The sequence below is a fragment of the Psychrobacter sp. UBA6766 genome, from assembly GCF_002453355.1.
In the GTDB taxonomy this organism is placed as follows: Bacteria; Pseudomonadota; Gammaproteobacteria; order Pseudomonadales; family Moraxellaceae; genus Psychrobacter.
In genome coordinates this window covers 1-57,671 of the sequence record NZ_DKGQ01000014.1, presented here as the reverse complement: position 1 = coordinate 57,671, position 57,671 = coordinate 1, and the positions used below count along the sequence as shown (strand labels likewise).

The 57,671-nt window shown below is 41.7% G+C and carries 43 protein-coding genes, 1 tRNA gene and 2 pseudogenes (1 of these 46 running past the window's edge); 15 read left to right on the top strand and 31 right to left on the bottom strand.

What is annotated here, in order from left to right:
* A protein-coding gene (locus B4K26_RS03725) for a penicillin acylase family protein (protein ID WP_296243619.1) crosses the window boundary here: on the bottom strand, nt 1-2,130 show its 5' portion. It extends 324 nt beyond the left edge of the window; only the first 2,130 of its 2,454 coding nucleotides appear in the window; the start codon lies at nt 2,128-2,130; the stop codon falls past the left edge of the window.
* A gap of 380 nt (nt 2,131-2,510) precedes the next feature.
* On the opposite strand from B4K26_RS03725, the pseudogene B4K26_RS03720 reads away from it, so the two are divergent.
* The 4 genes and pseudogenes from B4K26_RS03720 to B4K26_RS03705 all read left to right on the top strand — a co-directional run.
* Nucleotides 2,511-3,410: pseudogene (locus tag B4K26_RS03720) on the top strand (YifB family Mg chelatase-like AAA ATPase); the annotation flags it as partial.
* Between the two features lie 136 nt (nt 3,411-3,546).
* A complete protein-coding gene (locus B4K26_RS03715; RefSeq protein WP_296243617.1) occupies nt 3,547-5,229 on the top strand; it encodes a hypothetical protein in 1,683 nt (560 codons plus the stop codon).
* A 572-nt stretch (nt 5,230-5,801) separates the two neighbouring features.
* Nucleotides 5,802-7,292 carry a DNA adenine methylase gene (locus tag B4K26_RS03710; RefSeq protein ID WP_296243616.1) on the top strand — a complete coding sequence of 497 codons (1,491 nt, stop codon included), beginning with the start codon at nt 5,802-5,804 and terminating at the stop codon, nt 7,290-7,292.
* 2 nt (nt 7,293-7,294) lie between these two features.
* Nucleotides 7,295-8,548 carry a DNA adenine methylase gene (locus B4K26_RS03705; RefSeq protein ID WP_296243614.1) on the top strand — a complete coding sequence of 418 codons (1,254 nt, stop codon included), beginning with the start codon at nt 7,295-7,297 and terminating at the stop codon, nt 8,546-8,548.
* 15 nt (nt 8,549-8,563) lie between these two features.
* On the opposite strand, the gene B4K26_RS03700 is transcribed toward B4K26_RS03705, so the two are convergent.
* From B4K26_RS03700 to B4K26_RS03670, 7 genes are all read right to left on the bottom strand, one after another.
* Nucleotides 8,564-9,883 carry an LlaJI family restriction endonuclease gene (locus B4K26_RS03700; RefSeq protein WP_296243612.1) on the bottom strand — a complete coding sequence of 440 codons (1,320 nt, stop codon included), beginning with the start codon at nt 9,881-9,883 and terminating at the stop codon, nt 8,564-8,566.
* A gap of 1 nt (nt 9,884) precedes the next feature.
* Nucleotides 9,885-11,681 (bottom strand): AAA family ATPase, encoded by a 1,797-nt coding sequence (locus B4K26_RS03695; RefSeq protein WP_296243611.1) that lies wholly within the window; start codon nt 11,679-11,681, stop codon nt 9,885-9,887.
* A 193-nt stretch (nt 11,682-11,874) separates the two neighbouring features.
* Entirely contained in the window at nt 11,875-13,299 is a 1,425-nt protein-coding gene (locus B4K26_RS03690) for a hypothetical protein (RefSeq protein WP_296243610.1), read from the bottom strand.
* The gene (locus B4K26_RS03685) at nt 13,277-14,434 is read right to left on the bottom strand and encodes a TniQ family protein (protein ID WP_296243609.1); all 1,158 of its coding nucleotides are present in this window, start codon (nt 14,432-14,434) and stop codon (nt 13,277-13,279) included. The genes B4K26_RS03690 and B4K26_RS03685 overlap by 23 nt, the downstream gene beginning before the upstream one ends.
* Nucleotides 14,392-15,285, bottom strand: coding sequence for a TniB family NTP-binding protein (locus B4K26_RS03680; RefSeq protein ID WP_296243608.1), 894 nt, complete (start codon nt 15,283-15,285; stop codon nt 14,392-14,394). The genes B4K26_RS03685 and B4K26_RS03680 overlap by 43 nt, the downstream gene beginning before the upstream one ends.
* A complete protein-coding gene (locus B4K26_RS03675; RefSeq protein WP_296243606.1) occupies nt 15,285-17,267 on the bottom strand; it encodes a Mu transposase C-terminal domain-containing protein in 1,983 nt (660 codons plus the stop codon). Before B4K26_RS03675 ends, B4K26_RS03680 begins: the two co-directional genes overlap by 1 nt.
* Before the next feature lie 28 nt (nt 17,268-17,295).
* On the bottom strand, nt 17,296-17,946 hold the full coding sequence (locus B4K26_RS03670) for a TnsA endonuclease N-terminal domain-containing protein (RefSeq protein ID WP_296243604.1): 651 nt from the start codon (nt 17,944-17,946) through the stop codon (nt 17,296-17,298).
* A gap of 127 nt (nt 17,947-18,073) precedes the next feature.
* Here B4K26_RS03670 and B4K26_RS03665 point away from each other — a divergent pair.
* Nucleotides 18,074-18,727, top strand: a pseudogene (locus B4K26_RS03665) (ATP-binding protein); the annotation flags it as partial.
* An 8-nt stretch (nt 18,728-18,735) separates the two neighbouring features.
* Here B4K26_RS03665 and ilvD read toward each other — a convergent pair.
* Entirely contained in the window at nt 18,736-20,418 is a 1,683-nt protein-coding gene (gene ilvD / locus B4K26_RS03660) for a dihydroxy-acid dehydratase (RefSeq protein WP_296243603.1), read from the bottom strand.
* A gap of 214 nt (nt 20,419-20,632) precedes the next feature.
* On the opposite strand from ilvD, the gene B4K26_RS03655 reads away from it, so the two are divergent.
* Nucleotides 20,633-21,796, top strand: coding sequence for an NnrS family protein (locus B4K26_RS03655; protein ID WP_296243601.1), 1,164 nt, complete (start codon nt 20,633-20,635; stop codon nt 21,794-21,796).
* Nucleotides 21,797-21,905: 109 nt separating this feature from the next.
* Here B4K26_RS03655 and B4K26_RS03650 read toward each other — a convergent pair whose 3' ends face one another.
* From B4K26_RS03650 to B4K26_RS03635, 4 genes are all read right to left on the bottom strand, one after another.
* Nucleotides 21,906-22,625, bottom strand: coding sequence for a phosphoglycolate phosphatase (locus B4K26_RS03650; protein WP_296243600.1), 720 nt, complete (start codon nt 22,623-22,625; stop codon nt 21,906-21,908).
* Nucleotides 22,626-22,717: 92 nt separating this feature from the next.
* Nucleotides 22,718-23,218 carry a DUF4385 domain-containing protein gene (locus B4K26_RS03645; protein ID WP_296243599.1) on the bottom strand — a complete coding sequence of 167 codons (501 nt, stop codon included), beginning with the start codon at nt 23,216-23,218 and terminating at the stop codon, nt 22,718-22,720.
* A gap of 197 nt (nt 23,219-23,415) precedes the next feature.
* Nucleotides 23,416-23,491 (bottom strand) — tRNA-Phe (locus tag B4K26_RS03640).
* A gap of 122 nt (nt 23,492-23,613) precedes the next feature.
* Nucleotides 23,614-24,036 (bottom strand): hypothetical protein, encoded by a 423-nt coding sequence (locus B4K26_RS03635; protein WP_296243598.1) that lies wholly within the window; start codon nt 24,034-24,036, stop codon nt 23,614-23,616.
* 331 nt (nt 24,037-24,367) lie between these two features.
* On the opposite strand from B4K26_RS03635, the gene hisB reads away from it, so the two are divergent.
* The 4 genes from hisB to B4K26_RS03615 all read left to right on the top strand — a co-directional run bounded on the left by hisB (nt 24,368) and on the right by B4K26_RS03615 (nt 27,453).
* Nucleotides 24,368-25,015 (top strand): imidazoleglycerol-phosphate dehydratase HisB, encoded by a 648-nt coding sequence (gene hisB, locus B4K26_RS03630; protein WP_296243597.1) that lies wholly within the window; start codon nt 24,368-24,370, stop codon nt 25,013-25,015.
* Nucleotides 25,016-25,660 carry an imidazole glycerol phosphate synthase subunit HisH gene (gene hisH / locus B4K26_RS03625; RefSeq protein WP_296243596.1) on the top strand — a complete coding sequence of 215 codons (645 nt, stop codon included), beginning with the start codon at nt 25,016-25,018 and terminating at the stop codon, nt 25,658-25,660.
* 179 nt (nt 25,661-25,839) lie between these two features.
* Nucleotides 25,840-26,232: a hypothetical protein gene (locus B4K26_RS03620; RefSeq protein ID WP_296243595.1), complete on the top strand. Its 393-nt coding sequence runs from the start codon at nt 25,840-25,842 to the stop codon at nt 26,230-26,232.
* Nucleotides 26,233-26,481: 249 nt separating this feature from the next.
* Nucleotides 26,482-27,453, top strand: a complete 972-nt coding sequence (locus B4K26_RS03615) for a DJ-1/PfpI family protein (RefSeq protein WP_296243593.1) — start codon at nt 26,482-26,484, stop codon at nt 27,451-27,453.
* 86 nt (nt 27,454-27,539) lie between these two features.
* Here B4K26_RS03615 and B4K26_RS03610 read toward each other — a convergent pair whose 3' ends face one another.
* Entirely contained in the window at nt 27,540-28,871 is a 1,332-nt protein-coding gene (locus B4K26_RS03610; RefSeq protein ID WP_296243592.1) for a valine--pyruvate transaminase, read from the bottom strand.
* A 234-nt stretch (nt 28,872-29,105) separates the two neighbouring features.
* On the opposite strand from B4K26_RS03610, the gene B4K26_RS03605 reads away from it, so the two are divergent.
* Together B4K26_RS03605 and B4K26_RS03600 are read left to right on the top strand one after the other, a co-directional pair.
* Nucleotides 29,106-30,698, top strand: coding sequence for an RNA-directed DNA polymerase (locus B4K26_RS03605; RefSeq protein WP_296243591.1), 1,593 nt, complete (start codon nt 29,106-29,108; stop codon nt 30,696-30,698).
* Nucleotides 30,695-31,426, top strand: a complete 732-nt coding sequence (locus tag B4K26_RS03600; protein ID WP_296243590.1) for a hypothetical protein — start codon at nt 30,695-30,697, stop codon at nt 31,424-31,426. The genes B4K26_RS03605 and B4K26_RS03600 overlap by 4 nt, the downstream gene beginning before the upstream one ends.
* A gap of 191 nt (nt 31,427-31,617) precedes the next feature.
* On the opposite strand, the gene B4K26_RS03595 is transcribed toward B4K26_RS03600, so the two are convergent.
* The 13 genes from B4K26_RS03595 to B4K26_RS03535 all read right to left on the bottom strand — a co-directional run bounded on the left by B4K26_RS03595 (nt 31,618) and on the right by B4K26_RS03535 (nt 46,242).
* Nucleotides 31,618-34,239 (bottom strand): ABC transporter permease, encoded by a 2,622-nt coding sequence (locus B4K26_RS03595; protein WP_296243589.1) that lies wholly within the window; start codon nt 34,237-34,239, stop codon nt 31,618-31,620.
* Nucleotides 34,217-34,915 carry an ABC transporter ATP-binding protein gene (locus B4K26_RS03590; RefSeq protein WP_296243588.1) on the bottom strand — a complete coding sequence of 233 codons (699 nt, stop codon included), beginning with the start codon at nt 34,913-34,915 and terminating at the stop codon, nt 34,217-34,219. The genes B4K26_RS03595 and B4K26_RS03590 overlap by 23 nt, the downstream gene beginning before the upstream one ends.
* The gene (locus B4K26_RS03585) at nt 34,912-35,742 is read right to left on the bottom strand and encodes an arylesterase (RefSeq protein ID WP_296243586.1); all 831 of its coding nucleotides are present in this window, start codon (nt 35,740-35,742) and stop codon (nt 34,912-34,914) included. The genes B4K26_RS03590 and B4K26_RS03585 overlap by 4 nt, the downstream gene beginning before the upstream one ends.
* A 111-nt stretch (nt 35,743-35,853) precedes the next feature.
* Nucleotides 35,854-37,170, bottom strand: a complete 1,317-nt coding sequence (locus B4K26_RS03580; RefSeq protein ID WP_409521387.1) for a CynX/NimT family MFS transporter — start codon at nt 37,168-37,170, stop codon at nt 35,854-35,856.
* Nucleotides 37,171-37,535: 365 nt separating this feature from the next.
* Nucleotides 37,536-37,781 carry a (Na+)-NQR maturation NqrM gene (nqrM, locus tag B4K26_RS03575; RefSeq protein WP_296243584.1) on the bottom strand — a complete coding sequence of 82 codons (246 nt, stop codon included), beginning with the start codon at nt 37,779-37,781 and terminating at the stop codon, nt 37,536-37,538.
* A 122-nt stretch (nt 37,782-37,903) separates the two neighbouring features.
* The gene (locus tag B4K26_RS03570; RefSeq protein WP_296243583.1) at nt 37,904-39,019 is read right to left on the bottom strand and encodes an FAD:protein FMN transferase; all 1,116 of its coding nucleotides are present in this window, start codon (nt 39,017-39,019) and stop codon (nt 37,904-37,906) included.
* A 150-nt stretch (nt 39,020-39,169) separates the two neighbouring features.
* On the bottom strand, nt 39,170-39,970 hold the full coding sequence (locus B4K26_RS03565; protein ID WP_296243581.1) for an SDR family NAD(P)-dependent oxidoreductase: 801 nt from the start codon (nt 39,968-39,970) through the stop codon (nt 39,170-39,172).
* Between the two features lie 140 nt (nt 39,971-40,110).
* The gene (gene nqrF, locus B4K26_RS03560; protein WP_296243580.1) at nt 40,111-41,346 is read right to left on the bottom strand and encodes an NADH:ubiquinone reductase (Na(+)-transporting) subunit F; all 1,236 of its coding nucleotides are present in this window, start codon (nt 41,344-41,346) and stop codon (nt 40,111-40,113) included.
* Nucleotides 41,347-41,466: 120 nt separating this feature from the next.
* The gene (gene nqrE / locus B4K26_RS03555; protein WP_068404382.1) at nt 41,467-42,075 is read right to left on the bottom strand and encodes an NADH:ubiquinone reductase (Na(+)-transporting) subunit E; all 609 of its coding nucleotides are present in this window, start codon (nt 42,073-42,075) and stop codon (nt 41,467-41,469) included.
* The gene (locus tag B4K26_RS03550; protein ID WP_068404384.1) at nt 42,075-42,746 is read right to left on the bottom strand and encodes an NADH:ubiquinone reductase (Na(+)-transporting) subunit D; all 672 of its coding nucleotides are present in this window, start codon (nt 42,744-42,746) and stop codon (nt 42,075-42,077) included. The genes nqrE and B4K26_RS03550 overlap by 1 nt, the downstream gene beginning before the upstream one ends.
* 1 nt (nt 42,747) lies before the next feature.
* The gene (locus tag B4K26_RS03545) at nt 42,748-43,668 is read right to left on the bottom strand and encodes a Na(+)-translocating NADH-quinone reductase subunit C (RefSeq protein WP_296243579.1); all 921 of its coding nucleotides are present in this window, start codon (nt 43,666-43,668) and stop codon (nt 42,748-42,750) included.
* Nucleotides 43,649-44,884 carry an NADH:ubiquinone reductase (Na(+)-transporting) subunit B gene (locus B4K26_RS03540; RefSeq protein ID WP_296243578.1) on the bottom strand — a complete coding sequence of 412 codons (1,236 nt, stop codon included), beginning with the start codon at nt 44,882-44,884 and terminating at the stop codon, nt 43,649-43,651. Before B4K26_RS03540 ends, B4K26_RS03545 begins: the two co-directional genes overlap by 20 nt.
* Before the next feature lie 5 nt (nt 44,885-44,889).
* Entirely contained in the window at nt 44,890-46,242 is a 1,353-nt protein-coding gene (locus tag B4K26_RS03535) for a Na(+)-translocating NADH-quinone reductase subunit A (protein WP_296243577.1), read from the bottom strand.
* A 1,098-nt stretch (nt 46,243-47,340) separates the two neighbouring features.
* Between B4K26_RS03535 and hisA the strand changes: the two genes are divergently transcribed.
* From hisA to B4K26_RS03520, 3 genes are all read left to right on the top strand, one after another.
* On the top strand, nt 47,341-48,081 hold the full coding sequence (gene hisA, locus B4K26_RS03530) for a 1-(5-phosphoribosyl)-5-[(5-phosphoribosylamino)methylideneamino]imidazole-4-carboxamide isomerase (RefSeq protein ID WP_296243576.1): 741 nt from the start codon (nt 47,341-47,343) through the stop codon (nt 48,079-48,081).
* Between the two features lie 69 nt (nt 48,082-48,150).
* Complete coding sequence (locus B4K26_RS03525; RefSeq protein WP_409521388.1) at nt 48,151-49,875, top strand: mechanosensitive ion channel domain-containing protein; 1,725 nt, start codon at nt 48,151-48,153, stop codon at nt 49,873-49,875.
* 86 nt (nt 49,876-49,961) lie between these two features.
* Nucleotides 49,962-50,276, top strand: coding sequence for a hypothetical protein (locus B4K26_RS03520; protein ID WP_296243574.1), 315 nt, complete (start codon nt 49,962-49,964; stop codon nt 50,274-50,276).
* A gap of 119 nt (nt 50,277-50,395) precedes the next feature.
* Here the strand turns inward: B4K26_RS03520 and rnr are convergent, their stop codons facing one another.
* From rnr to thrS, 4 genes are all read right to left on the bottom strand, one after another.
* Complete coding sequence (gene rnr, locus B4K26_RS03515) at nt 50,396-52,690, bottom strand: ribonuclease R (RefSeq protein ID WP_296243573.1); 2,295 nt, start codon at nt 52,688-52,690, stop codon at nt 50,396-50,398.
* A gap of 148 nt (nt 52,691-52,838) precedes the next feature.
* Nucleotides 52,839-54,083: a toxic anion resistance protein gene (locus B4K26_RS03510; RefSeq protein WP_296243571.1), complete on the bottom strand. Its 1,245-nt coding sequence runs from the start codon at nt 54,081-54,083 to the stop codon at nt 52,839-52,841.
* A 445-nt stretch (nt 54,084-54,528) separates the two neighbouring features.
* Nucleotides 54,529-55,032 (bottom strand): translation initiation factor IF-3, encoded by a 504-nt coding sequence (gene infC, locus B4K26_RS03505; RefSeq protein WP_296243569.1) that lies wholly within the window; start codon nt 55,030-55,032, stop codon nt 54,529-54,531.
* Between the two features lie 23 nt (nt 55,033-55,055).
* A complete protein-coding gene (gene thrS / locus B4K26_RS03500; protein WP_296243567.1) occupies nt 55,056-56,990 on the bottom strand; it encodes a threonine--tRNA ligase in 1,935 nt (644 codons plus the stop codon).
* Nucleotides 56,991-57,671: the final 681 nt, after the last annotated feature.

The following is a 57,671-nucleotide window of genomic DNA, read 5'->3' as shown; positions in this document are numbered from 1 at the left end:
ATCAATAACGAACTGCAAGCTTCCTAATGGCGCATCAAGCGCAATAGTTCTATCATTAAAATATTTGATTGAGTCGCCAAGCGCAGTACGTGTCTTATCATTGATGATTAAGTCACGAGGGGTGTTAATGGGATCTGCCTTATTAAATGGAACACCAAAACCTGCATAATTACTCACACCAAGATTGGTCCAAAACTTTCTAAAGACATGAGCGCCTTTGCTGTCGAGATTATCGCGGCGATCCCAACTGCTTAATACGTTACAAGCCTGTGTTGCGTCAATGCTGCCACCGTCTTTCAAAGGCAATACAGGGTTAGCGGTACAATCTGCTAAGACATCATCGAGCACTAATTCGGCAGCATAACTGCGGTTGCCATAGACGACTTGTTGTAGCTTATCTAAATCAAAATTATTGCCACCAAGTCCATCTTTATTGCTCAGTCTATCCAATACTTGGGTAAATGCCATTCTGGTACGTAAAGATAGCGGTGCCGCGTCTTCAGAAAGCGGTAACAAACTACGTCTTAATAATGGGGAGAATCCAGTTAATGGTTTTTCTGCATTACTGAGCCAATAACTGTCGTTTGAATTTAGGACATAATCATCACGAATCAAGTACGGTAAGTTTGCGCCGCCAAAGATACCCGCTTGTGGCGAGTCGGCGTCCGTATCCCACTCACAGGCAGCAGTACTACCATTAAGTGCAGGTAAGTCTGCGGCAATCAAAAGAGGAAGAGCGGCTCCCGCATTGGCACTGCAAGCTGCTAACTTTTCTCTAGTGACATTAGGTACGGTTGAGATATCGGCATAAAGTGCTTTACCGTTACGGTCAGTAGCAATGGTATTGACAAACCCTAGGCCTAGAATTTTTTGCATTCTATCGACGAGATTCTCAACGCTAGTGGCCATATTCATACTGCGCCACTGATTGAGGGCTCTAGGGTTTTCAGACGCAGCATCACGGATTGTATAAACAACGTTATTAGCATCACCCCATGCTGGTAGGCGAGGATCAAGCAGTTTTGCATTGAGTATTGGTCCATAATGTGAAACATAGATGTTCCGAGTTATTGTTTGATTGTTTGGCATCTTAACAGTGACTGGAACCGTTTTAATATCACGTTGTTCAACCTTACCGGCGCTGTTGACATAATTGTATTTAAAAGGATTGCCGTTGACTAGACTAAGTTGATAAAGGGTAAAACGCTTAGCAGTCGATACCGTATGGCTCCAAGCCACGTCTTTATTAAAGCCAATGTTGATAAAAGGTTGACCTTGCTGAGCGGAACCCATCACATCAAGCTTACCTGGTATTGTTATATGAAATTCATAAAAACGCTGAACGCCTTCCCATGGTTCATGTGGATTACCATACATCACGCCACTATCAGTACCTGTTACCTTACTACCAAAGGCATAAGCGTTACTACCGCCATCTAATACGTTGATAGTTGTCATATCGAACTTTTCATCCGACTCTGCTTTAGGTTCAGGGCTACTCATTCTAGAGCTTCCCATGACGATACCTGACGCTGGAGGAGCTACTTGTACGATTTGTTTGACGAAGTTAGAGAGTCCACCGCGTAAATTGGCTTTGCCATACAGGGCTAACATATCGTCGATGTCAATTTCGCGAACCCATTCAGCGCCTGCACAGGCAGGGTCTTCAATATTTTTGACCCCTTTGTCACGCAAATAGCGATTGTAGCCAGCGGCATAGCCTTTGACCGCATCAACCACTTCAGGGTCTTGAGCCGCTAGAAAACCCGATCGTCGTTCAGGAGAGTTATACCAAGTGTAGAAAACATCGCTATTCTCATTACCCTCAGCACCTAGATAGCGCATACTCTCGCCCTTGGCGATTACAATTTCACGTGCTAAAGAGCAGATATTGTCTTCGGCAAAAGCATACCCGACGCCATAACCCAGACCTTTATAGTTTTTAGCAGTGATGTGCGGGATACCAAATTCAGTGCGCTGGATATCCGCCGCATAAGTACTATCACCAGTGCCGTCGTCTATATTGCCGTTAAAATTGTCGTTATCCGAACAGCCAAACAATCCCAGAGTGACTGCCATCGTTAATAGCGTGAGTGTATGTACACGCCGATTAAGCACGTTGATGCTCATAAGCTTACCCATCCATGGTTAATTACGATTTGATAAAGCGATGATAAAAACTTGTCATCGAGTTTTAAGTGTCAATAAAATCCTTTTATTGCCATGCTTTTATCTGTCTTATTTTTCATTGCGTACAAATAATGATAAAGAAGAAAATTAAAAACATTCATCAATCATATAACATTTTCAAATATGTATGCTAGCGAATAAATCAAAGAACGTAATAACGGTTGTTTGGTGTGAAAATAACAAAAGAATTGTCCTTATTTATTAAAATAGCAGGTTTAAAACTCCCTTACTTAGGTGACTTTATAAATATTAATTCACGACATTTGCGCACTTATTAATAATGCTCTATTATCGATTAATCTTCATAGTAGGAAACGCTGATGTCGTTCGCCCAAGTCTATACGCGCTCAGTTGTCGGACTGCACGCGCCACAAGTCATTATCGAGGTGCATTTATCACAAGGCTTGCCAGCGCTGACCATTGTCGGTCTGCCTGCCGCTGCGGTACGTGAAAGTAAAGATAGGGTGCGCTCCGCCATCATTAATTCGGGGTTTCAGTTCCCCAATCGGCGCTTAACGATTAATTTAGCACCAGCAGACTTGCCAAAAGATGGTGCAAGATTGGATTTGCCAATTGCGATCGGGATTTTAGCCGCCAGTGGGCAGCTTGAGCCAGAAGTGCTATCAGGGTTTGAGTTTATCGGCGAGCTGGCGCTTAATGGCGAGCTGCGACAAGTGAGCGGTAGCTTGGCAGTAGCACGAGCGATAAAAGCAGAAATGCTAGCAGCATGTAAAAATACTGAACAAGATTCGCCGCTACGTCAGTTAATCGTACCTTGTGACAATGGAGCAGAGGCAAGCCGCGTTGATGGGGTGACGATATTAGCTGCGCAAAACTTAAAGTCGGTCTGTAGCCATTTGCAATCGTTAACAGACTCTAGTCTTATAGATGAGCGCTTAAAAGTGGTGCAACCAAGTGACACGCAGCAGCATATTGGTTATAAAGTAGATTTGGCAGATGTTAAAGGTCAGCATCATGCTAGGCGGGCGTTAGAAATTGCCGCTGCTGGTGGTCATTCACTACTATTTACAGGGCCACCGGGTTCGGGCAAGACGTTAATGGCGTCACGATTACCCACTATTTTGCCAGATTTAAGCGATGAAGATGCGTTGGAAGTCGCTAGTACGTATTCGGTTGCCGACAGCGACTATGACTATGGCACGCGGCCATTTCGCCAAGTCCATCATACCATATCAGCCGTGGCGTTGGTTGGTGGAGGTTGTCAATTCCAACAATTGATGTCATATTCCAAGAATAGATGTCATAAACCTATCCTCGATACTCTCTATTCTCTTAAAGTAATTCTCACTAACATAGCTAACTCGCTACCTAACACAAATGGATTGAGAGTGAGCTATGTTTGATACGTTATTCAAGAGTAATGGTAAAAAAGTTAAGTATATGGGTATGGTAAATATCCGAAAATATTTTGAGGTATGTCTAGGGAGTTATTATAATCCAAAGACTGAGTATGTCGTACTGTGGTATGGGAAAATATACTATTATCGTAGACGTAAAACGGTTCAAGTGTACTTTTTAAATTCTACTACCAAAAAACAAGTTGTAGTCGGAGTATCAATCAAATCGATATTAAAGTTACCTATAGGGTCTATTTGGGTTGATGGTATCTGTGAGGACAAGTACGATTTTGAAACATTATATGCCACGTTAGATGCATATAACGATAAGCAACAAGAACGCCCAAACCTTACATATACTAACCACTTTGGTATTTCAGCGAATAAAGGCGATTATATTCTTGAGCCTGATAACTATCCAGTTGATGACATTAAAACAGACTCTAATACCAACCTCGTTGTACAGACTGGTACTACTAAAATAGTTATCCCATCAGTTTTATTTTTCGTTGCACATTACGGGATATCGAAAGAGATCAATAAAGTTCTGATTAGTTACCACAAAGAGGAAGCCGAAGAAAGGTTGAATATAAATGATAACTACGGTGCTCTGATTACCATACCTGATCGATGTGTAATTGCCGACGCTGTATTCTTATTCTATTTGAAAACAAATAGTTATACCAAAAAAGTAGTTTGGAATCTCAATTCAAGAATGCTTAGAAATGATAGGCAGTACCTTTCTCTAATGGCTCAGCCTTATCATAAGCAAGAAATTCAACTTAAGATATCAGGTTTGAAAATTGATGATCAGACCATACTTTGCACCGAAATTTTAGGTATGTCTATGCCACAGGGATCTGAAATAGAGTATAGGATAGATAAGCCTAATTCTGCCACATACGGTGAAGGTGTTGAACCTCAAACATTAAAGTTTCAACCAATCTACAACACTATTGAATCTGATGAAATAATATTAGAGGCTCAAAGAGATGCTAATAATATAACCACTGCTGTAGTAAGACATAGAATAGAGCAGATAGGTAAGATAAGGGCGCTTGTAAAGAGCGAGGATTTAGCTTTAGATGAAGTTATAGATACTTGTAACTCAAAGGTTGTAAGGTTACCTCAACATGAGCCCAACACCTTTTCAGATGGAGAGGACGGCAATGTTAATGGTGATATTGGCAGGATCCAAGTTCTAGTAGAGAGTGGTGCGATTCATCCAATAAAGAACAATTTTGAGCGTCTATTACGTTATGCTCAAGATCTTAAAGTCACTTCGGGCTACTTTCCTGTAATCATAGATTGCGTAAATCTTGCTGATGATAATATATTTATTGGCGAGACAGTGCGGGGTATGCGCATTACGCAGTATGACTCTGATGTGAAAGTAGTGTTCGTTATGCGTCTGATTACTAAAATTGGGCTTTTTTATATATTTGATTGTCAGAAAAAAGGCAGCCAAACTAGCGGTATTGTTATAAAGGTAGCAAATGGAGATGCCTTTATAAACGATGCTATACGACGAATTTTAGGTCAGTTATTTAGAAATGATGGTCGGTTGTCCGATGTAAGCGTAATATCTGAATTTGACACCATTAAATACTTTAAACACACGAATGGTGAGAGTTCCAATTGGGTTAAGACAGCGATAGATAATTGCTTGAACAACAAATGATTGTATTTATTCATAAAATGAAATTTAAATACAATAAGGTTGTTTGAAAATCGGTCACGCGAATAAACGAATATTATATTTATCCTTATTGCTACCAGCAACAGACTGTAATCCCATACCTCAAAGGTATGATAAATCTGTAGATGAGGTACTAAGGTCTTTTAAGTGCAGTAAACCTTATCTATTCACATTGCCCTATGACTAGACTAGATATCATACAGTATTAACCTGTTCTAGGACTTGAAGTATAGTCTTATCCAAAATATTTCACAGATGAATCCCATATTGGTATATCGTTGAATTTGTTGACAATCAACTCTTTAAAAAATAGTAATATGCGCTCAAATGTGCCATATAGTATCAAAAATAATGTTGAGCTTAATAAGGCTAAAGAAATAGGTTTAAAGCTGTGTAATAAATAGAAGGAGATGCCTGTTACTGTTACCTAAAGCATAATTATACTTAGATTTTTTCTTAAAGCTTAAAACTCTACTAAATGTAAAAGTTTAAAAACACATCTACATATGTTATCATAATCATTCTACATTTAAGTTACCGTAAGAGAGTGGGCTTTGGATATTCAAGCATATAGGTTAAAACGCCAGCTAACTCAAGAAGAGTTAGCTGAGGCGCTTGGCGTTACTAATGTAACTATTAGCAAGTGGGAAAATGGACAAGCTCAACCCTCAGAAAAACACATGACTAAGTTGAAATCAATTTCGATACATGAGGAAATGAAAGTAGTTCCATTTCGTCCAATACAGTATCTAGGTAGTAAATTGAAACTTCTAACCTCTATAGAAGTCCTTGTGGAACAGGTTGCAAAAGAAGGCCGTTTTTGTGATCTGTTCGCTGGAAGCGGTGTAGTATCTAGCTACATGGCTAACAAGCATGATGTTACTGCTTGTGATATTCAAGGGTACTCTGCCATCTTAACTAGCTCTTTACTGCATAGATCAACTTTAGATCATCAAGGTATGGCTATGTTTTTAAAAGAGGTGAATGATACTTTCATGCTCACCGATAAAAGCATCTTTTCTTTAATTGAATACGAAGAACTTTTGTTAGATAAAGCCTCAAATGGAGAGAGTGATCTGCTAGTAAACTTCTCTACTTGTGCTTCTTTATATACAACTAAGGTCAATCCCATTCAAATTGAAAACGAAGATACTAAGCTGAAATCGCTGATCTCAGATGTGATTTCTTTGAAGGATATAGAGTCTTTTCAGACTCTATATTTATACGGTGGTGTCTATTTTTCATATAGACAAGCTTTACTCATCGACTTAATAAGACAATCTGCGGATGAATTAAAGAATGTAGATGATCGAAGTATTGTTATTTCATCTTTATTAAGTGCCTGTAGTGAAATAGTTAATACCGTTGGCAAGCAGTTCGCACAACCTATGAAACTAACTAACACTAAGGGCGAGATTAAAAAATTACAGCTAGCTCGTACCATCCAAAACAAATCATACGATGTTCCTGAAAAAGTAAAAAAGGCGTTTATCAACTTCTTGAGTGCTCAACAACATATCCCTAAGCCCGATAACCATGAAGTAATATGTACTGACGTCTTTAATTTTTTGAAAAATTACGATAAAGAAGTTGGTTGTTTTTACGCAGATCCGCCATATACAACTGATCACTACAGTCGTTTTTATCATGTATTAGAGACAATAGCCTTGTATGACTCTCCCTCATTATCCTTTATGAATAAAAAAGGTATAAGAGTGATTATGAATGGGTTGTATAGGACGGATAGACATCAATCGGAGTTTTGTGTTCCTTCTTCAGCGATAAACGCATTTGATAAGTTATTTGCAGGTTGTAGCAAGTTCAACGCCCCTTTAATTGTTTCTTACTCACCCTTTGATGTAGATAACAATGAGCGGAGCAGATTGTTATCTGAGGAAAGAATAGAGCAAATAGCCAGAAAATATTACAGTAAAGTGAGTTTCGTTCACAACGATAGCCATAAGCATAGAAAACTGCATTCCAATAAGAATAACGTTGATAGTATTAAACACAGTGAAATGTTCGTTGTTTGTGAGATGGAATGATAATGGAAAAATATCTTGGTAATAAAAGGGTTCTACTCGACGACATTAAGTCATTTGCAAAAGTCAATTGTCCTGATGCTAAATCAGTTCTCGATATTTTTTCGGGGACAACCAACGTTGCGAGAATGTTCAAACAAGAAGGTTATGTTACATATTCAAATGATGCAAATAGGTTTTCTCAAGTATTGGGGAAAACATATCTTGGGCTTAGTACATACCCAGAGTTTGAAAGCCTAAAATCATTTATGGTTAATGAGTCTAAATTTTTACTTGCTGATAGACTGATCAAAGATCTATTAAAGAATTATAATATTTCTGAATCTGAAATCAGGGAGTTAGTAGATAGTAGGCTAACTAACTCTATCAGAGTCTTCAACTTTTTAAATAGTCTAACAGAGGTTTTACCTTTTGTTACTTACACTTTTTTAGATTATTATACTCAATATGGAACTAAGTCATACTTTAAAAGTATGAGGGGCACTGAGGGAAAAAGAAATTACTTCTCGAAAGATAATGCCATCAAACTTGATAATATTTTTTATTATCTGAAAAGCTGGTATTCATCTAAAATGATTTCTGAGTCTGAGTATCACTTTATATTAACCTCGATAATTGAAGAGGTTGTGCTAGTAGCAAATGTTAATGGCACTTTTCATGACTTTAATCGCAACAAGCTTTGGCCAAACTCATTACAGGATATGTACCTAAAAATCCCAGCGGTGTATATAAATTCTGGGCCGAAAGGTTTTTCATTTTGCGACGATGCGCTAGTAGTAGCCTCTAAGAACAACATTAAGGTAGACTTGCTTTATATTGATCCACCTTATAATTTTAGACAATATACCGCCTATTATCACTTGTTGAATTTTATTGCTTGTTACGCTGAAATACCTGACCTAGATTCTTATTTAGACAAACTATCGTTTGTTAGGGGACAAAATCCTGATGATGATTTTACAAGTGACTTTTGTTTTAGGGATAAATTTATTCACGCTTTAGACAAAATGGTTTGCGATGTTGATCCTAAGTATATAATTATGAGCTATTATGGTGGACGAAACCATTGGAATCATTGGTCTAAAGGTGAAGAACTGCAAGATTTCGGTTTCAACATAGTTCAAGATTATTTTCAAAGTGATAGATATTGTGAACACAGCTATTCCTCGATAGTTAAATTGAGACAGAACTATCAAAGTAGGGTTGGTGAGAAAAAGAAAATCATAGATGAGTATTTATTCTTTGCTAAGTTAAATTAAGAAGTTTTAATTCTCTTATAAACCTACTTTAAGTACTACCTCATCAACATATCGTGGATCTTTTGATAGTAATGCTTTAATAGCCCCTACTAGCGCCAATCTGACAACGGCAATTCGTTGGGGCGTAAATACTTTGAGTTCGTCACCATTATTATCGTAAATACTTACATAGCCCAGATACTCCATAGATACCGAACTATCATCACCCGGAAACAAGAATATATTTTTGACTTTATCTGATTTTGCTATTTGAGAATATATTAATTGTTTAGCAATATCAGATACACCGCATATATTTTTAGGAATGGGATAATAGTACTTTGCATCTAGTATTATTAAGTTATCGTTTATATGTAGCAATACATCAGGGGTAAAACTTCCTTTCTTCTCAAATAGGTAATTATCTATCAACCACCTAGGCTGAGCAAACCCATCTATCAAGTCACTATATTGGTTATTAAATATACCCGAACATATATATTCCCAAATAATCTGGAAGTTGTTAGTGCCATAAAGCTTTACTTCGTTCAAGCCTCTAAAGCGAAAGCTTTTGCCTTTTTCAATATAATCATGAAGAATTTGCAACATTAATATATCTTCAGAGTTGAAAGTTTGAAGTAATTCAAGTTTTACATGAGTACAGTATATTTGTGATTGATCAATTAATTGATCGAATGATAAATAAGTCTGGCATTCTGAGTGAATCAAACTCTCAGTATCTTTGCTTGCGTATTTAGCTGTTAAATGACACATGACGGACTTGAAAATATTTGAAATGATATTTTCGATTTGAAAAGAACTTTTAGTGTATGGCTCAGGATAGAAGGCTGACCAGCCATCTAAATAAACATCATTTTTTTGAACTGTCTTCTTCCAATCTATTTTTTGATTGTTGCTTTTAACACTTGCGAATGCAGATCTCTTGTAGACACCCCTTCTCTCAAAATATGCTTGCAGAGATAAATATACTTCGATTTCTTGAGTTTCGTGTGTTTTTAGTTTGTCTTCAAAGACTAGTTCGGCATAAGAACTTTCAAAAACAGCCTTCTGTTTTTTTCTAAAGTCGAAATAGTGGGACAATACTTCGCTAACGAGCTTAACAGTTTCAAAATTCTCACTATCTCCTTTCAAGCACTTTGGAAGTGAAGCTATGTAAGAACTATTTGTTACTATCTCCCCAACGAATTCAAGTTTAAGGAATAAAGTATCTTTCTTAAGTTTTGAAGCCTTTAGAACTCCATACTTAATAAGCTTGTTAAGCTCTTGTGGAGAAATTTCGAGTTTTGCTTGCCAATCTTCCTCACTAAGCTCATCTGACTCTTTGCAATATATCATTTTAATTATTCAAATTAATTTCTAGGGGCGAACCATTCCCGTTATTCCAACTAGATGTCAGATCTGCAAAGCTCTTAAATTTCATTAGATCACTTCTTTGAAACCTCAGAACATCCTCCCATAAGTACAAGAAAAGCTTGTTACATATTTTTCTCGGATCTGTTAATTCTTCCATTTTAAGAAAATAAGGCCCAATCATCTTATCTTCATGAACCCCTAAATCTAAAAGTTTGACGTTAATTTTACCTCTAAATACATCCCAGTCATATGTTTCTCCGCCATACACAACACTCCTATTTCCTGCAGGGTATTTGCATGCCTCGTTATATCCGCGATATATAAACTCCCATCGCCTTCTAAATGCTGAATCGAGAGAAAAGACACCTTGGTCTGCCGCATTCATTGTGGCCCAGATGTAAAAATTGGATGGAAGTTTAACTTCAGAGGTAAGATTATGCTCTATAAGCACTGCTGCTAAATCAGGCATTGCTTCAATCCGCAACTCACTCTCACCATTTTTTCTATCAAGAAGTTGAAAAAAGTCACCAAACAAAGCGTTAGCGTTTGTCCGGTTAATCTCTTCTATAATTAAAATAAAGTTATAAGTTGGGTTTTGAATAGCTTGTATTAATTGCTTTACTAAAGGCCCAATGACAAATTCATAGTTAATTCTAGGCAGTCCCTTTTCGAATTTCTCTCCATTCGCACTAAAAATATTATCGGCTTTTTGATATATGGGAACTGGTTTATAGCAACCTATTAAATCGCTGTAACTGTACTCAGGATGAGCGGAAACTCGTATTATTTGAGAAGTTTTATCTTGGTTTGCAGCTATATCCAAATATGTGGATTTCCCTGATCCCGGACAACCGGTTACTATTAGCTGATGAGGTAGTCTAAGCTCATCTCTTTTGGTTAGTGGGGTTAATAGTAGTTTCTCTTGAACAACAAGATTTTTTCGTAAAACGATGAATTCACTAGAAATCTCAGGCATATCGTATTCTTTTTTCAATAAAAGATATGCGCTAAATATGTTTCGGCACCTAAATCTTAAGTCATACTGTAAGGTGTTTTTTGCGAGCGGTCGTGTATAGATATATATTGCTCTTTCGAATGGATTGGTAGGCTCGGTATTAGGATAATCTTTATCCTCGGCCAGATTGTACCAAAGCTCCTTTAATTCCAAACGTTCATCTTCGTCGGCAATACTAAAAAACTTTTTCAGTTCAAAGCCTGATGAATTAATTAACTGACAGAAATATAGTAAACGCTCGTCATTTGCTATCTTATCTATATCTAAATGGTCACAGGATTCATAGAAGTCTTGTAATCTAAAAAATATCTCAGAAGCGAATTTATAGACTCTACCATCTGTATCATCCGATTGTTTCAACGTAAGTAATAGGTTCTCAAGTATAATCCTCTCAACCTCAACTGCATCACTAGAATAGGCCTTATCGACTAAGTCGTCTGAAGTTACCCCTTTATCGTTAATATATTTCAAGACCTGATTGGCTGTGTCACTCAGAATTAAGTCCGAATCACTCTCGATAAGTAACCCCATATTTTGTAAAGAGTTAGCGTATCTGACCTTTGTTTTACTATCTGATGTCGTATAGTTTACCCAGCTATCTCTCTTAGTAAATTCCAACAATGATACAGTTTGTTTTAAATTCTTCAGCTCTGAGCTATAAAAACTAAAATGTTTTATTTTTAGGTTTTTGTGGTTGTTTAAAAGTGGATATACATCTAAAAATCTCAACAAAGAAGCGCACTGTTCCTGTGTAACCCAACCCATTTTTATGCCTTAATTGCAGTTTGTAGTTGTAAGTACCATGTGAACCCAAAGCTCATGACCATGATAGTGAAAACAATATAATCTAATTACGTTAGCCATGTTTATTATATATAAGTATTCTTATAACAACAAAATAATGAGCTTAATATTTTTGTTGGTATAGTTTAGAGTAAAGGGAAATTTTGCATGCTTTCTATATTAACGGCAGATAGTACTTTTTCTGGTTAAAAGCGAGTTCCACCGCCTCATTCCCGACAACTTCAAACTTTAAATCTCTCAAAACTTTCACTGGTACATTGTTACTATGGAAATACGCCATCGCAAGTTGCAACCATACTAATCTATCCTTGTGCGATAACGGCTTAGGTTGCTCATAAAGTATCATCATTTTCTGTTCAATCTCTTTCTTTTTAAGCTTTTGAATATCATTCTTGTTAGGCTTATTGCAAGCCAAGTTCAAACCGTAACTTTTGTTCAAAAAAGCGATGAAACCATACAATGCGCTGTACTGACCGTGCTTAACTAGCAAATACCCATCCAATTGTTCCTGACTTGGCGTATGCGAGCCTTCGATGTCGTATTTAGTACATAGGTCTATTGCAGGCTGCAAGGCTAATCTGACGGATTTAAGCGAGGTTTTACCCATAAGCAGTTTTTGCTCTAAATATTGATGATATTCAATGATGCAACGAGGCACTTTACCGTCAAGTTTAGCCAGCAAGTTAACAATGCGCTCTTCCTCTGCAATCTGATCTTTAATCTTAGGGTCTACCACAACTTGCTTAGTTTTAATCAGCCACCGCAGTACCGTGAGGTACTCACGTAGTCCATTTGGCTTGAACTCATGTACCAGTGATTCATAACAGGGTATCTTGCCCCATAGCTCATCACAGTGAACAAAGAAATTGATGAAGGGGATATGTTTAAGAGTGGCGGTCTTGCTACCAAGCTCGGCCTTAAACCAAATTGTAAAAGCAGTATAAGCTTGTCTCATCAGATCGGATGATAAAAGGTAAGAGTTAGTCCTTGTCTCATGCTCTAATCTTTGTGACCAGTAACAGTCATCACATCTTTTACCCATACCCGCAGGCATAAGCTTATCGCAACTCTCACAGGGGATCTCACCTAAGTCATGGCATTTTTGACACGCCATACCTTCCTCAGTATCAACAAGCTCTCTATACTTGTGACATCGAGGGCATGTCGCTCTAAAATGCCTTTGATAGCAGGTGACACACACCGCCTGATCATGAGATAGTTTAGTGTAGCGACTAACACCTCTTTTAAACTTACCGCACTCAAAGCATTCCTTTTCAGCCTTAAAGTAGCCCTGATAGCATATCTGACAGACTCGTCCATACTCCGTATCAGCTCCATTTTTAACCGCCGCGCCGCCACAACGAATGCAGGGCTGACTCATACGACAAGCTCTACAGACGGCAAAGTCCTCTTTTTTATGCAGACGATTTATCTCACCGCACTGACTACAAGGCTTTTTAACAAACCATATCCGATAACAATTGGCGCAATAGGTATCATCTTTATAGCGTCTTTTTATCTTAACGTTTTTATTACCGCAGGAGTTGCATCGATGTTTAGTCTTCTCTATGCTTGTCATAACTTTCTCTCATCTGCATTTTGCGCTTAAGTCTATTCCATGCCGTCATTACCGCCTTGGGTGAGGTGGGTTGTATATCCTCTGATTGTGCTTTGTGTTGCCGCATAGGTACTCTATGGAGCTGATCGTATACCTCGCTAAAGGCTTTAGGTATAACCGTGTACTTTGACCACTGGAAGCTATTTTGGGTAATATTAAGAGCTAAGCAAGCCTTGATCCACTCATCACCGTCAACTTGCAATAGGCAGTAGGCGCACTCAAGCAGTAACGCTCGTTCTTCTATCGGTAAATAATCAAATCTGAGTGCCGTTTTGGGTAGTGATAAAGCGCTAGTATCAATCTCTAGTACAGTCAGTAGCTTGCCGAACATATAGTTGGGATTGTGCAGACCTCGCCTCACTAGATTTATTAAAAATAGCAGGTACTCAAACCACTGAGCCATACTGACCACTTGCCCCAAAACAATGCCTTGCTTACTTAAAAAAGCCTGATCAGCAAGTAGTTGAAACTCATCAAGCGCAGCGCTTGGCGTTATATCTGATATAGCTTTATCTATCTTATAAAGACAGGAGTGACAGCGATTGATGAACTGCTGCTCTGGACTTAAAAGCTGGGGCTGATAAGGCTGATTGCAGTACCCACAATCTACCTGCAAGAATGTCTTATGCTTAGTGCAGCAGACAGACCATGTAAAGCGCCATTGCAACTTAAGGTAAGTCTCTTTATCATCGCTCATGCAGTCAGGGCAAAAGGGATAACCTAGCCTTGAATAGCGGTTGCGTTTTGATAAGGGTGCTGTCCAAAGTAGGGGGTTTTTGTTGTCTGATTTAACTGACGTATCATCCAAGAAATCGATCAATATTTGATTATCAAAAGTATCGATGTTGTGACCTGCTAGAGTTGCAATATCAGAACTGATTTGCTCATCGATATGATCAAAACCTTTATCAACGTCATACGTCCAAATACGATACTTAGGCCAGTAGTAATAGGTAAAAGTCAAAGGACTACATCCGTGCCTAAGCGCGGCGCGTACTAGCCAAGATGTTAAGCTCTCACCGTATAGAAAAGGTGTGGCAAAAGTCAGTGGTTTTACCCAATAATTCTGCGTAGCCCTTTGGTCGGTTTTAGACATGACTTGCCCCTGATACTTTCAACAGTGATTTCTTCTTCACCTGACTCAATGGCATTAATAGCGCAATCGTTAATTAAACGCTTAACATCGCCAAGGTTGCCTGTACTAATGCTATAGATTAAATTAACTTTTTCAGTCTCAATGAGTTTAGACGGCTTTTTAAGTGGTAAAATCTTCTCAAAACTACCAACCAGACGCTTAAACTCTTTATCATTTGACCATAAAGAAAGCTCAGCGACATCAAAGCGACTAGCGTGTTGTGGGTCAGTGTGTAGAATACGAACAGCGTCTTTAGTGCCACAAAGCACGATAGGCATAAGCAATTCGTTACATAAGAATTTGATAACATTCATAATGGCTCGTTGCTGTCTGGCTGTACCCGTAAGCATTGAATGAACTTCGTCAATAATTAGTATCTTGACGTTGGTGTGTCTAAAGGCGTTAACGACTTGGTATCTCAATTTATTGGCAGCATCGGTTGGTCTGTATGGCAGCTTAAACGCTTCAATAATAGAGATATACAAATCCTTTTCACTGGCAGTTGGGGGCGCTTGGATTTTGACTATAGGTATAACTAATGTCTCATCAACCGTATAATTTTCTCCAAACTTATCATAAAAACGGTTTATGATTGTGGTTTTGCCATTATTGGAATCTCCAATAAGCAGCAAGTTTGGCATACGATGTTGCTTTACATGGTTCATCAATCCCTGCATAACATCAATAACCTGATTTGCTGTGTTGTAGCCTACCCACCTTGGAGAGTGGATAAATTCAATCCTTTCTTTATCGGGTAGATGAGCGATATGCCTAAACTTTTCATGAATGTGGGTGTATAAAGATTCGCTCATCAGTCAATATCCTCAAAGTATAGGTCGTGATCATTGTCATCAGACTCATCAAGGCTTGTCTCTATCGCCTTTTTGTTTAAAACCCTAGTCGATTCTGGCAACGTGTCTAGTATATCTACATCTTCACTTTCATCTGATTTCAACTTGCCGTACATTGTTTGCGATTTAGTATGAGATTTTTTACGCTGCTCACTTCTAAGCACCTTTTTAGTCGTATTTTTAGACTCTTCAACTAGGGTCTGCATATCTTGTAATGCTTGATATATCAACGCCTCGTTAACGGTTCCTGAATCCTGTTTGACTTGCTTATAAACTTTCCTGTACTCCCAAAGACTAATTGGCGGCAGAACTTGATTCGCTAGCGGCACAGGGAAGTATTGTAGTAACTCAGGGTCGTAAAACCATATTTTAGTAATATCCCTTGGATCTTGTCTAAAGACAAACTTAGTCTTATTACCACTGTCATCAGTATGATTAATGAAATTGTTTAAGCACGGATCGTAATATTGCAAGCCATCTATTGTTGCTCCATTTCTTTGAATAGTACGCTCGACACTCGGCATAAAATCCAGTACTAGTGTGTGACGGTCTGATGGAATTGACGGCAATCCAATACCGCTCTCAAACCCATCACCAAATAAACCTATGCGCCATTGTTCTTTAGGGCTACGTTCAATACTTGAGTGTATGCTTTCGTGATAATCCATCGTGATGTAGGTCAAGAACCATTTTTCAAACTCGTGCAAGGTTAAACTGGCATGTTTTTCAGAGTTGTATTCGTCTTTTTCTTTAATGTTAGAGAAGGTAGTGCCCGGCAGTTCATGTACACGTTTCATTATAGTGCCAATCAACCGTTCAATATGACCACCATACTCAGGTCTTGCTACTGGCCTAAATTCCAAATTGATACCATGAAAGGCGCAAGACTTTTGCAGGCTCTCAGCTCTAAAATCAGAGCCATTATCAACGTGGATTTTTTTTGGCATACCAAAGACATCCCATTTCACATCGGATAACCCGAACTCAAGCAACAACTCATCTTTTGGTAAAATACTTCGTGATATGCACATGCTAACCGAAGTAACAGAGGGCGCATCTAGTGAAATATAATAGCCTGTAACCATACGACTATAGACATCAATAGCCACTGTAATGAACGGTCTACCAATGGGCTTTCTATGCTTATCATCAACCAGTATCAAATCTACTGGTGTATGGTCTATCTGAATGACACTGAGAGGGTAGTTGGCGTCAGGAAATTGCCCTGCTTTAGCGGTAAATTTTTGTTTTGCACGTTTTCTCTGACCACGACCGCGCAATAGGTCTTTCTCTTTGATTTCTTTGATACGGTTACGGATGGTGTTCTTACTAGGTTTCTCAATATCCTCTAAATAACAACGCCTATGAATCTCTCTGATAGTGGCTTGCACATTAGGTCTTTGAACAGTAAGGTAAAAATTATTGATGACTTCGCTAATAAGGTTTTCTGTCTCTCCATTTAGACGTTTAGCCCCTTTTCTCCAGCCTCTTTTTTGATCAATTAAGGATCCAATTGAGCCTGTCGATTGATAAGCATCAACCCATCGTCTAAGAGTACGACTAGAGACCCCAACTTCTTTAGATCTTCTCTCATAACCCTGTTCACCTCGATAGTTGTCTTCGCCATACCAGTCGTCTTCCATAATGAGTGGGGTGATAGCTAAGTACTTCTTTTGAGCTTCTTGCCATTCATCATCTCCAATATCATTAAGATCGATAACAACAGAAGTATTTGCACCGTCTATCACGTTATCGAAGTCATGGATTGATAAAACTTGATTTCTTAGTGTTTGCAAGTTTTTAAACACGGCTTGATTTAGATCATCAAGGTACTCGATAAGCTGGTACTCATCGTTATCAGCTTTATTACGATAAATGCCGCCAAGCACCATTTGAATATGGTCACGGCTATATTTACTGCTAGTGTCGAAATGAGAACTCATCCTTAGTCCTATTGGTTTGGTTACGATTTCAGTGTCCAACATGCCAGACCTCCATTTGCGGGGCTTTAACGTCATCCCAAATATCAAACCCGATTTGCTTATTTGCCATTAGGTGCCAAACCAGAGCCTGTCCATCATGTCGGTAAAGCTTAGATTTGAAGTACCTCTCTAAGATATAGTCAACACTAGTGATGCCACGTTGCTTAATATCAGTGAGTATTACTTCAACCTCTTCGTTATTAACTCTTATGGTTTCATAAGTTCTCAGAAAGTTAATGTTATCAAGCGCCTCATGTCTAATTCTATCCTCATCAAATATGATGAATCTGATACCTTTTTTCTTACAATACTGTTTAGCGGCCTTCCACTTGTCAGACCAATCACGCCAGTTTAGTTGCCACTCTTGTTTTGGTTTGACTTCTGCAATAAATGATTTACCCGATTTGGCATCTAACTCTACATAGTAATCAGGCGTGTAATGATAGGTTCTGCCATTTTTATTAAAAGGTATCTTTACAGGCTGAGGGGTAATGTTTTTAACATCTTCCCGAAAAGCATGATAAATAATAAAATCTCTTTCTAACGTCGATTCGTAAGCAAGCGGCTTTTTCTTGTAAGAAATGACACCTGAAACACTCCGCCTTGTCGGTTTTATTTTACGAGCTTGATGTTTGAACATTATGACACCTATTTCTGGTAATTTGTAATAATCTGACACTTATTGCTGGTAATATTTGACATTTAATCTAGGTAATAATTGGATGTAGATAAAGAAATGATGTCTAATTATGACACTTATTGTTGGAGTTGACAGAGGTTCTCGTCCCAAACCTGGCGAGATCACCCTTGCCAACAAGGGCGTTTTATTTCTAGACGAGTTACCAGAGTTCGACCGTACAGTATTAGAGGTATTACGCCAGCCGTTAGAAGCCAAGCAAATCACCATTAGCCGTGCCAACTCGCAGCTTACTTTCCCCGCAAACTTTCAATTGGTGGCAGCGATGAATCCTTGTCCGTGTGGCTATGATGGTGACGGCTCGAATCGTTGCCGCTGCCGACCTGAGCAAATTAAACGCTATCAGGATAAGTTATCGGGACCATTACTTGATCGGATTGATTTGCATATTACTGTGCCAGCGCTACCAATTGCTGATTTACAAAATGCGCAGGCTGGCGAAACCTCTGAGCAAGTCCGCACACGAGTCGCTGCTGCGCATAAGCAGCAATTAAAACGACAAAACAAGGTTAATAATGAGCTCAGTCCTAGCGAGATTGACCAATATATCCAGCTAGGTGAGGGCGAGCAGCAATTATTACAGCTTGCGCAGCAGCGTCTAAATCTATCTGCTCGCGGTTATCATCGGGTATTACGGGTCGCGCGCACCATTGCTGATTTGGCTGACAGTAATGATATCACCAGCGCCCATGTATCAGAGGCTTTAAGTTACCGTAGTAAGTGATTTAGCGATTAAAACCTATCGGTAATGGCGCCTTCTGAGGCACTGCCAACGGTTTTGGCGTATTTGGCTAGTACACCGCGCTTGACGTTTGGCTCTGGGGCGCTCCAAGTGCTTAAACGCTTCTCAATGTCTGCTTCGCTGATGTTTAAATTGATTTCATTATTATCAGCATCAATGGTAATGGTGTCGCCGTTTTCAATAATGGCAATCGGGCCACCAACCATGGCTTCAGGGGTGATGTGCCCAACAACAAAGCCATGACTGCCACCAGAGAATCGACCATCAGTAATCAGCGCCACGTCATTGCCCAATCCGCGACCCATAATGGCAGAGGTCGGCGACAGCATTTCACGCATTCCAGGGCCGCCTTTGGGGCCCTCGTAACGAATCACCACCACGTCACCTGCCACAACGGTGCCATCTAAAATGGCGGTCATGGCATACTCTTCTGAATCAAACACCCGAGCGGTACCCGTAAACTGAGTGCCTTCTTGACCACTGATTTTTGCTACCGCACCGGTTGGTGCAATGTTGCCACGTAATATGCGTAAGTGGCTGTCAGCTTTAATGGGATTGTCGAACGGCCTGATAATGTCTTGGCCTTCTGGGTAATCCTCTACGTTAGCTAGATTTTGAGCGATGGTGTTACCATTAACGGTTAAGCAGTCTCCGTGCAGTAAACCTTTTTCCCATAAACGCTTCATTAATGGCGCGATGCCACCAATTTCGATGAGCTCTGACATCAAGTAGCGGCCTGATGGGCGTAAATCGGCCAACACAGGAACGCGCTTTCCTATTTCAGTAAAGTCATCAATATTTAGCTCCACACCGATGGCGTCGGCCATAGCGAGCAGATGCAGAACCGCGTTGGTTGAGCCGCCTAATACAATCACCATGGTAATGGCGTTTTCAAAGGCTTTGCGTGTCATAATGTCGCTGGGCTTAATGTCATTATCAAGGAGCCACTGAATCGCCTCACCAGCTTTTCGGCAATCTTCACGTTTTTCAGGAGAAATCGCTTCTTGAGCAGAGCTACCTGGCAAGCTCATGCCCAACGCTTCAATGGCTGATGCCATGGTGTTGGCGGTATACATGCCACCGCAAGAGCCAGGGCCGGGAATAGCCGTTCTTTCAACTTCTAATACTTCTTCTTCGGTCATATCGCCGCGCGCATTGGCTCCAACGGCTTCAAATACAGAGACGATGTCGGTGTGGTTTTTTCCTGGCTGAATGGTTCCGCCATAAATAAATAGCGAAGGACGGTTTAAGCGCGCCATGGCCATCAGACAACCCGGCATGTTTTTATCGCAGCCCCCAATGGCAATGATCGCGTCGTGACCTTGGCAACCTGAGACAGTTTCGATGGAATCGGCGATGACTTCACGCGATACTAATGAGTACTTCATGCCTTGGTAGCCGTTAGCGATACCGTCAGAGATGGTAATGGTGTTAAAAATAATGGGTTTTCCATAAGCAAAATAAACGCCTTTGGCCACTTCATCCGCCAAGCCATTAATATGAATATTACAGGGCGTCACTTGGCTCCAAGTCGAGGCAATGCCAACTTGTGGGCGCTTAAAATCTTCATCGGTAAAACCAACCGCCCGCAGCATAGAACGAGCAGGGGCTTTTTGGATGCCATCGACCAAAATAGCGGAGTATTTTCTGTTGCTGTCATCTTTTTTAATCATTCTCTGTCTCCAATAGCGTACGGTTTATTGGCTGGTTTAAGCTTAAGTACCGCTTAATCATACGCTAAACCGGTTATAAAAACCTAGTACTCCAAGACTTACACTGGGTTATTCGCCCATAGTGCCTTACGATTTACTATACTTAATTCCAAGCTCACATTTATCGCCCATCCGTTCAGCGCCCCTGTGGCTTTATAAAAGGATTCTTTTGTTAATGAAAGCCAAAGCCAAACCCCCTTTTGCTCATACTTATTGGTTTCCGCTTGCTGCGTTGTACTCCGCTTTAATCCTACCTTTATCAGTGGGTGGTCAGCTCGGTTGGTTTGCGGTCCCTACAGGTTTACAGTTCGCTTGGGGGCATGGCCATGAAATGATTTTTGGTTTTGCTTTGATGGTGATTGCAGGTTACCTTGCGGGTCCGCAACCAAAACCATATATCTTTACTGTGATTGGGTTATGGTTGGTGGCTAGGTTGAGTTTTTGGTTTGCGCCGACCATTATGGTTACGGCGATGATTAACATCGCTTTTGTTGGGGTATTAGTGTGGAAGCTTGCGCCTATTTTTCTGCGAACGGCTAAGAAGTGGCGAAACAAATCGGCAGGCTTTGTGCTGGTGGGCTTAGCTATAGCGGCGCTTGGTTTTCATTCGGCTATGCAAAGCGATCAACCCGATGACTGGAGTCTGAGGTTCTTATTAGAAGCGGTGTTGTTGTTAAGTATCTTGATGTTTTATATGGGAGGTCGAATAATAGCGCCAGCATTAGCAGGGCATTTTCAGAGTCAAAACCGGTTCTTAAAAGACCGTGTTCAGCCGAGGTTTGAGGGCAGTATTTTAATTTTATTATTTTCAGTATCAATATTAAACCTAATGCCTTTTGCTTGGGCCAAATCCGTTATGGCCGCTTTCTTACTTAGTAGTGCGCTGCTTTGTGTGGTTCGAGTGCTGCGCTGGCGACCGTGGTGGAGCTATGGGCGTGCCGATTTATTGGCCATGCTATTAGGATACAGCTGGATTGTCGTGGGCTGGGTAGGTATTACTTTAAGCTTGATAACAGCCAATTTTCCGATTACCAAAGCGTTGCACGCCATTACTATAGGAGCACTGGGAACGCTCACCTTCACAGTGATGTCGCGAACTCGATCACACCGAGTATTGCGTGATACTAACGCCAAGCCTTTTGTCTTTATCTTAGCCTTGTTGATAACCGCTGCGGCATTATTTAGACTTAATGTCACTTGGTTAGGGTATTTTCAAAGCATTCTTTTAGCGGCTTGCTGCTGGAGCTTTGCCTTTATAGGATTATTTGTCTGGTTAATGTGGCTCAACAAAATAGAGAAAAGAGTGAAACGACAGCGACAATTAATGCAGGATAAGTAGGCGCTTAGATAAAGCGTTAATTATCATATTAGTCTGTTTATTAATGCCGATGGTGAGGGTTAGGTTATAGCGTCACTTTTAGAACGATATTGAATCCCTATCAAAAACTTTATACGCCCAATAGTTGTAATAGGCTAGAAAACTTATCAAACGCAAAGTTTGGCTTACTATCACGAATATCCACACCATAGTTATAGCCATATGATAGCCCAATGGTATCCACGCCCGCATTTTTCCCTGCTAAAATGTCATTGATCGAATCACCAATCATCACGGCTTGCGATTTATCGAATCCGAGCGACTCGCAAACGTGTAATAACGGCGCGGGATCTGGCTTTTTGGTTGGTAAGCTATCGCCGCCCACTACTTCACTAAATAGCGGCGTCCAGCCCATATGATCCAATATTTTGGGTACAAAACGAATCGGCTTATTGGTCACCAGTGCCAAGGTATAGCCCGCGTTTTTAAGCTGATGCAAGCCGTCACTCACATCAGGATAAGCCGTGGTTTTTTGACAATCAAGGGCGCCATAAGCGGCAAAAAAGATACGCAGCGCTTCCTCTACCGTCTCGTTATCTAAGCTATCATCAACAATCACCTGACCTAATAGCGCCCGCTCAACCAATACACGCGCGCCATTACCAATCCAACCTTTAATGCTATCAAGAGGGAAGGGAGATCGACCTAGTTGCTCAAGCATTAGATTGGTGGCATCCGCCAAATCAGGAACACTATCGATCAGCGTGCCATCAAAATCAAAGATGAGAAGCGGTTTTTGCTGTGAAGTAAGTTGCGGTGTAATGGGTGTTGAGGCAGGGTTACTGGACATAATAAAAGCTCTTACTATTAAGTTAGGATAAAGCGTAGCACAATCAACCGTATGAGGTCATTGTGATTCATTGTTGTCATTTTTATAGCCGGTTATTTGGCGTCTTTATAGCGTGCGCGATGTTCCGCTTTCATCTTAAGATACACGTCGTTTTCGCGGCACTTATCCCAAGTTTGTTTAAATATACGTGCAGACTCTGCTTTGATGGGATCTTCAACCTGCCGTGGCAGTTCTTCGCGACCATGGGCGCCACTTTGACCCTTTTTATCGTCCGGAACCGCCCCTTTATACTTTTTTCCGCCTTTATGGTTGGCATAGCGGCGGGCGCGGGTATAACCCATTTGGATAAATTTGCGCGCCATATCGGCACCGACGAAGTCATCGGCAGCGAGATAATCTAAAAACATTTGATAAATGGTTTCGCTACTTTCCTTTGCAATATCAGGCGTCGCAAAGCGCCAATGCGGCAATATTTCCGACTTATAAGGTTCGACCAATAATACGCCTTGTTCACCGCGACCGACGCGGTATAGCTCAGGGTGCACGCGCAAGTCTAGGTTTTTATAATCCAAATCATAATCAAACTCTCTCATAATATCCTCTATCTGCTGGCTAGCGATAGTTTTAGTATAGAGAGTCAGTGCGTTATAAAAATAGCCCAAAAATGTTAAATAATTAAGAGTAGTGATATTAAAATAATGATTGATTCTGTTAGTTTTATCTATTAATTCTAGCCATAAAAAAAGCCCCAAACAGTAATGTCTGGGGCTTTTTAGAATGCTTAAACGAATGGTGGCTCGAGGCAGGTTCGAACTGCCGACACACGGATTTTCAATCCGTTGCTCTACCGACTGAGCTATCGAGCCGTCTTCGTTGAGGCGCTATTAAACTAAATATAGGCGTTACTGTCAAGTGGTTTTTGTATAATAAGTGAGAAAAGCCTGTAAATAATCGAATATAAGCCAAAACTAATCTTTTAACCTCGTATTTAATCCTTAACGCGCAGGAGCTCATACTCGCTCATGATACGGTGAATATCGGCATCGACAGGAACGAATTGTCGCACGCCTTTTTTCACTTCGGCATCATAGACCAGTTTGATAAACTTCGCATCGATGGCACGACCACGATTTTGCTGATGGACTGTTAAATACTGCAGGCGTTTGGCATCGGTTTGTCCGTCATCAAAGCAGGCAACCGCGGCGATAGGTTTGTCATTAAACATGCCGACATACAAAGTTTGACCACGTTTAAAGCCTTGCTCTATAAGTGCCAATACTTCAGCGCCATCAGGCTGATTATCATCGCTGTCATACAATGCTTGCAGTCGCTCGGCCAATTCATTATTACGAGTCGGCTTTTTAATCAGCGGAGTTTGCAAGTCGTTAATGGCAATGGCTTCTAAAGGCATCGTGTTTCCCTATTAAATGTTTATCTGACATGACGGAATGAATATGGTGCAATGATGGCGCAATGATTGATAATTCTTAATCCCTTATTTTAGCAGAATGACGCAATTTTGTGCGTGGTTTACTGCTTGGTCGTAGCAGTAAATGGTGGGGTTTGTTATGATGAGGGTAGACAGTGCTTCTAACGTACAATGCTTGTGATTTTAGTAGGTTATATAGGTTTACCCTATCCTTAGATTTATTTTTCTATAATCCTTTTTAGATACTAGCAAGATTTTTTGGGCGCTTTTTCGCCCTATTTTATTGACCGCTTTTCATTTATAGAGAGTAGCCATGACAGCCAATTCTACCGACCAAAATCAAAATTCTGCTCAAAATCTTTTCGGTCATGCCGCACGAACGGCGACCGTTACGCGTAATACTGCTGAAACCCAAGTCACTTGTACGGTAAACCTTGATGGTACAGGTCAAGGCACTGTAGATACTGGCGTACCATTTCTAGACCATATGATTGACCAAATTAAGCGTCATGGTCTGTTTGACTTAGATATCAAATGCACTGGCGATACCTTTATCGATGATCATCATAGTGTTGAAGATACGGGCATCACCCTTGGACAAGCGTTTGCAAAAGCGCTCGGTGATAAAAAAGGCATTCGTCGTTATGGGCACTTTTACGCGCCACTCGATGAGTCCTTGACCCGTGCAGTGGTTGATTTGTCTGGTCGTCCAGGACTTCATATGGATATTCCGTTTACCCGCTCGCATGTTGGGACGTTTGATGTCGATTTGTTTAGCGAATTCTTCTATGGTTTTGTGAATCACTCTTGGATGACGGTACATTTAGACAATCTTAAAGGCAAAAACAGCCATCACCAAATTGAGTCAACCTTTAAAGCGTTTGCTCGCGCACTACGAATGGCTTGTGAGTATGACGAGCGTGCGCTGAATACCTTGCCATCGACCAAAGAGGCGTTTTAGATGAGTAGAGCCCCAAAGATTGCATTGTTAGATTATGGTATGGGAAACCTGCACTCAGTCGGCAAAGCGCTAACGCTGGTCGGCGCAGAGGTTTCTATTACCAATGACCCAAAAGTAGTCGCGGCAGCAGACAAGATTGTCTTCCCTGGTGTCGGTGCGATGCGCGATTGTATGATAGGTATGCATGAGGCAGGGATTGATGAAGTCATACGTCAGGCAGTATTTAACAAGCCTGTTATGGCCATCTGTGTCGGAATGCAGGCGTTATTTGATCAATCCGCTGAGAATGGCGGCACAAAATGCTTGGGCATCTTAGACGGCAGCGTAGAAGCGTTTGACCCTACTTGGAAAGATGAGCAAGGGGTTACCATTAAGGTGCCGCACATGGGCTGGAATACTATCAGCAGTATGGATTTTGCCCATCCGCTGTGGAATGGTATCGAGGATAATGCGCATTTTTACTTTGTACACAGCTATTACTGCGCGCCAGCAGATAAATCGCAAGTGGCGGCTGTTTGTGATTATGGTCAGCCGTTTTGTGCCAGTATTTTGCAAGACAATTTATTTGCCACCCAGTTCCATCCAGAAAAAAGCCACACCGCAGGTCTGCAGCTGTTAAAGAACTTTGTCGATTGGAATATTTAATAAGTTACATTTAAAAAGTGTGCTCTAAATATTCGATTGATAGTTTTGATGGAACAGCTTTGATTAAATAGGAAGGTAGATTAGCAAATGCTTAATCTGCCTTTTTTATTCTCAATGTATAATTGGCGGTTTTCATTTATACTCAGCTCATTTCTCTCTTTTATACACGGAATAAAATCGTGGATTTTTATATCTTTAAAAACGGCGTCGTGAGCGCCACAGGATTAGATAAAGATGCGTTGCATATTTATGTCGGCATCAGCGTGTTTCTATTGAGCTTAATCCTACTACGTCCCATATTTAAAAAATACAGCGTTAGAGCATTTATTGCCTTAATCATGGTGACAGCTATTGCTGTATTGGGCGAGTATTTGGACAATCGCCATACGATTACAGAATTAGGTCTGGCGGGGTTAACAGCGGTAGAAATCAAGGCCAGTATCCATGATATTATTAATACCTGCCTGCTCTCCTATATATTCTATGGCTTTACCGTTTGGACAAAGACGTTTCAATCCATTAATAAAGCAACACCCATGATTAAACGGCAGAAAAAAACGGACTATCGCTAAGTCCGTTTTTTATTGTTTATAAGCTCATTGCTTTGCGCTTTTTACTTTAAGGCTTTTTACTCTGATGCTTTTTTAAAACGCCAAAGCTGAGCAACTCACCATTTACAAAGCTTACGAAAGTCAAAAAACTCTGGTCTATTTAATGCGTTATGAGTTTGCTACCTTACAATCAGAAAGGTAGCGACAGGCAATTATTCTATCTTTCCTAACTATCAATCCAATATAAGCAATAATAAAATAGGAAAAGTTATGAATATCTCAGACCTTAATATTAGTGACATAGTAGACAAAGCCAAAGACACCTTAGGTTTAGAGCCACAAGAAGCCGAATATGGCGCTTATACCCCTTCTAAAGCTTCGCTTAAACTGGCAGCGCCTAACAAAACCAACTACGATCATAGCGAGTACGAGACGCCATATACGGGCAACAAAAAAATCCTGATGGTCTGCACCGAGCAGCAGTACATGACTATGGCAAATGATAAGAGGTTTAAGACTGGCAATCATCCGGTTGAGATGATGGTGCCGTTGCTTCATTTTAAAAAAGCAGGATTTACGGTAGATGTTTTTACCCCAACTGGGGAGTCGGTCAAAGTCGAGCAGTGGGCAATGCCAGAGGACGATGATGACGTCAAAAAAATCTACGCGGAATATGAATCCAAGCTTAACAGTCCAAAAAGTATCGCCGATTTTGTCAAAAATGATATGGCAAATAGCGAGGATTACGCAGCAATCTTTATCCCCGGTGGGCATGGGGCAATGCTGGGCTTGCCTGAAGATTATAACCTTGGCGATTTGCTACGTTGGGCTTATAACAAGGATTTATTTACCTTAGCGATTTGTCATGGACCGGCGGCTTTATTGGCGGCTAATTTAGCAAGTCCTGATAGCTCTGATAAACCTGATAGCGCTGACAATACTAATAGCGCCGATAAAGACAATAAAGACAATAATGACAATCATGACTTTATTTTTAAAGGTTATAAAATGGTAGCGTTCCCGACAGCTATGGACAAGCAAATGCCAAAAATTGGTTATTTACCCGGAACGATGCCGTGGTACTTTGGCGAAAAGCTAGAAGATTTGGGCGTTACGATTACCAATAAACTGGCGACAGGACATACCCATCAAGACAGAAAGCTGATCTCAGGCGATGGACCCTTGGCGGCCAATGCTTTTGGTAAAATGAGTGCTGAAGCTTTGTTAAAAGCGCTGCGCTAAACCATTTGAATTCGGTGATAGCACAAAAAAACGGACTATTTATAAGTCCGTTTTTTTTATGTTTCAATATTTTTATAATAAAAGATTTAGTCTTTCTGACTGCTAGCCTTATCATAAATATCACGCACCACTTCACCAATGACTTTAATCCCATCCGTTAGTGTTTGCTCATCGGCGGCGATACTCATACGAATACATTCATGCGCATGTGGGTAATTAGTCACATCGACACCCGGGAAGAAGTATTCGCTTGGCACAATAAGTGTGCCTTTGTCTTTGAGAATTTCATACAGTTCAGTGGTGCTAATCGGCAAGTCTTTAAACCATAACCACAAGAATATCGCGCCCTCCGGCTTATGAATCATCAATGGATAATCACCCAAAGCATCTTTTAACAGCTTGACCACTAATGTCGCTTGCTTCTGATAAAAAGGTTTAATGTCATTATCCGCCAACTGCTTGATACGGTCATCGTTCACCAATGGCGTGGCAATCGCTGCCCCAAAACGTGTCGGAGCCAAATTGACCACCGCATTCATCGCGCTGACCGCTTCGATCACCTCGCTATCAGCCACTATAATGCCGGTACGCATTCCGGGCAGACCAATTTTAGACAGGCTAAAGCACAAAATCGTATTATTATCCCAGTTCAAATGCGCGTCAGAATAGATAATATTCGGGAAGGGCATACCGTAGGCGTTATCGATGATTAGTGGAATGTCATAATGCTTGGCAAGCTCGGATAAATGCGCCATTTCCTCATCAGTCAACACATTACCCGTTGGATTGGTCGGACGCGAACAGCAAATTGCTCCAATGCCACCTTCTTTTAGCGCTGGCAAGTTTTCTAACGCTTCAAAATCGACGCGATATTTAAAGAAACCTTCTTCGCCATCGTGAGTGACTTCATCGATATGCGGCAACACGGCGGCAAAATGCTGACCTTCGACATGGACGTCACTATAACCAATATACTCAGGCGTCAATGGCAGTAAAATAGATTTATCTACCGATTGATTTTCGCCATCATTAAATGCGCCGCCAAATAAATTAAATAAATAGAAAAAAGCATTCTGCGAGCCATTGGTCAAAGCGATATTTTCTGCCGTCAAATTCCAATCATAATGACGATTAAAGAAGCTAACTAAGGCATCGATAAAGGCGGCGTCACCTTGTGGGTTAGAATAATTTGCCATGCTAATAATCGCGCTACTATTTGCCTCACCGGTATCGTTATCATTACCAAGCGCTTTGTAAGTCTCTAAAAATAGCTCATTGACGGCATCAATCTTGGCAGGGTTACCACCACCCAACATATTGATAGGCTGATCGCTTTTTAGCGCATCGCCTAAGTCATCCATGAGCTGTGAGATGCCAGTTGGCTGGGTAAATTTTTGACCGAACTTTGAGAATTTCATAAGGCTACCATGCTGTTTTGGAGGATTTTATAAGGTGTCATTTAATCGATAAAGTTGGGGTAGTATAACAAATGGTTGCGATAAAATACGCAAAGCGCGAGGCAGATATTGGTTGAGTCTTATTATACTTTCATAAAGAGTGAAGTCACACTACGCCTACTTATACTTGATATACTTAAATAAGATATATATAAAGGTGTTTAGTCTAAACAACATTAGTCAATAAGGCTCTGTATGAAAGAATATTTTGAAAAAGCTGTCAAAAATATTGCAAAATATGGTGATACAGATATATTCCCTTTTCCGTTCGAAAGATATATGTTTGAAGAAAAGCATGAGAGTGCTGTTAAGTTATTAGAAGCAATGCACTCTGATTTTGAGAACAGTTTATCAAGCGAACCTCCTTCAACTATTGAAGAAATGGTTCCTGTCGGCTATTTTGGCTTCCGCAAAGCAACAATGATTGAACCTTTTTGGAATGCTTATTTCTTAGGACTTGTAATCAGTCTAGCTGAAAGTATCGAATTAAAAAGAGTTGATGAGGCTGAGAAGACTGTCTTCTCGTATAGATATGAATGGAGCGAAGATAAAGACTCTTTCTTTAAAAATAGCACATGGTTAGATTATAAAAGACAGTGTGTAGAAAATTCTACTAGTTGTAATTATGTAATACAAACTGATATAGCAGATTTCTACCCTAGGGTTAATCATCATAAGTTGGAAAATGAATTACGACGAGTGGATAACGATTCATTTGACACAACTAAGAAAATAATGAAAGTTTTGTCAAGGTTTACTAATACAATATCCTATGGCCTTCCCGTTGGAGGACCAGCTTCTAGAATACTCGCTGAGTTAGCGTTAAGACATGTTGACGAACACCTAAGAAATAACAAAATAAAATTTTGCCGATATGTAGATGACTACACAATATTTTGTGACTCTGAATCTCAAGCATACAAGGATATTTTGTTTTTAACGCAGAAACTAGCAAATGATCAGTTAAGTCTACAAAAGACTAAGACTAAAATTATGTCTTCGACCGAATTTTTGGAAATCCATCAATTTCTAGGGCCTTCAACTCAAGATAGCTCAAGCGATGAGCAAAAATTGCTCAATATATCTATAAGGTTTGATCCATATTCGAATACATCTGAAGAAGATTATGAATCTACAAAGGATGCTATCGCAGAAATAGATATTATTGGCATTTTATCTAAAGAAATCAATAAAACGCGAGTTGATCAAGTTGTGACTAAACAAGCTATTAATGCAATTAAGGCTCTTGATACTGATAAGCAATTAGAAGCAATTCAGGTCCTTCTTGACGAAAATAATCTTGTCACTTTGACCCCTGTATTTACAACTATATTACGTGCATTTAGAGGTATCTATGAAAATTTACCAAAACATGGACAGCAATCTATTGATAAAGCCTTATTAGAGCTTTTTAATAACGACCATTATTTAACAAAAGTAGAATTAAATATTAGTTATATTATCCAGATACTTTCAATTTCTATGACAGATGAAAAAACTATGTTTTTCTCAAAGACTTTTGACTCTATAACTAATCCTTTTATTAGACGCCAGATAATCGTAGCAATGTCTAATTGGAGTTGCGACTTTTGGCTATCTTATAGAAAAAACAATTTTAATAATAGTAGTATTTGGGAGAGAAGAGCTATTATCTACTCTTCATTCTATTTAAATGACGAAGGTAAGCACTGGAGAAATCATAACAAAACCCTTTTTTCAAGCCAAGAGACCTCTCTAACAGAATGGTTCGGGGAAAGGAAACAAAAAAATAAAGTAGTATTATCATGATTAATGAGCGTGTTATAGCTGAAAAGTTTAGCTCTATATGGAAAGTAAGCTTCCCATTTTTAAATTCAAATTTTATGCGAGTATTTAATGAAAGTCAGGTTCATAAGTTCGAACAGCTAGAAGTTAGTATGCCGAATGATATTAGATATGATTTAGTAGCCGAGTGTGCCTTCAATATTGTGGCGAAATCTTACAATAATTGCTCTGTTGATGATGTTGTATCTAATAGTGAGATATTAAATGCTATTGTGAAATATACTGCCAAGTCCATATGGATATCTGGTAACTATGATAGAGCTGAGCTGATTCTAAATAAAAGTGAAATAGATCAAGTTATTAAGCTAGCAAATAATTTTTTAGGCTTTATAGCTAGTCATAATGCAACCAAAGTTGACTTTAAACCTTCTTTAAAAGGTTTTGGTTTTATTCCAGACTTAGAAGGCGATGTATCAATTGATAATATTTTATATGAAGTTAAAACAGTGAAACGTAGGTTTAAAACTAGTGATTTGAAGCAGTTAAGTATCTATTTAGCTCTACGACAAGTTGATGATAATAATAAGAGTTGGGAGTATGCAGGATTATATAATCCTAGGACAGGAGCATATAGTAAATTTAAGGTAGGTTCCTTCGTTTCTAGTATAACTGGAGGTAAAACACCTAACGAGGCTTTTAGTGATTTTCTAGACAGCTTAGTTAGAGATATACAAGTTGATAGCAAATTTTAATAGTTTTTATCTGCACCTAACTTCTCGAATAGAGAAGCGTCTTAGCTCTGATTGTCGCGGATATATTTGGAGCAGCACAGGGTTGCCGACGCTTAGTTAGGGGCGTTATCGCTTGTCAGTAACGACCCTAACCTTAGCGACTACCCTTTTGCCAGCCAAGATAGCAGCAAAAGTAGGATTAGCTACAACAACTAAATCATCGCCCTTACCCGCGCCATAATCCCGCGTCCAATCACCAATCGCACATAAATAATGGCAATGGCAAACAGTAGCGCGATTAATAATGCGCCGCCAATAGCTAAGCTTGCCCACGGTACGCTAAAGCGCAAGTTAAACCATTGGGTAATAGCAGCCCATGCCCCGATATTAGCGATAATCACCGCAAATAAGGCGGCACTAATACCAAGTATGCCAAGCTCTAAGATATTGAGCATATAGAGGTCGCGCTTTTGCATGCCGAGCAGCCTAAATGAGGCGCTGTCTTTCATGCGGTCTTGCGAGGTAGAGAGTAGTGAGCTAATCAAGACCATGATACCCGTCAATAATGCCAGTAAGGTGAAGACATAAACCAAACGGCTCATTTGTACCACCAACTCTTGGACTTGCTGCGCGATAGCCGTGCCGTCGATGGTCGTTACCGCAGGAAACTCGCGTACTAACTGACCTTGGAGCTTTGGAATATCCTCTGCTGCGACATGGGCGGTAGCAAATTGGATTTGCGGCGCAGCTGCTAAAACCGCTGGCTCAAATAAAAAGTAAAAATAGGGGCTGGGTCCTTTTTCATAGCGCGAGCGGATACTAGTGATTTGCCCGACGATTTCAATCCCTTGGATATTAAAGCGCACCTGATCACCCATGCCGACGTTTAGCAAACTGGCAGCAGTATCCAAAATTGATAATGGCGCAACGGTTTGTGCTGGGTCGTTAGCAGTAGTTTTAATAGGGGCATAAAGTTTATCGTTTTCTACAGCATCAGTAATGAATTCGGTATCCATCACCGTATCGGCATAGCTTAAATTAAAAACCCGCGTCGGGTCATCAAAGCCGTCCGCAGGCTCGATATCTTGTACGGGTACATCGTTAGCCGTGACGACACGCGCACGAATGACAGGATAATAGCTGACAGGCGCAGCAATGATATTATTAATCTCGTCGTGTTGGTCGCTTTGAATATCGAGTAAAAATAAATTGGGCGCATCTTCAGGATAGGCACTAATAAACTGGGCATTGATACTATGATTGAGCGTGGTAATCAAAGTTAAAACCGCCACTGACAGCGATAAGGTGACAAAAAATAATGCCGACTGATTGCCTTTACGGGCAAGGTTATGAATAGCAATACGCTGCATCCAGCTGATATTAGAATGCTTGGCAAACTTAGTCAGCAGCCATAACCAACCGCGCGCTAATAGCCAAAATATCGCGACAAAAGTAGTTAAGCCTATTAAGAGCTGCGCACCTAGTATCAGAGAATGTACTTCATAAGCAAAAAACGCATAGAGACCAACTAGCATCAGCCCATACCAAAGTAACGGTAGACGTCGATACCACGGTAGATTTTGCGAGTTTGCGCTCGCACCTTGATTGAGTAAAGTAGCAGGCTTGGTCGTACTTAGTGTGCTTAAACCACGCTGAGCAATCAGTAGGGTCAGAACTAAGGCGATAATAATGGTTTTAATGGCGCTAATCGGGTTGATTGCTAAACCAACATCCGCTGGCAAGATAGCAATCAGATACGGCTGACCGACTTTAAGTAAGCCGAAACTCACGATAACCGCGGCAATACAAGCAATGATAGTGGTAACAATCAATAGTTGATAGTAGCTGCGTTTTAAAGATTTAAGCGGCTCACCCAATGCCAAGCGAATAGCATTACTAGACTGCTGCTTGGTCACAAAAGCCGTAATCACGCCATACATCGCCACCGCAGATAATAACAGTACGGCAATGACGAGCAGCTTTAAAAACATCAAGACATTGTCGGAGATACGCGAGACAGAAGTATCTGCTGACTCGGCATCAGAGAGCTCAATATCAGGATAATTATTGAGTATTTGCGTGAGCTTATCATACTGCTCAGCCATTAACTCGGGCTCCCCTGCCAGCTCAATACGGTAATTAACGCGGCTACGCTGACCCAATAGATTGGTTGCCTCTAATGCATCTTGATGCATCAAAACCCGCCCGCCAAAACCAAAGGCAGTCAGTGGACGGTCAGGCTCTTTGGTTAGCACATCACTAATCATAAATTCAGCATCACCAATGGTGATTTGGTCACCGACAGTGGCGTTTAAGCTGTTCAATACTTCGGGCGCGACGACGACATTAGCAGCGCTTAATTGTGTCCAAAGAGGCTGCCCTGAGGCAAGCTCAGCGTCTCCATATAACGGATAAGCTGGCGAGACCGCTTTAACGCTGGCAAGTAAGGTTTGCTTATCGGTCACTACCATGGCGCTAAACTGATAGTCATATACTATTTGCGTATCAGCGACCGTCTCTACCTGCGCTAAGACCTCGCTTGGCCAATCTTGCTTACTGTTTAAAATCAAATCGCCGCCAACGAGTGCGCGCTGATTGTCATTGATATAAGTATCAACCGATTGCTGGATAGAATCTAAAGTAAGGTAAGTGGCAAGCGAAAGGACTAGCGTGATTAAGAATAAGACGGGATAGATCCAGCGCTGCCACCAGCTACGACTTAAGGCTTGCGCGCCCAAGTTTTTTGAAATTAACAGACGGTTAAATAGTTGGCTTATGATGCCACGCGAATCATTCGACTCATTATCCATGTTATCCATTGATTTTTGATCCATCTATCATACCGTCATGCATGGTAATGACACGATCTGCCATCTCCGCTAGTGCGGCATCATGGGTGACGACCACCAATGCCGAGCCAACTTGCTGGCGTAAATCTAATAATAGCTGCATCACTTGACGGGCATTTTGCTCATCTAAGTTACCGGTTGGTTCATCGGCAAAGACGATTTTTGGCTGTGATACCAACGCACGGGCAACGGCAGTACGCTGCTGCTCACCGCCTGATAATTGGTTGGGTAAGCTATCACGCCGATGTCCCAAATCAACCGCTGCAATCAGCTCATTTACGCGTGCTTTATTCGGACGACGGGCAATATCAAGCGGGAAGGCAATATTTTCTGCTACCGTCAATGTCGGTAATAGATGAAACGACTGAAAGACAAATCCCATATCACGTTGTCGAATAACAGCTAGCGCATCTTCATCAAGGTTGCTTAACGTTTGCCCATCCAATTCAACGCTTCCACTATCAGGATAATCCAGCGCTGCCAGTAGTCCTAACAAGGTGGACTTACCTGAGCCTGATTTTCCCATGATGACCACAAACTCGCCCGCATCGACATGGATATCGACGTCTTTAATAATGGATAAAGATTGCTCGCCAACTTGAACGGTTTTATTGAGCTTGGAGGCGGTGAGTAGTGCTTTGTTATTGGGTGTAGCGGTCATTGGGTAGTCTCAGTAGGCGTGCCAGATTTTGTTGCTTGATTGGTATGGCTTGCTTCTAATTTTTCGATTTCAGGCTGCAGAATTGGCAGAATATTATCATTAACGATAATGGTATAACCTTCCTTTGTTGGATGAATGGCATCGGCTTGGTTGAGTTTGGCATCGCCGCCCACACCATCTAAAAAGAACGGAATTAGGGTCACATTCATATCTTTCGCTATCCTTGGATAGATTGCGGCAAACGATTCTACATAGTCAGAACCCAGATTGTCATAAATCTGCATTCCGCCCAAAATGACTTCGCTGCCGCCATCTTGAAGGCGTTTAACAGCGGTGCGAATATTGGCTTCAACCATTGTCACATCGATACCGCGAATAGCATCATTAGCACCAATGGTCAAAATGGTGATATCAGGCTTGGTTTGCAATACCCAGTCTAGTCGATTGACCAATCCAGTACTGGTCTCACCGCTTAACCCTGAATTGACCACTTTGATATCTTTATAGCCCATCTCTTTTAACCGTGACTCTAGTTGAGCAGGATAATTGGCATCATTATCAACGCCAAGCCCTTCAGTTAACGAGTCACCCAGTGCCAAGATGGTTAAAGGTGCTTGCTGCTCAGTTGAATTTGTTGATGGCTTAGATTGTGTGGATTCTGGAGTTTGAGGTTCAGCAGCTATCGTATTAACGGTCTGGTTGTTATTTTGAGTGTTATCAGCCGTATCGGCGTCAGGATTTTTTTGACAACCGCTGATAGCGATTGCGACGGTCAATGAAGCGACCGTAAGCAAACGCTGCGGTAAGCGAGAAGGTATATTTGTCATGATTCTACTGTCCTAAATACAATAAAGTCAGTCTAGCAGAATCAGATAATCGGCAATATGGTTCAAAAGTTAATCGATTGACGACGAAATTTAATTGATTGAAGATAAAAATTAAATCTTTTTACCATCAACCATCACAGGGCGGCTGACTATCCAAGCAAACCCTACATTGATAACCATCAATACCAGCATAATTAACAAGGGCAAATCCCAGCTGTTCGTCGCTTCATGCAACCAGCCCGTTCCCAAGGGACCAAAAAACGCAATCAGATAACCGACCGCTTGCGCCATACCTGACAGCTCACTTGATTGATCCGCGGTATAAGTGCGCATCGAAAATAGCATCATACTTAAAGTGAAAATTGCTGAGCAACCCATGCCCATTAGCGCCGACCATAACCACGCCAAATCAGGGCTTAGATAGCTGGCGCCTAAAACACCAATTACATTTAAGACGGACGCAATGACAGCCAACGATTGAATGGGTCGACCACGGTTTACTAGCCACGTCAAACTTAAAATCGATACAGGGGCCATGAACTGAAAGACAGATCCCATTTGACCAGAGCTCACCGCTGAGAGGCCTTTACTAAGCCAAATTGAGGGTAAAAAGCTGGCAACGGTATAAAAAAGCAGTGATTGTAGCCCCATAAAGATGGCGATTTGCCAAGCAAAAGGCGTGCGCCACATGGAAATTTTTGACGGCGGTTGTTCGCCTTTAGCAAGTGGTGCAATGGGTTGATGGTTTGATGAGCCTAAGCGTAGCCTTAATAGTACCCAAATAACGAAGGCAAATATTCCCAATACAGACCAGCCACCAAGTGCCCACTGCCAACCGACTTGTGCAGATAGTGGTAATACCACGCCTGCGACAATGCCTGCCGATACGGTCATGGTGAGACTAAACAAACCCGTAATCAAAGGAATATGACTGGGTGTTCGCTGCTTGATGACAGGAGCGGCAAGCGTGTTGGCAAAACCAATCGCCAATGTCAGCAGTAATGTACCAGTTAAAAAACCAATCCAAGTCGGAATAACGCTACGGATAATCATGCCTAACGTTAATAAGGCGATCATCGCAATCAGGGTATTTTCAAGGCCAAAACGCTTACCAATCGCGGGCGAAATAAAAGCCCCAAGCGCAAACGTCAGCATCGGCACCGCACCAAGCCAGCCTATTTGGGTTTCGGAGATATCGAGCGCCCCTTGCACTACTGGCGCAATAGAACCCAGCGCCACAATTGGCGATCGCATATTGGTCGCCAATAAAATCATGGCACACAGCACCAGCCAAAAGGTAAAGCGCGAGGAGGGCAGCTTTAGCTTTGATGAAGCATCCGACTGAGACTGGGACGGTAAATCAGTTTGCAAATCAGGAGAGGTAGACATAGCGGCACGACTATCAATATAAGAAAAAGGACACGTCATTAAAAAGCGCTGGCGCACCATCGCTTATAAAATAACACCAAAGCACGTCATCAAGACGGTGTTCGAGGCAATATAGTAGAGTTTAAAATAAAAAAACACTTGCAGAAAGCAAGTCATATGAACTTGCTACCCTATTTATCAGGGTAAACTTAGTATATGAATAGTGAGGCTTAGGTTTTGCTTATAGCAGGTCTATAATAAACAAATCTCTTACGATAAAAAGGCTTTTACACAAACCTTAATGGCTTAAGCAAAAATAGCGTCAGTCACTGTTAGATTGCAATGCCAGATTGCACAGGACTTAACGCTATTATAAGAACAGATATTGGGTAAATACTACCAGCGTATGGTAACAAATAGGACGTTTATACCGACTTGCCTAATTGAGCAGCTTTTAGGGCGTTTTCTTGTTGTTGATCGACCAATGAGTCACATTTATTGGGATCATTACCACAAAATGAGCAGTGCTCGTCGCCCATCAATTTTGCTACGCCGCCGCAAGAGCCTCTAAGCGGCTTTTTTTTGACCATATAGCCGATACCCATGAAGATAAAAAATAACATGAAGACGGCAAAGGTAACAGCAAGCATGGGAAGCAATTGGTTAAGCATGGAGATCACCTCTCGTTTTAAATATAAGACCGTCATCTAGGCGATGACACTCTTATAGTATAGCAAAAATTTGCCTTGTCCGTTTGTGCTTAGCAGGCGTATGAAAACCTAGACGTTTGATATTAAGACTTTTTATCCGCCCGTAAGCGTTCCATTGCCGGGGTTTGTATCACTTGCCAATCATCAGCACTGTCGGTGGCCGTGTCTGCGGCAATATCTTTAGCCAAAATGACAAACAAGGCAGCGATATCGTGTTGTTTAGCGGTAGCAAGTGCTTTTTCATAAGGCATCGCGGTCAATGCCGTCGCCCAAGCATCTGCCAGTGCCACGGTTTCTGCGGCGACCGTTACCGATGGCGCGCCGCCTACAATTGGCTCACCCGTTGTCGGGTCAATAGTATGGCTGTAATGTTTACCGTCGAAAACCACCGAGTTGCGATAGTTACCAGAAGTAGCAAGTGCCATGCTAGCGCCATTATTAACAGGCTGACGAATCACCGCTACGGTTTGGCGTTCGCTTACCGTACTGCCTTCGATAGGCGCATCAATAGCAATTTGCCAGGGTTGCTGCTGAGCGCTAACGCCAGAGGTCGCCACCTCACCGCCAATCTCAACCATATAATTATGAATTTGATAATTGTTTTTTAACACATCGGCGATGACATCGACGCCATAGCCTTTAGCGACTGCGGAAAAATCAAGTCCGACGCCGTCTTTGGTTTTATAAATACTTTGCTCTTTTTGTACCACGCTTTTAAAGTCAACCAAAGCTTTTGCTTGTGCAATCTCAAGCGCTGTCGGCGGACTTTGCAAACGCTCGACGGTCATGGTGCTGCCAAAACCCCAAGTTTCTATCAATGGCATCACCGTTGGATCAAATGCACCGCCCGATAGATCATAAACTTGCCTTGAGGCCTCTAGCACATGACTAAAATCGTCATCAATCGTGATAGGCGTGTCTTTTGCCAAGCGGTTGAATTTGGAGATGGTGGAGTCGCTTTGATAAGTCGACATACTGTCATTGATTTGCTGTAACCGCACATCGATAGCGGTTTTTATCGCGGCTTCATCAGCATCGTCTGGCAATTGATAGGTAATGTGATAGCTGGTGCCCATCGTTTCACCGATGAGATAGCTATAGTCTGGCTTTTGCTGACAGGCGCTAAGGCTCAAAATGCTGGCAAGACCAAGCGTTGATAGAGTAAGGGGAAGCGTTTTGTGAGAAGAGGAGAGCTGCATTAAATTTGCCATAGTTTTTTAAGGATAGTTTTCTAAGGATAAGTAGGGGTAATAGCGCTACATATTTTGTGTGGCTATTTTACACTCCTTATCCCCTATAAGGCCAATTCATCTCACCAAGTCATGCTTACGTCGCCTTACTCATCAGGGTTATTTTACTTGTGACTCACGAATAAGCTTATAAAGCCTGGGCGGTGATAAACGATTGACCTTTGTGGCGAGCTTTTCTTTACTACCAGCAACGATGATATATTCTTCGCCTTTAGAAAGTGCTTTGACGACCTGTTTGGCAAAGGCGGTCGCAGTAAGGCCTTTATTGGTTGCCTCATCCATCGTTCCTTGCGCGCTACCGTCTCCAGTTAAGGCATTAATAGAGATGTTGGTTTGAATAAATCCTGGGAATATCGTCGCAACTTCGATGCCATCGTCGTGCAACTCAGCACGCAGACTGTTTGCCCACATATGAATCGCCGCTTTAGCAGCACCGTAAGCGCCGCGATATTGCGTCCCGAGTAACCCTGCTACGCTCGATACCATGACGATTTTACCGCCGCCTTGAGCGATCATTTCTGGCAGTACCAAACGGGTAAGCCGCGTTTGGGCGAAGTAATCAATCTCCATGATTTGGCGCTCAACGTCTTCGGCCGTCTCCATAATAAGCGAGCGTTGACTAATTCCCGCATTGTTAATCAACCAATCAATTTTTCCAGCCTGAGTTTTAGCGGTATCATAGGCAGCTTTTGCTTGCTTGGCATCGGCAATATCGAAGGGAACGAGAATATGCTTTTTGCTGTTTTTGCAACGATTTTTGACGGTCTCTAATTTATCTTTATCACGACCGCTTAAGATAATTCTCGCACCGCGTTTGGCAAAAGCGATAGTTAATGCCTCACCGATACCACTAGAGGCACCAGTAATCCAAATGGTCAAATCCTTAACTTTGGTTTTCATAAGAATCCTTTCTGATTGAAGATGGTTTAGTTAGCCCATAAAAAAAGAGCCTCCATTGAGACTCTTAATTTATCATATATTATCAGCTTAATCGTGTTGGCTTAATAAATAGGCTTTACTAACCGATTTAAACAATGCGCCTAACCACCAAAGTCATCAAGCATAATGTTTTCGTCTTCTACGCCCAAGCTGTGAAGCATGTCGATTACCGCCGCGTTCATCATCGGTGGCCCACACATATAGTATTCACAGTCTTCTGGGTTTGGATGGTCTTTTAGATAGTTTTCGAGGAGCACATTATGAATAAAGCCGGTTGGACCTTCCCAGTTGTCTTCGGGTAAGGGGTCAGACAAGGCCACATGCCACTCAAAATTATCAAACTCTTCTTCTAGTTGATCATAATCTTCAACATAGAACATCTCACGAATCGAGCGCGCACCGTACCAAAAGCTAATCTTGCGATTACTATTTAGGCGTTTAAGCTGATCAAAAATGTGCGAGCGCATCGGCGCCATTCCTGCACCACCACCAACGAAGATCATTTCAGCTTCGGTGTCTTTGGCAAAGAATTCGCCATAAGGACCAGAAACGGTCACTTTATCCCCAGGAACTAAGCTAAATACCCAAGAGGACATCTTGCCCGGTGGAATACCGTCAGGACCGCGCGGCGGAGGACTGGCGATACGAATATTAAACTTGATAATGCCTTTTTCGTCTGGGTAGTTGGCCATTGAGTAAGCACGAATCACTGGCTCATCAACTTTCGACACATATTTGAAAATGTCGAACTTTTCCCAGTCTTCGCGGTATTCTTCGTCAATCACAAAGTCTTTATAGTGGACTTCATGCGGCGGCGCTTCCAACTGCACATAACCACCAGCACGGAAATTGACTTCCTCGCCTTCTGGAATTTTAAGCACCAACTCTTTAATAAAGGTAGCAACGTTATCATTCGAGACAACTTCACATTCCCATTTTTGAACATCAAAAAACTCAGGGTCAATCTCGATTTTCATGTCTTGCTTTACCGCAACCTGACAGGCAAGGCGCATGTGGTTACGGATTTCGCCTTGGGTAAAATACCCAGTTTCGGTGGGCAGAATAGAGCCGCCCCCTTCGATAACGCGGCAACGACACTGCGCACAGGTACCACCGCCACCACAGGCTGAAGATAAGAAAATACCTTCGCTTGCCAATGTTTGTAGCAGTTTTCCGCCCGCGGGTGTCACGACGTCATTATCGGGATTATCGTTGATATGGATAGTAACATCGCCTGAACTGACCAATCTTGAGCGCGCCGCCAAAATAATGGCAACGAGACCCATAATGATCACGGTAAACATAGCAACGCCACCAATCGCCGTAGCGTAATCCATGGTAGGTATCCTTAATCTATGGAGTAGGGGAGCGAAAAAACGTCTTTGCGTTTTTTGAACCCCTACCGAATAAATGAATTAAATAGGTCAAAGTGCTAAATAGGGTTTAAGCTTAGCGGTTTAAATTGACATACCGCCAAAAGACATAAAGCCAAGTGACATCAGACCAACCGTGATAAAGGTAATACCAAGACCACGTAGCGGCGCTGGAATGTCTGAGTATTTTAGCTTTTCACGGATACCCGCCAAGGCGGTAATCGCCAATGCCCAACCGAAGCCTGCGCCGACGCCATATACCATCGATTCGCCAAAGTTATAGTCACGCTCAACCATAAACAGAACGCCACCTAAGATGGCACAGTTGACGGTAATCAATGGCAGAAACACCCCTAGCGCGTTATACAGACTTGGGACGAACTTATCCAAGAACATCTCTAGAATCTGTACCACGGCGGCAATCAGACCGATATAACTGAGTAGACCTAAGAAGCTTAAGTCGATATCAGGGAAACCTGCCCATGCCAGCGCACCATTTTTTAAGATGAACTGAAACAAAAGGTTATTTAGCGGTACGGTAATCGCCATCACGACGACCACAGCGACTCCAAGACCAATCGCGGTGGAGACCTTTTTTGATACCGCCAAAAAGGTACACATGCCTAAGAAGTAGGCCAGCGCCATATTCTCGATAAAGACCGAGGTTATAAATAAACTGACATAGTGTCCCATTAGTGACCGCCTCCTTGTGCCATGCCTTTAGATTGCGGCTTCATTACAAATTCAGCTTCTTCGACCTGTTCAGGTTTCCAAGTACGGATAATCACAATGAACAGAGCGATAATAAAGAACGCTGACGGTGGCAATAGTAATAGACCATTTGGTACGTACCAACCACCATCGTTTGCAGTTTGCAAGATGGTAATACCGAACCAGCTGCCTGCGCCCAAAATCTCACGCACGCTCGCGACAAATAGCAGTACCGCCGAGTAACCAAGACCGTTACCAATACCGTCTAAAAAGCTTGGTACTGGCGGATTGCTCATGGCAAATGCTTCGGCACGGCCCATCACGATACAGTTGGTGATAATCAAACCAACGAATACCGACAAGCCTTTACTGACATCATAAGCGACCGCTTTTAAAATCTGGTCAACCACGATAACTAGTGACGCAATAATCGTCATCTGCACAATAATACGAATGCTTGATGGGATTTGCTTACGGATAATAGAGATAAAAAAGCTTGAGAATGCCGTGACCAAGGTCAACGCCACACTCATCACCAGCGCATTCGCCACACTGGTAGTAACCGCCAACGCCGAACAAATACCTAAGATTTGTAGTGCAATGGGGTTATTATCAAAAATAGGCGAGGTTAAAATCGTTTTTGTATCAGCCATGTTATGCCTCCTTGCCGTGTGCTGCTGGCACTACTGCGACCAGTTCGGTTGCGGGATGCGTCAGCTTTTGACCCAGTTTTTTATACGAGCTCTGACTGGCCTTTACTTCTGCATCAGCCAGTGTTTTGCCGTTTTGTTCACGCAGATGATCTAGATACGGCTTATAGCCTTGTTCACCCAACCAAAACTGAATCATGTTGCTGACACCGCGACTGGTCAAAGTAGCGCCACTGATACCGTCTACCCAGTTTTCTTTTGGATTACCGGCTTTGGTCACACCCGTTGCTACCGCGCCATTTTCATCATAAGAGTGAATACCGCTCCACATGGCGCGCCATTCTGGTTCTTCGATACGAGCGCCCAGACCTGGGGTTTCTTTATGCTCATAAAAGCTGATACCTTTGATGGTATTCATATCGCTTTCAAGTGTTAAGAAACCGTAAATCGTACCCCAAAGTCCATAACCTTGAATTGGTAAAACCACTATTTCAGGTTGGCCGGCGTCATCACTTTTGACATAGACTTTAGCGTATTTAGGCTTACGACCAATCCCCGCCGGATCATTACTCCCAAGGTCATCGCTTAGCGCTTGGTTTTTGGTTGCTTGACTGGCATCGTAAGCATTTCGGTCGGGAATACCAACGGCCTTTAGCGCGTCATCATCGAGGTAATTGCCTTTATTTAGGTCAATAATTTTAACCTCGAAGTCTTTAAAGCGCTCAGCCACATCTTCATTGGTATCAGACGCAGGATCAAACATTCCAGCTGCGACTAAGATGTTTTTGTTACGGTCTAAGCGCGCGTTCTCAACCTGAGCTGGTTTTAAACCAACAGCGGCGGCTGAGACCAATACAGAACACACCAAGCACAGCGTCAACGCCACGCTGATGGTTTTTGCATTATTACTTTTGGGCTTGGACATAGCGAACCCTCCGTGCTGTTTGGCGCTTGATATTTGCTTGCGTCACAAAGTAGTCAAATAATGGCGCAAATAAGTTAGCGAATAAAATGGCAAGCATGATGCCTTCTGGGAAGGCTGGGTTGACGACGCGAATCAATACGGTCATAAAACCAATCAAAATACCATAAGCCCAACGACCTTTATTGGTGTGCGCTGCAGAAACTGGATCGGTTGCCATAAACACTGCACCAAAGGCAAAACCGCCAATCACTAAGTGCCAATAAAATGGTAGCTTCATCATCATGTTGTCTTCAGAGCCGAAGGCATTAAAGGCCAGCGAAGTGGCTATCAAGCCGACCACACAACCTGCCATGATGCGCCATGAGGCAATTCGCGTCCATAGTAAAACCACTGCACCCAATAAGATAGCAAGCGTTGATACTTCACCAATACTGCCTTGCATGTTGCCTAAGAATGCATCACTCCAAGTAATGGCATTGCCATAGACATCGACAAAGTCTTGGGGAACAACGCCAAGCGCAGCAAGGCCTAGCGGCGTTGCTCCTGAGAAACCATCAACTGCGGTCCAAACTGAGTCGCCTGACATATAAGCAGGGTAAGCAAAGTATAAGAACGCGCGACCCGATAGGGCAGGGTTAAGGAAGTTTTTACCAGTTCCGCCAAAGACTTCTTTTGCCACGACCACACCAAAGATGATGCCTAGGGCAACTTGCCATAGTGGAATATCTGGTGGTAGACATAGCGCAAACAGTACCGAGGTCACAAAGAAACCTTCGTTAACTTCATGGCCGCGCACGACGGCAAAGATAATCTCACAGAGAATACCAACCATAAAGGTCACCGCATAAATCGGTAAAAACTGCATGGCACCGTAAACAAAACTTGCCCAGATACTGTCAGGATTATAGCCCGCCATACTGGTGATAACGGTACGCCAGCCTTCAGGCTGCAATCCAAGTTGTGCAATGGCCGTTAATGCTTGATGACCGATATTGTACATACCCCAAAACATTGCTGGGAAGGTACATAGCCAAACGGTAATCATAATACGCTTGAGGTCAATACCGTCGCGAACGTGTGAGGATGCAAATGTCGTTGAGCTTGGTTGACGTAAAAACGTATCAAACATCTCAAAGATGGCATAATATTTTTCGTGTTTGCCACCCTTGGTAAAAGACGGCTCCATACGATCGAACATATTGTGTAAAAATTTCATCGTGGTTAGCCCTCCAGCTCAATGCGCGTTAAGTTGTCACGCAAAATATCGCCGAATTCATATTTGCCAGGAGAGACGAAGGTGCATAACGCCAAATCTTCTTCGTCCAGTTCAAGTGCGCCCAAATCTACAGCGCTAACGATGTCTTCGACAATCAAGGCGCGCAGTAGCTGCGTTGGCAGATAATCCTGTGGCATGACCTCTTCGTAGACCCCAATCGGCACCATCGCACGCGGTGAGCCATTACTCGTGGTTGTAAAGTTGTATTTTTTACTACCAAAAAACTGCGAAATATAAATGGGCAATTTAGAGAAGCGGTTTGCACCAACACTCAGGAAGTGAAACGCTGGGCGCTCACGACCTTCAGATAGCACACTGACTTGATTATGGAAGCGACCAAGATAATTGGTATTGCCAAATACTTTACGACCCGATAGCACAGAACCTGAGATGATACGATTCTCGCCAGCTTCAAGCTCACCTTTGGTCAATGCCGTGATATCTGCACCGCGCTCAGTGACGACTAAGTGAGGATTTTTTACCGCAGGGCCAGCAAGGCTAAGCATACGGCGCGTATATAAACGTCCCGTGGTAAATAGCTTACCAATCGAAATCACGTCTTGATAACCAATCGTCCACACGGTCACACCGCGCATGATAGGATGCAAAAAGTGAATGTGCGTCCCAGCCAGACCAGCTGGATGTTTACCTGCAAAGCTGTGATACTCAGTGACATTATTAGCTGCCGTTTTAGCAACTGGCGTCAGCTGAGCATCGCCGTGATGGCAGACAAAGGTTTTTGGGCTGAGTGTTGATAATACGGCAAGTCCATCATTAAATGCTTGAAGTTGCTCATTAATCAGCAACATCGGATCAAACGCTAATGGATTGGTATCCATGGCGTTGACAAAGATAGCATGCGGACGGGCACCGATATCAGGAGAGCGGCTATAAGGGCGCGTACGAAATGCGGTCCATTCACCAGAGGCAAGCAGTTGGGTTTCAACGACTTCAGAATCTAGGTCAGCGAGTTGCTGGGAGTCGTAGCGCTGAAATTCTACTTCTTCACCGTTTGGGTCGACCGCAATCACAAGACTTTCAAACACACGACGCTCACCACGTTTAATGGCGATGACCTTTCCAGCAGCAGGGGCAGTATAGATAACGCCGACCCGTTTTTTATCTTCAAAAACGGGCTGACCTTTTGCTACGATGTCACCTTCTTTGACATTCATCGTAGGCTTCATTCCTACGTAATCATAGCCAATAAGTGCCACATGGGCGGGTCTGTGCTCAGATATCTCGCGGGAGGGTTCACCAGTGATAGGTAAATCCAAACCTTTTTTGATGGTAATCATAAGCGAAAACTTAGTCCATAGTCTAAAACGATACCAGACGTCCTGTTTGGTATATCGGCAGCATGATTAACGGCGTCATCAATAAAGTCCTTCATCAATTCCCCAAAAGGGAGTGAAAAAGTGCTTTAGACATAACACATCATAACTACAAGTAAGAGTATTAACGCTGACCTTAGACTCCTTAACAACACGTTAATGTCTTATTCGAATGACCAAAGTGACGACTGGCTACCAAGGTGTATCGTAAAACCTTCAAATCTAACAACATCCTCAACGAGGAAAGCGTCAAATAAAAGACGGTTTTACCATACGATTTATTAAAATCTTAAAATTTGTTGCCTTAAAAATCCTAGTTTCTGTAAATTCAGTAACTGTGGATCATAGAATCTGTGTGATTTAAACAGCGCAATTCATTCGGGTGAATATAAATGAGGAATCAGTGACTTGTTCATACTTTGAGAGAGCTGACTTTGTGAAAGCTATCTAAGCGCTGGTTAATGACCTATGATTACAAGATAAATTCTATTGCCAATAAGCGCAATATATTAGCATAAGCGTTCAACTGGTTATTCATGCTAAGCTTACATTCACCGTGAACTGATTGAAATCATCCATAGATAGCAGACGATCAGGTTTTATCGCACAAATACAAATTTACCTAGGATTATACGCTAAACTGACCTAAAATTGCCAATTGGTAATTGAATTTACCCAATGTTTAGATTAATCCCTCTTTTTAAAACTTATGGTTATGCTTTTTTATTCTTATCATTGCTTAGCCAGATTCTACGTTAACTTTTGTTTGACAGGTTGATTGTATTTCAATTGATGTGCAATAAAGGCAATCTATTTATCCCAACCCGACCGCCCTATTTTAAAGCGGATAGAATATATTTTTAAGGCAGATAGATTATGCTTTTAAAGCGCATAAACCATATCTGACAAATTTGGCTTAACAACCTCTTTGAATTTGTTATGCTAAATAACTTTTAATGAATCACTTATTATGTCTCCTTTTTGAGTATTGTTTCACTTTTGAGTGTGTTTTTACTCTTTATTTCTTTTTGCCCGTTCATATCTTTTTTATAAGGAATGCTTATGTGTGCTGTCCCTGTCATTATCCCTGCTATTGATTTAAAAGATGGTAAATGTGTGCGCTTAAAACAAGGTCGTATGGAAGACGATACTGTATTTTCTGATGATCCAGTCGCAATGGCAGCGCGTTGGGTCAATGAGGGCGCGCGCCGCTTACATCTGGTCGACTTAAATGGCGCCTTTGACGGTATTCCAGTTCATAAGCAAGTGGTCAACGATATTGCCAAAGCGTTCCCTAAACTGCCGATTCAATTGGGCGGCGGTGTTCGTAATATGAAAACCATCGAGCAGTATATTAGCGCTGGTTTGACTTATATCATCATTGGTACCAAAGCCGTTGAGGAACCTGGTTTTGTGACCGAGGCTTGCCGCGAATTTGCTGGACATATTATCGTAGGAATCGATGCCAAAGACGGTATGGTTGCAACCCATGGCTGGGCAAACGTGACCGATACCAAAGCCACTGAGCTTGCCAAGCGTTTTGCTGATGTCGGCGTATCTTCCATCGTTTATACCGATATTGCTCGTGATGGTATGATGCAAGGCGTCAACGTCGAGCAAACGGTAAACTTAGCGCGTGAAGGTGGTCTGCCTGTGATTGCCTCAGGCGGCGTCACCGATATGAAAGATATCGAGCTACTAAAACCTTATGGTGATTGTCTTGAAGGTATTATCACTGGTCGTGCGATTTATGAAGGTACTTTAGACTTAGGTGAAGCGCAGCTTTATCTAGACGGTAAATAGTATTTAAAGATGACTATTTCAACAACCTCATCAGGAATGAGTATGAATCTAGAATAAAAAAGGATGCTTATGGCAGTGTATTTTGACCAGTTCGAGCTATGTAAGTTACGCATAATGACAAAAGCGTGCGGTCGACTGCTGCTATTAAGCATGGTTTTGAGTGTAGCCACTTATGCGGCTGGAAAAAATAGCCTAGAGGATTCTACCGTCGTAGTCGCTAATGGAATGGAAGGGGCTAAGAGCACTGGGGTTGCTGATAGCAGTGCAACTATTAACGTCCCAACTGCTGAAGCAACAAGTGAGCTAACTGTTAATGAACCGAATGTAGGAATAGACAGTAACAGCTCTAACACGGCGCCGATGCCAGTTGAAAAACCACCTGTTATCAGCGGCGAAAGCACCAATAACGCTCAAATCGAAACCACGCCAACCCCATTAAAAGACAATGATATCCAGCAACGCATCAGTGGAATTTTTTCAGAAATTGACGGCTTGCAAGCGGTTAATGTTAGCGTCAACCAAGGCGTTGTCACCTTAACGGGTGAAACGCCCAATGAAAAAAAAGCCCAGCAAGCCATTAATTTGACCAATCGTTTAACCGACGTGGTCACTGTCGAAGATAGAATCAATCGAACCCTAGATGTGCAAGATAATGTCTCGACTGTTTATCAAAGTCTTAAGGCGCAAACCAAAAACTTAGTCAAAGCTTTGCCACTATTGCTGGTGGGGATTGTGTTATTTGCATTAGTGACTTGGTTTGGCAGTTGGTTATCCAATCGGCAAAAGATGTGGCAACGTCTTACGCCCAATCCATTTGTCGCAGAGTTGCTTGCACAGACTGTGAAAGTCATCTTTATTGTCTTTGGGCTTATTTTAGCGTTAAGTTTGATTGGTGCCGAGACTATCTTAGGTACGCTACTTGGTGGCGCAGGGGTCATTGGTATTGCGGTTGGCTTTGCGGTTAAAGATACCATTGAAAATTATATCGCCTCGCTCATGCTTAGTATCCGCCAGCCATTTCGTGCCCGTGATCATATTTTAATTAATAATCAAGAAGGCATTGTGGTACGCCTAACGTCACGAGCGACTATTTTAATGACCTTGGATGGTAACCAATTACGTATCCCCAATGCCGAAGTGTTTAAAGCGACCATTTTAAATTACACCAAAAATCCTGAGCGCCGTTTTACCTTTGAATTAGGCGTTGATGCTAATGACGATCCACTTGCTGCCATGAAAGTAGGTATCGATGCGATAGGTCAGTTAGGGTTTGCCCTTGATAAGCCAAAAGTCACAGCAGTTATCAAAGAAGTCGGCGAATCAAATATCGTTTTGCAGTTTCAAGTGTGGGTTAATCAGCTGGAAGCAGATTTTTCTAAAGCCCGTAGTATTGCTATTCGCGAAACCAAACACGCCTTAGAAGATGAAGGCTTTAGTTTACCCGAGCCTATTTATCAGCTGCGTTTTAACCATAAACTAGAAAAAGCCTTTGAGCGATTCCAAAGCAGTCAAACGAGCGCTAAAGCACAATCAGAAACGATTGTAACACCTCCTGTTTCTGCAGCTGATAAAATAACCAAAACGTTGAGTGAAGCTCAAGATACTGAGACGATGCTTGAAACTAAAGATAAAAAACAAGCAAAAGCACGAGCAAAGCATATCTTGCAAGGTCGTACTGCCGATGAGGTACTTGATGCTCGGCCTAATGAAAACCTAATGAAGAAGGTCGAGCAAGAAATTGCTGAAAATTCAGATGAAACGGATTTGTTGAGTAATAATAGCCCGCAAGAATGAGGTTAAAAGATAAATGTAAAGAGTGGGCATAAAAAATGCAGTAAAACGTCTATATGATTTTTATCTAAATAGACGAGACATTTTTTATGCACATCAAACATCTGATTATTTTCGCAATAGCAGGCATCGTTATTTTATTAGGTTTTAACATGATTAATGGTAGCCAACATGCGAAAAATAGAGAAGCGTTAGTTGCTGGTAGCCAAGTGGAACAAGCCAACACTGAAGCAGTCGTAACTGAAAACAACAATACCAATAATGTTGATAGCAATACAGCAGATATCGCAAGCCAACCATTAGGTCAACAGCCAAAAGCTATTATCGATAAAGCGACGACTAAGATAGAGCAAGCTGAGCAGGTTAGTCAACAACGCACCGAGCAAATTAGCGATACGCAATAGTTTTTTGAGTTTACATTTTTTAGCACTTAAAGCAACTGAGTGACCACCGCCTAATTTATACTTATAAAAAAAGACTAACATTATCGTTAGTCTTTTTTCTTTTTAGAAATTAGTGAGCCTTAGCTTTTCCTGCTAGCACCTTTACCACGACTGCCACTCTTTTTAGCAGACGTTTTGTTGGCAGAGGTTTTATTAGCAGGGGCTTTTCTAGACTTATCTTTCTTCGTTTGATTCATTTGGCTCGACTGAAGTTTTGCTTGCAAGTCAAAGTCGATTTGTAATAGGTCCATATTGACACCCGCTACTTTTACCTTAACCAAATCACCCAGTCCGAATACAGTGCCTCTATCTTTACCGATCAGCTGTTGCTGCTGCTCATCATAGACGAAGAAGTCGTCACCAACATTTGAGATATGTACCAAACCATCGATATATAGGTCCGTCAGCGTAATAAAGAGTCCGAAGCTTGTCACGGTTGTCACGACGCCATTGAACTCTTCGCCGACATGATCTTTCATATAATGACATTTGAGCCAAGATTCTACATAACGCGACGCCTTTTCAGCGCGGCGTTCTGTGTCAGAGGTTTGCGTGCCAGCCTCTTCAAGAGAGAAGTCCATCACCGGCTGCTTGCTATTGGTCACTTTTGCTTTAATCGCTCGATGTAGCATTAAGTCAGGATAACGGCGAATCGGCGAGGTAAAGTGGCTATACTCGTCATAAGCCAAACCAAAGTGACCGATATTGTCAGGCGCATAGTTCGCTTGCATCATCGAGCGCAGCAGCATGCTGTGGATACTAATGGCGTCAGGACGGTCTTTAGTCGCTTCGATGATACGTTGATAATCGGCTTGGGTTGGGCTCTCTTCTGGGAAGCTCAAACCAAAGTTTTTTGCATATTCATGGATACGCATCGACTTTTCGCTATCAGGCTTATCATGGTTACGATATAAAACAGGCAACTCATGTTTTAGCGCAAAGTTTGCCGCACAGGTATTGGCAAGCAGCATGCACTCTTCGATAAGCTTTTGCGCATCGCCGCGCGTCCGCGGTAAAATCGCTTCGATACCACCTTTTTCATTAAACTTAATATAAGTCTCAACCGTTTCAAACTCCATCGCATGGCGTTCTTCACGTTTTTTCAGCAGCAGCTCATACAATTGGTGTAAGGTATCGACCGATTTTTTGACGTCTTTATTACCCGTTAATGACTCAGGAACGCTCTTATCTTTTGGATTAGCAAGATAAGCGTTGACTTGATTGTAAGTCAGACGCGCTTGTGAATGCATAACACCTGGATAGAACTCGTAGCCCGTAATCTTACCTGCGCGAGATATCTTGATATCGGCAACCATACAGAGACGATCAAGGTTAGGATTTAGTGAGCACAGACCATTTGATAACACCTCAGGCAGCATCGGAATCACGCGATGCGGGAAGTAGACCGACGTACCGCGCTCATAGGCATCTTTATCGAGTGGCGAGTTTGGCGTGACGTAATAACTCACATCCGCAATCGCAACTAAAACACGATAATTACCCCCCGAACGTTTTTCGGCAAACACCGCATCATCAAAATCTCGAGCGTCTTCACCGTCAATGGTAATCAGAGGCAAATCACGCAGATCAGTTCGACCTTTCAAGTCTTTTTCGGTTGGTTCTTCATAACTGTTGGCTTGTTCTAGCGCCGCTTCATTAAATTCTGACGGAATGTCATAGTTGAGCAGGGTGGTCTCAATAATGAGTTCACGATCGTTGTCATCGGATAGGACATCAGTAATTTTGCCTGTAGCAAATTCATGCTGGTTTGGCCAATCGATAATATCAACTTTAACTGGCGCGCCTTGTTTTATGTTTAGCGCTTCTACGTTTTCATCGGTGACAGTAATTGGCTGATGATTGTTTGGACTTCCAAGCTCAACACAATAGCCGTCTTCGTCACGCGCTAAGGTGCCGATAAAATTGTTTTGACGACGTTCAACAACATCGACAATACGGCCTTCGGTACGACCACGATTATCGGTTGACGTGCCAACGGCTTCTACCGTATCGCCATTAAAAACCCAGCGCATTTGCTTCTCATGCAAGAATAGATCAGGCATGTCATTTAACAACACAAAACCAAAACCTTTAGGGTGAGCCGATACTGTTCCAGTGACGATATCGTGCTGGGTCACTGGACGATAGCGATAAGGTCGACCTTCGCGGTTCACTTGGCCATCGCGCGCCATCGCTTTTAGGCGATTGCCCAAAGCGTCAAATTGGTCAGGGTCATCAATATTGAAGGCTTTTGCCAGTTGTTGATGCGTGACTTCGCTATGTTCGCTAATCGTGCTGAGAATCAGCTCGCGACTAGGAATAGGGTTGTCATATTTTTGTGCCTCACTTGAGGCGTTTGGATCATTCCAACTCATAAATTACCGTATCTGTTTTTAAAATTATTAATAAGCGCTATCTTAACACGAACAACGCCGCAATATCTTCGGTCAATTGTCTTATATGCATCTGATAGCAAGTAGCTGTTCGCTTTGCCACCTATCAGCCATCGCTATGCAAGGTAAATCAAATATCTATATCTGTTGAATTTGATTGATTGGTTATCTTTTTACTGTCTAATTCTTTGGATACTTCAAGCACCGTCGTTTGATTCGATTTATCAAGATATTTCTGCGCTTTATCAACCTCAGATGTTAAAGTATTGACCGTTTGCTTCATATTTTCTAACGCTTCAATTTTATAATTGCTAATCATATCCATCGTCTCATAGACGTTATTGAAGGCGTTTTGCAGTTTATCAAGCTCAATTGTGCTGCTGGTTGCTTGTTCATGAATCTCAAGCGATTGGCGTTTTAGCATCGCAGAAGTGGATTCAATCAAGCTACTGGTGGTTTTATTCAACGCTGTGATTTGGTCGAGCACCAGTTTTTGATTGGTCATTGCTTGAGCAACGACAACCGCTGTACGAAGCGCAGAGATAGTCGTTGTGGTGGCGCGATCCACCCCTTTAATCAGCTCTAAGTTATTTTTGCGAATGGTATCAAGCGCCAGATAACCTTGAACGTTTACCGCTAGTTGGGTTAAAAAATCGGTATTCTTTTGACGCACATAAAACAGCATCTCTTCTTTAATAATTCGCGCTTTTTCAGGGTCAGTGGCTTCAACCGCATAAACCTTTTGTTCAAGCTGCTCATCAATCTTTTTACCAACATAAATGTATTGGCGAATCGATTGCATCAATTCCCACATATTGACTTTTTCTTGCTCAATCATGGCATTGTCTTTGAGCAGCTCATCTTTACCATTATAAAGGCTGGTCACCACAGCATTAATATGTGATTGCGCCGATTCATACTGGCGGAAATAATCTTGGACTTTATTACCAAATGGGATAAGACCAAATAGCTTTCGTGAGCTGGTCAGCTCTTTTTTACTAGGATCTAAATCTTCGACAATTCCGCGCAGCTCGGTCAATGATTTGGCAATAGGGGAGCTGTCAAACAAACTGTCATTGAGACTTTTGGCTGGTAAGTCGAGCATTCGGTTAGATACTTGCGCCGACTCACGAATTTCTTTATTGCCCAAATTATGGATAGATTGCACATTTTGCTGAAAATCAGCGCTATGAACTGAGTTATTAATCACATGATCGACAAAAGCGTCGACTTTAGCGTCAAGCTCAGGAATCTGACTTTCATCCAGTTTGACCATTTGATCCGCTTCGCTTTTTTGAATTTCTTTTACTGGTTCAGGAGCGGTCAAAGTGATACTTGGCGTCGAGGTATTTTCAGGTGGGGTTAATTCTTGCATGAAGTTTCCTATAATAACTAAAAAGGGGTTTTTGACCGACGACGTCATTTGTTAATGACACTGATAGCCGTGGTTTCAATTATTATTATGCCCTAATGATTTTTATTTGAATGATATGTAAGACCAAATTATATACAAGATTGATCAGATGACCTTTAGGTTAACTGGTAATCAAAAGGTTGAGAAGATGGGTTTTGTAAACTACGGTTTATAAAGGGTTTATGAACAAGCTCGGTTGATTATAGTCAACTTATTATATATAAACTATATGCAAAAATATGTATTTAACGATTAAATATGAAAAAACCATCAATATCCCGTAGTATATTGATGGTTAGAATTATAACTATCTATATCAACGAACTGTCTGTATTAGTTAACCATTTATATTAACTAACAATCACATCGATTTTCAGCCACCACTAGCAGTAATCCGGCAAACAAGTTACTTTTTCTTAGTAGGCCCAAGCAGCATTCCCATTTGACGGCCTTCCATCTTAGGATACTGTTCGACGTTTGAGATATCAGCGGTATCTTCAATGATACGATCAAGTTGTTTGCGACCAATCTCTTGATGCGCCATTTCGCGACCACGGAAGCGGATACTGATTTTAACTTTATCCTGATCTTCCAGGAAGCTGATGATTTTTCTTAGTTTGACCTGATAATCGGCTTCTTCGGTGCTAGGACGTAGCTTCATCTCTTTAAGCTGGGTCTGTTTTTGGTTTTTCTTTGCTTCTTTCGCTTTCTGCTTTTGATCATAGAGGAAATGCTTATAATCCATGATTTTGCATACTGGCGGCTTGGCTTCAGGAACCAATTCGACCAAATCTAGATTTTCATCACGCGCCGCTTTCATCGCGGTTTCGATATCGACCACGCCCATCTGCTCGCCGTCTTCTTTAACGAGACGGACTTCTTTGACATTGATATCTTCGTTGATGTTCAAACGGTTTGACTGTTTAATAGGTATTACTCCTCATCTGTTTTTGGGGTCTGTCGGCCTTTTTTAGCGACAGCGGTCTGTACTAAGGTAATAAATTCTGCAACACTCATAACGCCGAGGTTTTCGCCTTCGCGAGTTCGGACATTAACATTGCCCGATTCGACCTCTTTATCCCCTAATACTAGCATATAGGGAACACGTTCTAATGTTTTCTCTCGTATCTTAAATCCAATCTTTTCGTTACGCAAGTCGCTAGCCGCTCGCAAACCTGCATTTTTAAGCTCACGAACTACACTTTCACAGGCATCCGCTTGTTTATCAGTGATATTCATCACCGCTACTTGTTGCGGGGCCAGCCATACTGGCATCCAACCTGCGTAGTTTTCAATCAAAATACCGATAAAACGCTCAAACGAACCTAGAATGGCACGGTGCAGCATAATCGGAGTTTCGCGCTCGTTTTGCTCATTGACAAATTCAGCATCCAAACGTTCAGGCATATTTGGATCAACCTGAATCGTACCGCATTGCCAGACGCGTCCCAGCGAATCCTTCAGACTAAATTCAATCTTCGGACCGTAGAATGCGCCTTCACCCGGTAGGTATTCCCAATCAAGACCTGAACTATCGAGCGCATCTGCTAAGGCTTTTTCAGCAAAATCCCATGACTCATCACTACCAACGCGTTTCTCAGGACGGGTGGAGAGCTTCATAATGATATTATCAAAACCAAAGTCTTTATAAACAGCAAGGGTTAGCTGAATAAAGTCAGCGACTTCCTGCTGGATTTGTGCTTGGGTACAGAAAATATGCGCATCATCTTGAGTAAAACCACGAACGCGCATCAAACCATGCAATGAGCCTGACGGTTCGTTGCGATGACATGAGCCAAACTCCGCCATACGAAGTGGCAATTCACGGTAAGACTTTAAACCTTGGTTAAAGACTTGCACGTGACACGGGCAGTTCATCGGTTTTACGGCATAATCGCGATTTTCACTCGAGGTGGTGAACATATTGGTGGCATAATTGCCCCAGTGTCCTGAGCGCTCCCACAAACTACGATCGACGATTTGCGGCGTTTTAATTTCTTCATAGCCATTATCATGCTGAACTTTGCGCATATATTGCTCAAGTACCTGATAAATGGTCCAACCATTGGCATGCCAAAACACCATTCCAGGCGCTTGCTCTTGCATATGGAACAAATTAAGCGCTTTACCAATTTTACGGTGATCGCGCTTTTCGGCTTCTTCAATACGCTGGATGTAAGCTTTTAAATCTTTTTTATCTGCCCATGCGGTACCATAGATACGTTGCAGCTGTTCATTTTTGGCATCGCCGCGCCAATAAGCGCCTGACATTTTGGTCAGTTTAAATACTTTTAAGAATCGCGTGTTTGGTACGTGCGGGCCACGGCACATATCAACATATTCTTGATGATGGTATAAGCCAAAGGCTTCTTCGCCTGGCATATCGTTAATCAGCTTAAGCTTATAGTCTTCGCCGCGCTCTTCAAATATCTTAATCACTTCGTCACGTGGCGTCATTTTTTTGATGACGTCATAATCTTGCTTAATCAGCTCCATCATGCGTTTTTCAATTTTTTCCATGTGCTCAGGCGTGAACGGTGTTTCACTATAGATGTCATAATAAAAGCCATCTTCAATAACAGGCCCGATGACCATTTTTACATCAGGATATAACTGTTTAACCGCATGACCTAATAGGTGAGCACAAGAATGGCGAATAATATCGACACCATCGGCATCTTTTGGCGTCACGATCTCGACTTTAGCGTCGGCAACAATAGGATCGTGAGCGTCTACCAAATGACCGTCTACACGTCCAGCGACCGTCGCTTTCGCCAATCCTGCCCCAATACTTTGTGCCACTTCCATGACGGTGGTATTGCCTTCGAAGTTTTTTACGCTACCATCGGGTAAAGTAATCGCTACCATAAACTATTCACCTTTTTGGGTCCGTTGGCAGTGATGATTGCAACCATCAATCATATAACCGTAAGACCACGTCAATTATATCTAACCGCTGCGATATGTTATAAGAAGAAATAGACATTACCTAAAAGTACGGTGCTTAAGCTTATATAGTAAGTATGCTAATTGACAAGCCATCTAATGACTGATAATTAAATCGCCATAAGAGCAGATAAGCTACTTATTAACAAAGATAAACAAGAGCACGGTAAAGTAATGTCATAAAAGCCACTATTATAGCAAAAACTGTCTATTAACACTAGACAGCAAGGCCTACGCCAACTTGTATATAAGTGCGCTTCATATGAATATCAATAGCAACAAATATAGCCATGATTAATCGCTGCAATTAAAAGCTATTTTTTAATAGTAATAAAAAATGGATGATTTATAAATAGCAAACTTAGTTAATTCATGATTCACTAATTCATGATCAAATAGGAATTAAATGATACTTAAGTTAGAATTAGTCAGCAAGAATCAGACGCTAAAGGTTGTTTTTATAATATACAGCCGATATTTTGACGAATAGTTTTTATCTAAGTTATTGAAAAGTAAAGGGTGTTATTTATTCTCTAAAATTAATTAAATAATATCTCCAAAAGCAGTTGACACTCAGCTAGAAGCGTCTATAATACGCACCTC

Excerpts from the sequence above, each read along its gene's own strand:
- B4K26_RS03715 (WP_296243617.1), top strand. The coding sequence starts at position 3,547 with ATGTTTGATACGTTATTCAAGAGTAATGGTAAAAAAGTTAAGTATATG.
- B4K26_RS03705 (WP_296243614.1), top strand. The coding sequence starts at position 7,295 with ATGGAAAAATATCTTGGTAATAAAAGGGTTCTACTCGACGACATTAAG.
- B4K26_RS03700 (WP_296243612.1), bottom strand. The coding sequence starts at position 9,883 with ATGATATATTGCAAAGAGTCAGATGAGCTTAGTGAGGAAGATTGGCAA.
- B4K26_RS03695 (WP_296243611.1), bottom strand. The coding sequence starts at position 11,681 with ATGGGTTGGGTTACACAGGAACAGTGCGCTTCTTTGTTGAGATTTTTA.
- B4K26_RS03690 (WP_296243610.1), bottom strand. The coding sequence starts at position 13,299 with ATGACAAGCATAGAGAAGACTAAACATCGATGCAACTCCTGCGGTAAT.
- B4K26_RS03685 (WP_296243609.1), bottom strand. The coding sequence starts at position 14,434 with ATGTCTAAAACCGACCAAAGGGCTACGCAGAATTATTGGGTAAAACCA.
- B4K26_RS03680 (WP_296243608.1), bottom strand. The coding sequence starts at position 15,285 with ATGAGCGAATCTTTATACACCCACATTCATGAAAAGTTTAGGCATATC.
- B4K26_RS03675 (WP_296243606.1), bottom strand. The coding sequence starts at position 17,267 with ATGAGTTCTCATTTCGACACTAGCAGTAAATATAGCCGTGACCATATT.
- B4K26_RS03670 (WP_296243604.1), bottom strand. The coding sequence starts at position 17,946 with ATGTTCAAACATCAAGCTCGTAAAATAAAACCGACAAGGCGGAGTGTT.
- ilvD (WP_296243603.1), bottom strand. The coding sequence starts at position 20,418 with ATGATTAAAAAAGATGACAGCAACAGAAAATACTCCGCTATTTTGGTC.
- B4K26_RS03655 (WP_296243601.1), top strand. The coding sequence starts at position 20,633 with ATGAAAGCCAAAGCCAAACCCCCTTTTGCTCATACTTATTGGTTTCCG.
- B4K26_RS03650 (WP_296243600.1), bottom strand. The coding sequence starts at position 22,625 with ATGTCCAGTAACCCTGCCTCAACACCCATTACACCGCAACTTACTTCA.
- B4K26_RS03645 (WP_296243599.1), bottom strand. The coding sequence starts at position 23,218 with ATGAGAGAGTTTGATTATGATTTGGATTATAAAAACCTAGACTTGCGC.
- B4K26_RS03635 (WP_296243598.1), bottom strand. The coding sequence starts at position 24,036 with ATGCCTTTAGAAGCCATTGCCATTAACGACTTGCAAACTCCGCTGATT.
- hisB (WP_296243597.1), top strand. The coding sequence starts at position 24,368 with ATGACAGCCAATTCTACCGACCAAAATCAAAATTCTGCTCAAAATCTT.
- hisH (WP_296243596.1), top strand. The coding sequence starts at position 25,016 with ATGAGTAGAGCCCCAAAGATTGCATTGTTAGATTATGGTATGGGAAAC.
- B4K26_RS03615 (WP_296243593.1), top strand. The coding sequence starts at position 26,482 with ATGAATATCTCAGACCTTAATATTAGTGACATAGTAGACAAAGCCAAA.
- B4K26_RS03610 (WP_296243592.1), bottom strand. The coding sequence starts at position 28,871 with ATGAAATTCTCAAAGTTCGGTCAAAAATTTACCCAGCCAACTGGCATC.
- B4K26_RS03605 (WP_296243591.1), top strand. The coding sequence starts at position 29,106 with ATGAAAGAATATTTTGAAAAAGCTGTCAAAAATATTGCAAAATATGGT.
- B4K26_RS03600 (WP_296243590.1), top strand. The coding sequence starts at position 30,695 with ATGATTAATGAGCGTGTTATAGCTGAAAAGTTTAGCTCTATATGGAAA.
- B4K26_RS03595 (WP_296243589.1), bottom strand. The coding sequence starts at position 34,239 with ATGGATCAAAAATCAATGGATAACATGGATAATGAGTCGAATGATTCG.
- B4K26_RS03590 (WP_296243588.1), bottom strand. The coding sequence starts at position 34,915 with ATGACCGCTACACCCAATAACAAAGCACTACTCACCGCCTCCAAGCTC.
- B4K26_RS03585 (WP_296243586.1), bottom strand. The coding sequence starts at position 35,742 with ATGACAAATATACCTTCTCGCTTACCGCAGCGTTTGCTTACGGTCGCT.
- B4K26_RS03580 (WP_409521387.1), bottom strand. The coding sequence starts at position 37,170 with ATGACGTGTCCTTTTTCTTATATTGATAGTCGTGCCGCTATGTCTACC.
- nqrM (WP_296243584.1), bottom strand. The coding sequence starts at position 37,781 with ATGCTTAACCAATTGCTTCCCATGCTTGCTGTTACCTTTGCCGTCTTC.
- B4K26_RS03570 (WP_296243583.1), bottom strand. The coding sequence starts at position 39,019 with ATGCAGCTCTCCTCTTCTCACAAAACGCTTCCCCTTACTCTATCAACG.
- B4K26_RS03565 (WP_296243581.1), bottom strand. The coding sequence starts at position 39,970 with ATGAAAACCAAAGTTAAGGATTTGACCATTTGGATTACTGGTGCCTCT.
- nqrF (WP_296243580.1), bottom strand. The coding sequence starts at position 41,346 with ATGGATTACGCTACGGCGATTGGTGGCGTTGCTATGTTTACCGTGATC.
- nqrE (WP_068404382.1), bottom strand. The coding sequence starts at position 42,075 with ATGGGACACTATGTCAGTTTATTTATAACCTCGGTCTTTATCGAGAAT.
- B4K26_RS03550 (WP_068404384.1), bottom strand. The coding sequence starts at position 42,746 with ATGGCTGATACAAAAACGATTTTAACCTCGCCTATTTTTGATAATAAC.
- B4K26_RS03545 (WP_296243579.1), bottom strand. The coding sequence starts at position 43,668 with ATGTCCAAGCCCAAAAGTAATAATGCAAAAACCATCAGCGTGGCGTTG.
- B4K26_RS03540 (WP_296243578.1), bottom strand. The coding sequence starts at position 44,884 with ATGAAATTTTTACACAATATGTTCGATCGTATGGAGCCGTCTTTTACC.
- B4K26_RS03535 (WP_296243577.1), bottom strand. The coding sequence starts at position 46,242 with ATGATTACCATCAAAAAAGGTTTGGATTTACCTATCACTGGTGAACCC.
- hisA (WP_296243576.1), top strand. The coding sequence starts at position 47,341 with ATGTGTGCTGTCCCTGTCATTATCCCTGCTATTGATTTAAAAGATGGT.
- B4K26_RS03525 (WP_409521388.1), top strand. The coding sequence starts at position 48,151 with ATGGCAGTGTATTTTGACCAGTTCGAGCTATGTAAGTTACGCATAATG.
- B4K26_RS03520 (WP_296243574.1), top strand. The coding sequence starts at position 49,962 with ATGCACATCAAACATCTGATTATTTTCGCAATAGCAGGCATCGTTATT.
- rnr (WP_296243573.1), bottom strand. The coding sequence starts at position 52,690 with ATGAGTTGGAATGATCCAAACGCCTCAAGTGAGGCACAAAAATATGAC.
- B4K26_RS03510 (WP_296243571.1), bottom strand. The coding sequence starts at position 54,083 with ATGCAAGAATTAACCCCACCTGAAAATACCTCGACGCCAAGTATCACT.
- thrS (WP_296243567.1), bottom strand. The coding sequence starts at position 56,990 with ATGGTAGCGATTACTTTACCCGATGGTAGCGTAAAAAACTTCGAAGGC.